The sequence below is a fragment of the Hominimerdicola alba 8 genome (assembly GCF_000178155.2).
GTDB lineage: Bacteria > Bacillota > Clostridia > Oscillospirales > Ruminococcaceae > Hominimerdicola > Hominimerdicola alba_C.
Genome location: NZ_ADKM02000112.1, coordinates 1 through 44668 on the forward strand (window position 1 = coordinate 1; position 44668 = coordinate 44668).

Sequence of the window (44668 nt, forward strand, 5' to 3'; positions counted from 1 at the left end):
CCTTAAGAGCACTCTTATCAGCAAGCTGACTGTCAAGGACGAAACTTACGGCGAATACTGGTCGCTCGACAGCTACACATACGTTGGCGCAAAGGCTTTCGGTGACCGTGATTTCACCATCACAACACTGCCCGATATACTTTCAGGCGCAGAGCATATCGTTACAGCATGCGACTCCAAAAAGACCGATGCTGACCTTGCAGTGCTGACTGCCGCTAAGGATATCACCGTTTACGTGGCTATGGATCAGAGAAATGTGACACTTCCCGCATGGCTGGGCAGTTTCACAAAGACAGGCTATATTCTGGGCGTGACCGACGGCGATGGCGAAAAGCCTTTCGATGTTTACGCTATCGACCTTAAGGCAGGTTCATCGCTTACACTTGGCACAAACGGCATGATGGGCTCAGTAATGGGCTACACAGCATTCGTCACCGAGTACAAAGAGCCTGCACCTGTAAAGGAAGTCGGCGTGCGCGGCGATGCAAACTGCGACGGCAAGGCAGACCTCTTCGATGCGATACTCGTTGTGCAGTATCTCGCAGACCCCTATAACTCCGCTATCAGCGAACAGGGCAAGCTGAATGCCGATGTTGTGGGCGATAACGGTCTTACAAGCGAAGATGCACAGCAGATACAGAAGTTTGTGACAGGTCTTGTAACAGAACTTTGATATGTACCCCATATATTTGAAAGATGCTCTCCGTAACATTGCGGAGAGCATTTTTTTGCCTGAGATCATACAGGGATATTTGAGAATGCCTTATAGAATACATCTATAGCACAAGGCTTATGTGACAGCGTTATCTTATATCCCATGTGATGACTTAGCGGAAAATGCACTCACCGATGCAGTGTAATGCGCTGATATACGCAAAAAACGCGGTGATAACGTTGTCATATATTGCCGTAAAACACTGCTTTGGCGGACTTTATGTGCTGTGTATGCGGCTTTTGCCACTGCTTGAAAGCGCTGTGCTGCCCTTTCGGTGCAAACGTTGTCACAGTTCAATGTTGACCTTTTCTCACTTTTCGGCTAAACTATAGTCAAACCAAAATATGGTTATCCCGCTGACACACTGAATTATATCGAAAATTGAAATAGTATGCGGTCATCTTCCCCTGCCGCATGCGGGGGGAAGATAACATCAGCACAATGTTTCCTTGTTATACAGCGCTTTGCGGCAGTGTGCTAAAGGGATTATCATAAATCACAAACCGAAAGGAAATGATAAACATGGCAGAACTCAGATTTGATACCAGAAAGATAAAGGCAGGCTACAGCCCAGCCGACAACAATCAGGCGATATCGCCACCCATTTACCAGACAGCCGCTTATGATTTCAGAGATACCGAGCATGCGCAGAATCTCTTCACCTATAAGGAAGCAGGCTACCTTTACACCCGCGTGGGCAACCCCACCGTCAACTACTTTACCGAGCGTGTAAAAGCCCTTGACGGTGCAAAGAACGGTCTTGCGGTAGGTTCGGGCATGGCGGCTATAACCTACACACTGCTGAACCTTGCATCTAAGGGCGGCACTATACTGGCATCGCCCTACCTATACGGCGGCACTATCGATGCTTTCGACAGACTGTTCCCCGAACTTGGCATAAAGATAAAGCTGACAGATGCAGTGCTCGACCCCGAAAAACTTGAAAAAGAACTGACTGATGATGTCAAGGCGGTGTATGTTGAGTCGATATCCAACCCAAACGCATATCTGCTTGATATCGACAGCATTTCTGATGCCGCACATAAACACGGTGTACCTGTGGTAGTTGACAACACACTTGCCACACCATACCTTTACAGACCTTTCGAGCATGGCGCTGATATCGTTGTCTACTCGGCTACTAAGGCACTGACAGGTCATGGCAACCTTATCGCGGGACTGATACTTGACAACGGCGATATGAGCCTTTACACCAAAGAGCGTTATCCGCAGTTCTATGAGCCTATCGTGATGCTCAAAGGCAAAGCGCCCGCAGACATATTTGCTGACAACTTCTTCATTTTCCGCGCGACACTGGTATACCTCAACCTGCTGGGTGCGGCGCTGTCACCGCAGGACGCATATCTAGGCATCATTGGCATAGAAACACTTTCCGAGAGAGTAGCAAAGCAGTCGGCAAACGCGGCAAAGATAGCGGCATACCTTGAAAGTTTGCCCGCAGTCGAATGGGTGCGCCACCCCAGTCTTAAAAGCTACAAGTTCCGTGAACTGGCTGAGAAGCATCTCACCAACGGCGGCGGCGGAGTACTGAGCTTCGGCATAAAGGGTACACCTGAGCAGGAAGCGGCATTCCTCAACAATATCAAGCTGTTCCACTACCATGTAAATCTGGGTGATGCGCGTTCGCTGATAGTTGACTCGCCAAACACCACTCACAGTGAACTGAATGAAGAAGAGTTTGTACTGGCAGACATTCCTAAGAATCTTATCCGCATTTCTGCGGGACTTGAAGATGCAGACGACCTTATAGCCGACCTTGAACAGGCATTTTCAGCGGCGGGGCTTTTGTAATTCATAATTCATAATTCATAATTCATAATTGTTGGCAGGGTCGAAAGTGAGTTGGTTCAGCGGAAAAGAGAGCGAACCATGACGCGGACAAAGTGAGAATAGAACACAAAGCTATGCGCGAGTCGAGCTTTCCGTCCACCCTTTCGCGAAAGGGTGGCGGGAGTTTGAGGGCAGAGCCCTCAATCACCGAAGTGCAAAACCAAAATGCACATCAAACAATAAGAGCAAAGCAAAACGTGGTTATCCCGCTGACACACCACAAAAACGGCGTTTTTACAAAACTAAAGGTGGTTGGCATAAGCGCGGGAATGCGTGAAACTGCAAGGCGGGGGCGGCAGGCGCTCTCGCCTTTTGCATGGAAGTCTTGACAGACAGGACAGAAAAGCAGGTAAAATTATATCGCATAACCCGCATTATTCTAAAAATTTACAATTTGCCCTTGACAAACAGGTCTAACTGCGGTATAATCATACTATTCTAATATGTTAACTATGGTAAAGCGAGGTGAGTGTAATGTCATTGAAAAAAATAGCACAGATGACAGGCGTGTCGGTATCAACAGTTGGCAGGATACTCAGTGACCCGAACCATAAATGTGCCGATGAAGATGTCAAGCGAAGAGTACTTGAAGCCGCGAGGTCGATAAACTATATCCCGAACTCTTACGCTAGGTCGCTGAGGTCGGGCGGTGTCAGCGATGACAGGATATACCGCGTGAACATACTGATGACCAGATATGTGCATGAATCAGCAGACCCATTCTATGACGAACTGCTGATGATACTAGAAAAGGAACTGCGCAACAGCAGCTGCATCATCGGGCATGTGTGGCATTATGCAGAATTTTCCGACGAAAAGATAAGCAAGTCCGACAAGATACAGAAACTTGCAGATGAACTCTACCCGGAAGGCGCAGAGCGTTCTGACGGACTGATAATAATAGGCAAGGTAACGGTGCGGGCACTAAGAATACTAAAAAGCAGAGAGAAGAACATCATTTCGATAAACCGCAATTCTACCAACTACGAAGCCGATGAAGTTCTGTGTGACGGCAGGCGCATCGCACAGACTGCTGTTGCTTATCTGGTAAGGCTGGGTCATACTAAGATAGGATATGTCGGTGACTGTCACAGCGAATCGCGCTTTGCAGGCTATCAGGCAGCAATGACGGGCAGTCATCTCTCACCCGATATCGACCATATCTACGACACACTGCCCAACGAGGCGGGCGGTATCGCGGCGGCAGAGTATTTCAGCGAACTTGATGACCCGCCGACAGGTATCTATTGTGCGAATGATATACTCGCGGTCGGTATGCTAAAAGCGCTGGGCAGGCGGCGTACAAGGGGTTATATGCCGTCGGTTATATCCAGTGATGATATCGAAGCCGCCCAGTACACCAAACCGATGCTGACAACCATATCTCTGCCAAAGACCGAGATGGTGCGCTTTGCACTGATGCTGCTGCTCGACCGCATAAAGGGCGGTCACAAGATAGTTTCACGGCTGGAGGTCGAAGGTACGCTGGTCATACGTGAGAGCTGTCAGCCTTACGGCGAGATGAATGAACCTGAGTACTACATCTGAGAGAGTATAGTTCCTCTTATCCCATACATTACAGCGACCCGCCTTAAAAAGAATGACGCACTTCTGCTGTCATTCTTTTTTTTAGCTTTAGTGATAACGTTATCATGTGACAGCGTAAAAATCACGCTGTTTTTGCCCGCTTTTGCATTACAGCAACGGCTAAACACGGATATATCAGGTGACAACGTTATCATTCAAACGGCTGTGTAAACAGTATGTTCAAAAGAATTTACCATGATAAACTATTTTGAACCTAAAAAAGACCTTCTACAGTGCTGAAACAATGTGTGTGATGACAACGTTATCACCTTTTTGCGTTGACATTACGGGCTTTTTGCAGTACAATACATACATAACATAGATAACAACTAGGAATTGTATGAAAGGAAGATGGATATGAGTTACAATAATATAGAAACTGCACTGATACACGGCGGCATCTCAATTGACGAACGCACAGGTGCGGTGAATGTGCCCATCTACCAGACCTCGACTTTCAAGCAGGACGGTCTTGGCAAGATGAGGGGATATGAATATTCCCGCACAGGCAATCCGACCAGAGAAGCACTCGAAGCCCTCATCGCTGAACTGGAGGGCGGATATGCAGGTTTTGCATTCGCAAGCGGTCTTGCGGCTGAAACTGCGGTGCTGAGTCTGCTTCACACAGGTGACAGGGTGCTGATATCCTCAAATGTTTACGGCGGTACTTTCAGGCTTTTAAATCAGGTGTTCGACCACTTCGGCATAAACTACACCATATCAGATACCGAAGACCCCGCCGCTTTTGAAAAAGATATCACCGATGATGTTAAAGCGGTGCTGATAGAAAGCCCCGCCAATCCGCTGATGACCATAACTGATATCCGCGCAGTGGCAGACATCGCCCACAGACACGGTCTGCTGGTGATAGTAGACAACACTTTCATGACCCCCTACCTGCAAAGACCTATCGAACTGGGTGCAGATATAGTCGTACACAGCGCCACAAAATATCTCGGCGGACACAGCGATGTGGTGGCAGGTCTGGCAGTAGTCAAAACTAAGGAACTGGCTGAGAAACTGGCGTTCATACAGAATTCCACAGGCGGTGTACTGCCGCCGTTCGACAGCTTCCTGCTGATACGCGGCATAAAGACACTGGGCGTAAGACTTGACAGACATGTTGAAAATGCAGTGGCGGCGGCTGAATACCTGTCAGCGAACGAAGCAGTCAAGAGCGTGCATTATCCCGGACTTCCCACCGACAAGGGCTATGAAGTCAACAAGCGTCAGGCTAAGAACGGCGGTGTGATGATAAGTTTTGAACTGACTGAAGGTCACGACATAGAAAAGTTTTTCGAGAGCCTTGAACTGATTACGCTGGCAGAAAGTCTGGGCGGTGTTGAATCGCTGGTATGCCACCCCTCTACCATGACCCACGCATCTATCCCCGAAGAGATACGCAAAAAGGTTGGCATAACCGATGGGCTGATAAGACTTTCGATAGGCATTGAAAATATCAGCGATATACTGGCTGACCTTGAAAAGGCAATAAAAGCAAGTGAGGTAAAGTAATATGAGATATGAGTCGATGCACGAACTTATCGGACATACGCCGCTGGTAAGGCTCAAAAATATGGGGGTCGCCCCCGAAGTGAAGATATATGCAAAACTGGAGATGTACAACCCCTCAGGCAGTGTGAAAGACCGTATAGGTGAGTATATGATAGCCGCTGCCGAAAAAGAGGGCAGGCTGAAAGCGGGCGGCACTATAATAGAAGCCACCGCAGGCAATACGGGACTGGGCATTGCATTCGCAGCACTTGGAAAAGGCTACAGAGTGATATTTACAGTCCCCACAAAGTTCTCGGCTGAGAAGCAGGCGCTTATGCGTGCGCTTGGCGCTGAGGTGATAAACACTCCCCGCGCTGAAGGCATGCTGGGGGCTGTAAGAAAGGCAGAAGAGTTGAAAAGTCAGATAGAAGGCTCGATATCCCTCGAACAGTTCAAGAACAGATATAACCCCCTTGCCCACTATGAAACTACGGGCAAAGAGATATATGATGACCTTGACGGCAGGCTCGACTATCTTGTGGCAGGCGCAGGAAGCGGCGGTACGTATTCGGGTATCGTCAGGTATCTGAAAGAACATAACGATAATATAAAAGGTGTCCTCGCTGACCCTGAAGGCTCGACCATCGGCGGTGGCGAACACTTCGACTACAACATCGAGGGCATCGGCAACGACTTTATACCCGAAACGATGGATATATCCCTCGTAGACAAGGTGATAAAGGTGAATGACGAAGAGGCGTTCAGCACAGTGCGCGCCCTTGCTAAGAACGAGGGCATAATAGCAGGTTCGTCATCGGGGGCGGCTATGGCTGCGGCGATAAAGCTGTCAAAGGAGATAGACAGCGGAACTATAGTCGTGGTCTTCCCCGACAGAGGCGACCGCTATTTCAGCACAGGGCTGTTCTGACAAACGGAGAAGTATATATGATATTCAAGATAGCGATAGCAAGCAGCGACGGCGTTCGGACAGACAGGCATTTCGGGCAGGCAGATGAGTTCTGCATATACAGCCTTGACACCGAAAAGGAAGACTGTGAACTGCTGGGCAAAAGAGAAGTCTGTCCCGCCTGTCACGGCGGCGAACATCAGGTCGGCAGTTTTGACGATGTACTGGCGGTACTGGAAGATGTATCTGCGGTCGTGGCACAGCGGGTGGGCTACGGTGCTGAGAGTTACCTGAAAAGTCACGGCAAAGCAGTATACCAGATACCGCTGGACATCGAAGAAGCGCTGTGCAGACTGCTTGAAGAAAAACGATGGGAGGCAGACAAATGGCAGTTACATACGAAGAACTGACGACAAAGCACCCGTGCTTCGCGAGAGGTGAACACAGCAGCAACGGGCGGATACATCTTCCTGTAAGCCCCACATGCAACATCGAATGCCGCTTCTGTGAGAGAAGCATAAACAGCTATGAGAACCGTCCCGGTGTGGCAGCAACGGTCATACGCCCTGAGGAAGCTGCAAAAGCTGTGGAAAAGGCACTGGAGTTATGCCCCGAAATAAAAGTGGCAGGCATAGCGGGTCCAGGCGATACTCTGGCGAGCAACTGTGCGCTGCGCACATTCGGGCTGATAAAAGAAAAGTTCCCGCAGCTTGTAAAGTGCATGAGTACAAACGGTCTGCTGCTGGCTGAAAAGGCGCAGGAGGTCATAGATGCGGGCGTTGACTCGCTGACAGTGACGGTCAATGCGGTAGACCCCGAGATAGAAGCAAAGCTGAACGCAGGCATAAGCTGGCACGGCAAACACTACGAGGGTGTCGAAGCCGCAAAGATACTGATAGAACAGCAGATAAAAGGCATAAAGCTGGTCAGTGATGCGGGCATGACCGTCAAGGTGAACACGGTGCTTGTGCCCGGTATAAATGTGGATCATATCGGTGAGATAGCCCGCACAGTGGCAGAAGCGGGTGCGAGCATATACAACATAATCCCGCTGATACCTCAGCATCAGCTGAAAGACTGTCCGCCGCCTACCTGCGAGGAGATAGAGGGCGCGATACGTGCGGCACAGGAGTATATTGATGTGTTCCGACACTGCCACCGCTGCCGTGCCGATGCGGTGGGTATACCTGGCGGCAAAGACTTCGGTGATGAAGTCTATATGCAGAGGCTTTCCGCGAAAGATACTTTTTCACATGGATAAATACCATATGTTGATGTGGGAGATATCCTGCGATATATCTGAAATACCATATGCGGTATTTTTACACAAAATATATCAGATGCGATATTATGATATCTGATATTACATCAAATACAATATGTTGATGCCTGATATATCAGCTGACATATAATAAATACCGTATATGGTATTTAATATACAAACAAAATAACGTGGGGCAAAACATAGCCTTGATACATGCCCCATCAGGAATAGGAGTAAAAAAGATGGCTAAGGAATTAAGACAGATAGCAATTTACGGCAAGGGTGGTATCGGTAAATCTACCACAACACAAAACCTTACAGCAGGTCTGGTGGAAAGAGGAAACAATGTCATGGTCGTTGGCTGTGACCCTAAGGCAGACTCAACAAGACTTCTGCTGGGTGGTCTGCACCAGAAGACTGTTCTCGATACGCTGAGAGATCAGGGCGAGGACGAGATAGAACTGGACGCTATACTCAAAGAGGGCTTCATGGGTACAAAGTGCGTTGAATCGGGCGGTCCTGAACCGGGTGTAGGCTGTGCGGGACGCGGTATCATAACTTCCATCGGTCTGCTGGAAAGACTGGGCGCTTACACCGAAGACCTCGACTATGTGTTCTACGATGTACTGGGCGATGTTGTCTGCGGCGGTTTCGCAATGCCTATCAGAGAGGGCAAGGCAAAGGAGATATACATAGTTGCATCGGGCGAGATGATGGCGCTGTATGCGGCAAACAATATCTCAAAAGGTATTGCAAGATATGCAAGACAGGGCGGCGTTCGTCTGGGCGGCATCATATGCAATTCGAGAAATGTAGACCGTGAAGCCGAACTGGTAAGAGCATTCGCAAAGGAACTGGGCACACAGATGATACACTTTGTTCCCCGTGATAACGATGTTCAGCGTGCCGAGATACGCAAAAAGACTGTTATACAGCATTTCCCCGAGTCCAAGCAGGCTGACGAGTACCGCGCACTAGCCGAGAAGATAGAGCAGAACGATATGTTCGTTATCCCCAAGCCCATGACACAGGAAAGGCTTGAAGAGATACTGGTTGAATACGGTCTGATGGACGACCTCAAAGACGACTATAAAATCTAATTCATAATTCATAATTCACAATTCATAATTGTTGACATGCACGATAGCTCGGCACATTTGACGCAAATCTTTGCAAACAAAGGTGAGTAGGGCGGGTGGCGTTCGCGACCGTGTCGGCGTTTTTCCCGCTGTTTGATTGGCTAAGCTGCGCAAGCACAAACACAATTTCCAAAAAATCATGACAAAGAGCGACCCGCGCAACATCAGCAAAGCTGATGTTTGGGGTATGAGGGCTGTGCCCCCATTTAAGATAGGAGTTTAAAATGAGTAAAGTAAATCTTAATATACCTGAGGTCGAAATACGTGAGATACGCCTTAATTCGATAACGGGTTTTCAGGGAACTGCTAAGGAACTGGTAGATGCCTGTTCCGCATGCGGAGGAAAAATGAAAGACAAGAACAGGTCTTTCAGCCAGTGTCTTGGCTGCGGAACTTCAAATGCTGCCTGCACACTTACACTTATTCAGGACGCTGCGATAATCTCACACGGTCCTGTGGGCTGTTCGACCTGCCTGCATGAATTTGCCTTCACTTACAGGGTGAATGCTTATCTCAGACAGCTGGAACACCCGACACAGAGAAAGATATTCTCTACCAATCTGGAGGAAAAGGACACCATCTACGGCGGCGCGAAAAAGCTGGAAGCCGCTATCAGAGAGGTGCATAAAAGGGCAAAGCCAAAGGCGATATTCGTCATAACCACCTGCGCGGCAGGCATCATCGGTGATGATGTGGAAAGTGTCACAAATGCAGCACAGAAAGAACTTGGCATACCTGTTGTGGCAGTCTTCTGCGAGGGATTCAGGTCTAAGATGTGGACTTCGGGCTTTGATGCGGGCTATCACGGCATCGCAAGGAAGATAATCAAGCCTGCAAGACAGAAGAGGAATATCATCAATGTCATAAACTTCTGGGGCAGTGATATTTTCAGGGAGTGGTTCGCTGAATTCGGCTATGAACCAAACTATATCACACCATTTGCAACGGTGGACAGCCTCAGCTATTCCAGCGAGGCGGCGCTGACCATACAGGCATGTTCGACACTGGGCAGTTATCTCGGTGCAGCGCTGGAACAGGGCTTCGGTGTGCCTGAGATACGCAATTCGCCCCCTTACGGCATAGCACAGACCGACCGCTGGTTCAGGGAACTGGGTCAGATATTGGGCAAGGAAAAGGAAGCCGAAGAATTCCTCGCACGCAAAAAAGCTGAGTATATGCCGAAAATAGAGGCTCTGCGCGAAAAGCTGAAAGGCAAGACCGCTTATGTTACAGCGGGCGCTTCTCACGGTCATTCACTGCTGGCACTGCTGAAAGAACTGGGCATGGAAACTCAGGGCGCGGCTATATTCCACCACGACCCCAAATACGACAACGAGGACGAACGTGCCGACACCCTCAGCCATACAGTTGCAGACTACGGCGATGTGCCGAATTACAATGTCTGCAACAAGCAGGAGTTTGAACTGGTCAATGTACTCAACCGCATACGCCCCGACATATTGCTTGCGCGGCACGGCGGCATGACCCTCTGGGGCGCTAAACTGGGCATACCCTCACTGCTGGTGGGCGATGAACATTTCGGCATGGGCTATGAGGGTCTTGTGGCATACGGCGAACGTATACTTGAAACTATCGAGAATGACGAGTTTGTAAAGAACCTTGCAAAGCATTCTGTCAACCCCTATACAAAATGGTGGCTTGAACAGGAGCCGTACACATTTTTAGGAAAGTAAAGGAGTAATAATATATGGCAGGACTTATAGAACAAGAGCGCTACACCTGCGCTATAGGTGCTTTGCAGACGGTGGTCGCTATCCCACGCGCGGTGCCGATACTTCATTCGGGACCGGGCTGCGGAGTTATGATAAAGGGCTTTTTTGAGAGAGCCTCAGGCTATGCGGGCGGCGAAACTGCACCCTGCACCAATTTCAGCGAAAAAGAGGTCGTCTTCGGCGGCACTGACAGGCTCAGGAATATCATAAAGAACACCTACAAAGTGCTGGACACCGATCTTCAGGTGGTAGTAACAGGCTGTACCGCAGGCATTGTGGGCGATGATGTTGCAAGTGTAACAGATGAATTTCTCTGGGAAGAGGACAGACCCATCGTGCATGTGGAAACTTCTGGCTTCAAATCGAACAACTATGTTTCGCATTCGGCGGTGGTAAATGCGATAATCGACCAGTATGTCAGCCGCTTTGAAGAGGAAAATCCCGCAAGGAGCGAGAAGAACTTAGTCAATGTATTTGCATCTATCCCTTATCAGGATCAGTTCTGGAAAGGCAACCTGAAAGAGTACAAGCGCCTGCTGGAGGGTCTGGGATTGAAGGTCAATATCCTCTTCGGACCGCATTCACGCGGCGTTAAGGAGTGGCAGACCATACCTAAGGCGAATTTCAACGTGTTCGTATCTCCCTGGTACGGTGAGCCGATAGTAAAAAATCTTGAAAGAAAGTACGGTCAGCCGTACTATCAGTTCGGTTACCTGCCCATCGGTGCCAACGAAACCACCAAGTTCCTGAACGGAGTGCTGGAATACGCCATAGAACAGGGCGCAGGCATCGATGAGATAAAAGCCCGCGCATTCATAGCTGAGGAAGAAAGAGCCTACTATGAAGAACTTGATAATCTGGCGACATTCCTGCTGGAATTCAGATACGGTCTGCCAAGCTATGCGCATGTACTGCATGATGCGGGATATGTGGTCGGTCTGACAAAGTTTTTGCTGCATGAAACAGGCGTGATACCAAAAGAGCAGTTCATAGTGGATAATGTTCCCGCCAAGTATCAGGAGAAGATAGCTGAGGAGATACGCTCGGTATCGGACAAGCGCGAGATACCCGTATACTTCGACCCCGATGCGGGCGCTATGCAGGACGTTATCAGGGGGCTTGACAACAAGGGCAGAGCGCTCATACTGGGAAGCGGCTGGGATAAGGAACTTGCCGCAGAGATAGGCGGTGATTTCCTCTCCATCGCATGCCCGACACCTTACCGCATCGTGCTGACTACGAACTATGTGGGCTACACAGGCGGTCTGCGGGTGATAGAGGACATCTACAACACTGCCCTTGCGACATACAAGTAAAACGGCATCTGAAAGGACTGATATCATGGCAAAAGTCGCAGTTGCAACATCTGACGGTTTCACTGTCAATGAACATTTCGGGCATGCACAGTTTTTTCGTGTCTACGAGCTGAATGCTGACGGCTATGAATACGCGGGCATACGTGATGCGGTGGCTGTCTGTCAGCAGGCACTCGGTCATGACACCACCCGCTTTGACAAGATAATAGAACTGCTGTCCGACTGTGATGCGGTTCTTGTCAACCGCATCGGTGAGGGTGCGGCGGCGTACCTGATCGAACGGGGAGTGCGCGTCTTCGAGGTAAGCGGCACTATCGACGCGGTGCTGACACGGCTGAAACTGTAGAGGTTATTTGTTGATATTTTATATAATTGCGTGGGCGGTCCGCAGTACCGTCCGCGCTTTTTTATTATATTAAACAGTGCTGAATTTCAGCGTGAATCGGCGGGATATCTGCTTTGACAGACCTTTGTGCGACGAAAATCATGATCTGTCTTCCTCATTCACTCAAATTTTACTTAAGATACTTAAATTATTAATTTTTTATTCGTGAGTGCTCGTTGACAAAAAAACGATTTCGTTGTATAATACAAAAAAAGAAAGAAATATTGTGAAATTTTATTGTATTTTATTATCGTGACAAAACAAAAGGCATCATCTTGCGGGCTGTCTGGTGATAATGCCGTAAAACGCAGTATTTCGATTTCGTGACATGAGTTGGGAATGGGTAAAAAATATTACATTATAGGAGGATATTAAACATGAAAAGCAACTTTAAGAAAGTTATCTCGACATTTGCCGCACTTGCTGTAACAGCGGCTTCTTATACGGCTGCTATGCCTGTGGGCGCTGTGGGCAGCGGCAATGCTGATACTTTCCCTTACACCATCGAAGCTGAGGACATGGAAGGCGCATCTGTCTGGACGAACAATTACGGTCCTGCACCCAAGAATACTTCGGGCGAGGGCTTTTTCTACCTGACAGGCGGCTCGGCTTCATTTACCGTTACTGTCCCTGAGGACGGCATGTATACCATCACCGCAAGGTGTGCACAGGTGCTCGATAAGAACGGCAGACAGGAGTCGATCGCGGTAAACGGCATCAAGCGCATGAAGAATATGCCTTATTCCGAAGAATGGGTGGATTTCAGCTTCGGCAGCTTCCGCCTTAACAAGGGTGTCAACACCATCGAGTTCATAAACGAATACGGCTACATGGCTATAGATACAGTCACAGTAAGCGCTACACCAAAGCATGATTACACACTGGCAGAAGGCACGCTGACCGACAAGAACGCTACCCCCGAAGCTAAGTCGCTGATGGCTTATCTGAAGAGCGTTTACGGAAGCCACATCATCGCAGGTCAGCAGGAGATATACGGCGGCGGTCACGGCGGCAACTATGAGTGGGAGAACGAGTATCTCAAAGACCTGACAGGCAAAGTGCCCGCTATCAGGGGCGTTGATTTCATGAACTACAACCCGCTGTACGGCTGGGACGACGGCACTACCGAGCGCTGCATCGAGTGGGCTACCGAGCGCGGCGGCATCGTCACTGCATCGTGGCACATAAATGTTCCCAAGGATTTCAAAAACTACACTCTGGGTGACAGGCTGGACTGGAAAGAATGCACCTACAAGAACTATCAGAGCGGTGAAGGCTCTAAGGACTTCGATACAAGGAACGTAGTCATCGAGGGCACTAAGGAGTATGAGTACTTCCAGCTGGCGATAAAAGACCTCGCCGCACAGCTTACCAGACTTCAGGACGCAGGTGTGCCTGTTATCTGGAGACCTCTTCACGAAGCACAGGGCAACGAGGGCAACTACTCTGACGGTACAGCATGGTTCTGGTGGGGCGACAGAGGCGCTGAAACATACAAGCAGGTATGGAAGCTGCTCTACACCACACTGACCGAAGAGTACGGTCTGCACAACCTGATATGGGAATTCAACAGCTATGACTACACCAATTCCGCTTCATGGTATCCGGGCGATGATTATGTAGATATCGTGGCATATGATAAGTACAATGTTGAGTACAACAGAGGTGACGGCAAGTCAAGCGGTCCTAACCTGCTGGCTATACCTGCAAAGTTCGATGCACTGTATGCACTGACAAACGGCAAGAAGATGGTCGCTATGGCTGAGAACGACACCATTCCCGCACTGGATAATCTGGTCGTTGAGGACGCAGGCTGGCTGTACTTCTGCCCCTGGTATGACGGCGGCAACGACGGCGGCACAGCATTTCTCGGTGCAGCATATCAGGACTTTGATGAACTGAAAAAGATCTATCAGAGCGATTACTGCATCACTCTTGATGAACTGCCTGTTGACCTCTACACAAACGGCGGCAGCACACCTGTACCCGTACAGGTCGAGAAGCTGATCGGTGATGCTAACTGCGACGGCAAGGTGGATACTTTAGATGCAGTGCTGGTAATGCAGTACCTTGCAAACTCGAAGAACTATCCGCTCACCGAACAGGGCAAGGCAAATGCAGATGTTGACGGTAACGGGATCAGCAGCAGCGATGCTCAGGCTATCCAGAAACTCGCTATAGGCGGCTGATTTAATGAATGGAAAAATATCCTGATTTTTAGCCTATAAAAGACAAGGACTCTCCGACTGTGTTAAAGCGGTCGGAGAGTTCGTTTATTGTATCTTTACGGAAAACGACTTTTAGGCAACAGGCTGAATTCAAGACGGTGCTTGAAATATCTGATGAACCGTGTTATAATATAAGCGTTGAGTCAAGTCTGATATCGGGAGAGTTAAACATGAATGTTATAGAGAATAAAACTTTTGATAATGAAAGAGCACTTTACAATATACAGCACACTATTGTTAAGGGCTGTACATTTGCGGGTCCCGCTGACGGCGAATCGGTGCTTAAGGAAACGAGGGATATTGTCATCGATGACTGTAGTTTCTCGCTGAGATACCCCATCTGGCACGCCAGAAAATATGAACTGAAAAATTCAAGGCTGGACGACAAAACAAGGGCGGCACTGTGGTATTCCGATGACGGTGTTATCGAACATACAGAGATAAGAGGAGTAAAAGCGCTGAGGGAGTGTCGCGGCACTGTCATACGCGGCTGTGATATCGAGTCGGTGGAATTCGGCTGGAAGACTGCCGACACTTCAATAACCGACACGAGGATAGTATCTGAATATATCTTCCTTGATGCTTCGGATATCGAGATAGAAAGGCTGGATTTCAAGGGTAAATACTCTTTCCAGTATGTGGAGGGTCTGGTCATTAAAAATTCAGTGCTGGATACGAAGGACGCTTTCTGGCACGCAAAGAATGTCACCGTGACCGATTCTGTCATCAAGGGCGAGTACCTTGCGTGGTTCTCTGAGGGTCTGACACTGATACGCTGCAAGATAATCGGCACACAGCCACTCTGCTACTGCAAAGATCTTAAGCTGATCGACTGCGAGATGGAGGACTGCGACCTTTCTTTTGAGTACTCAGATGTTCAGGCTGATGTAAAAGGTCATATCGATTCGGTCAAGAACCCGCATTCCGGCAGCATCACTGCCGACAGCATCGGTGAGATAATAAACGAAGACTCTATAATGGAGTGCTGCGCTGTTGTCACCGACAGAAGCAAGAACTAAAAATTCACTGTAATCATATGTCGTTTACAATAACACCGTCAGACACAGCTGTCTGATGGTGTTTTTTTGTCAGTCTACAAAGTGTGACCCTATATCATATCTTACGCAGGCATGCCTATAGCAATCCGCCTTAAAATTCAGACAAAATCCAGTCACAAAACCCATAAATCCCAGCTTTTGCGACCGGATTTTGTGAATTTAAAAAGTTGGATTGCTATATATTTGCGGTCTTCATTATATTTTGTGGGGAACTCTTTTCGTTCCCCTGACTGTAGTCATATGATAGCGTATCTGTCAAGTACTTTTGGTCGCTGATATCCCATAAAATACAGCAAAAGCTGCACCCTGTTATAAGAGTACAGCTTATTCATCAGTATATTTCGTTATCGTGTATCACAGCGTTTCAAGCTGCCTGCCGTTGAGGTTCAGCCTGTATCTGCCGCCTTTGGTGTGTATGTCTTCGTTGTCGGCGCGGGTGATGATATTCAGTGTGTTTGATATCTTAGAGGAAAGGTCGATATCTGTAAAGGTAAGCATCGCTCTGCCTTTTATGCCGCCGAATGCCAGCGCTTTCGGACCGTCTGCCGTTATCTTGACGGAAGAACGCTCTATCAGTATATCCGACTGCCCGAACAGTGAACCGTAGGCAGTAAGCGTGTCTGCACTCATCTCCATCACTATGCTGACGCTCTCCACATGTACCGTCGCTCTGTCGCCGCGCAGATCGCCAAGACCTGCCGATATCTGGCTGTCGATGCTTATCTTCACGCTGGAATATTTTATATGTATATCCGCATTTCCGTTCTCAGCGCCTATACCCACACTGAATGCCCCCGAAGATGTGCAGTCGATGTCACAGCCCAGTATATCGATGACGGTGTCGCCCTCTATAGCACCTATACATACGTTGCTGCTGCCCGCAGCCCCCAGAACATAGCGTCCTCTTCCTATGATTATCTCGCCGCCCAGCCCCGAACCTATCAGTACCCCCGCGTGACTGGTGGCGGTGATGGTCACAGTGCCGTCCTGCAAAAATTCCAGTCTGCCGTGACGCGATGACAGGTCACAGCCGATGCCGTAGTAGTCGGTGTCGCCCAGCTTGATATCCAGCGAACCTTCGCCCTCAGTGATAAGTTTTGCGCTTTCGGGGACACGTATGCCGCCGCCCACAAGGATATTGCTGCCCGTCAGTACCAGCGTGACCGCACTGCTTCCGCCCAAGTCGATGCAAGGTCTGCCTGCAAGGTTTGAGAGCCTGACATTTTCAAGCGCGACCCTGCCGCTGAAACCGTCAGCTATTATCATGTGTATGCCCGAATCGTGGTGTGACGAGCCGCTGACAGTTATGCTGCCGTCGCTGTAGCCGTTGCCTATCTGCAAACAGCTGTAGCCGTCACGCGCCAGCCTTTCGAGATATATCTTCTCGCCCTTTTCGGCAGTGTATATCCGCAGGCGCCTGCCGTCCTCCAACTCCTGCCTGTGGGCACATATCTCGGCTTTGACACTATACGGTATCTCAGATATTATCTCGGCAGACGGACGTGCAGTGTAGAAACCCTGTATAAGGTCAGCCCCCAGCAGAATGACACAGCGCAGTTCTTCGCTGTTCTCAACGCCCTCAGCCAGCGCCATTATCTTGTTTTCGTGGCAGAAGTCGATTATCTCCCGCACGAAATGCTTCTTGTTGGGATTGTTCTCTATCCCGCTCAGCAGTGAGCGGTCTATCTTAACGAAATTCGGCGTATATCTCAGCAGATTGCTGATGTTTGAGTACCCTGTACCGTAGTCGTCGATGGCGATGGGTATGCCGAGCGAACTGTATTTCTCCTTTATCATGTCAAGTTCGCTGTCCTTGTACTCCGAACTTTCCACCATCTCTATTACCACACTGCTTATCCTCTCGGAGAGCATTTTTTCTATCTCAGCATTCTTTTCGGGGCGTATGTGGATATCGGGCATGCTGTTTATAAATACAGGCTTGCCTTGAAAAGGGTCATTCTCGGCGCTGGCGAGTTTTAACACATTCAGGAAAGTATACTGCTCTACCTCCGCAAGTCTGCCCGAAAGTTCGGCATACTTAAGTATGTGGAAAGGCGATATGCCGTCCATATCCTTTGCACGCATAAGCGCTTCATACGCGAATATCTCGCCGCTGTCAGCCCTGACGATGGGCTGGAAATGGTAGGTGAAGAGGTTTTTGTCCAGCAATTTCTGCACCAGTTTGTTTTCAGCCTTTTCGCTGTCGGTAAGTTCTTTTTTGCCTGATGACGCTCCGTGAACATTCTCACTGCGGCTGATATATCTGCGTGCAAGTTCAGATACAGCTTCAAGCAGTCGGTCAAGTTCGCTTTCGCCGCAGGCTTTTTTCAGTTTGCCCGAATATTTCCTGTCCAGTTCATCGAGCGCGGCGGTGCTGTCGGTATCGGCGGCTTTGCGGGCATATTCTTCCAGCAGTGCTATGCCTTTGGTGTAGTCGGTCATTTTATCCACTTCCTTTACCCTGTTTTTTAGATGCGGTTACTTACAAGATATTATACCACGATCCGACCATAATTTCAAGCGTATCTATATAAAAATATGGTTTATGCACAGATAAATTTGTTGAATTTTTACATAGCCGATTATGCCGAAATGCGCTCCATGTAAAAGTTCAGCCCCCGAACGCTTTTTCTGCGCTCAGGGGCATCATGTTGATACTATGATAAAGACACATAAGTATCTATTCCTTTGGTCTTTTTATCAGCCATATGATAAACTCGATAACCAGTAATAATTCGATGTACGGAGCGACAGAGAACAGCAGCAGACCGCCTTTTAATCCCGGTATGAAACTACGATCGTTTTTTATATCATGCCCTGCAAATAAAGCGATACAAATACCGATAACGATATTGCTTATGGCAAAAACACGATAAGGCGAAACATTTTTCCATATTTGTGTTACTGCGCCTGTAAGCAGCAGATCTAAAAATAATATAGCAGGATATGAACCAAAAATAAAAAATGTTATATCTTCATCATATATCAATTTTCCAAACCAAAAAAACATCACCACTATCAATGATATCAGCAAACCTATCAAAATTTTACGCATTGTCATCACCGACCTGTTCATTATATATTTTATATATAGCAATCCGCCTTAAAATTCAGACAAAATCCGGTCATAAAACCCATAAATCCGAGCTTTAGCGACCGGATTTTGTGAATTTAAAAAGTTGGATCGCTATAAGTTCTGTAAAACCGCCGTTTTTGTGGTGTGTCAGCGAGATGACCACGTACTATGATAAAGACACATAAGTATCTATTTCTTTGGCTTTTTTCTCTCCCATATCAGTAATTCGGCAACCAGTAATACTACGATGAACGGAACTATAAAAGCCAGCATAAGACTGCCGATTATTCCTGCCAAAAAACCATGATCGGTCTTTATATCATAAACTGCATATGAAGCGATACCAATACCGATAACGATATTGCTTATGGCAAAAACACGATAAGGCGAAACATTTTTCCATATTTGTGTTACTGCGCCTGTAAGCAGCAGATCTAAAAATAATATAGCCGCATTTGAACCGATGATAAACGGTGTTATCATATCGTCATTCAGCATTTTCCCTATCAAATTTACGGACACTGAAATCATCAATGATATCAGCGAACCTATCCATATTTTACGCATTGTCATCACCGACCTGTTCATTATATATTTTATATAGAATTATACCGCATTATCCTTGCGTTGTCAATAGAAAAGCCACAGCGATCCCGATATCATATCAGAATTGCTGTGGCATTAAATCAAAAGTCTTATCTTATAAGTTCTTTTGGTATAAGGTCGTAGTCGAACATTACCTCCGAGTGATTGTCGCGCACCAGCACTTTATCTACCACTTTTCCCGTAGCCTTGTCTTTGGTGACCTTGTATATCTTCGATATGCGGTAGAACACACCGTCCTCTTTCGAGAAGTGGTGGTCTTCCTCAACTATCTCGTAGGTGTACGGGAAAGGCTTTTTGCTCCTCAGTTCGCCCCTCAGCTTGCCGTCCTCGCACCACAGGCACAGCTGTACGTCCTGGTCGGTGTTGTTGCGGAAACGGTAGTCGATATAGTTGTAGCACACCGATGTTCCCGAACTGAAAGGCACGCGCTTGTCGCCGTCGGGTGCAAGCGCATCGGAATGGCTGTGGAACTCCACCACCTCCAGCGGGCTGTGCAGTACCAGCAGGTGTATGGTGTTGCCCAGATTGCAAAGCCCTCCGCCCAGACCGGGTGTCAGCTTGTTGTCAGCGATTATCCTGCCCGACTTGTAGCCCTTTTTCTCTGTGATGCTCCCCACCGTCCGCCAGAATGAGAATACCTCACCCGGACGTATCACCATACCGTCTATCTTGCTGCAAGCCAGCGCTATGTTGACCGCCTTGTTCTCCTGCAAAACAGGGTCGATGCCCTTGCCTTTCTTGATGAGGGTGTTGCTGTGCTCGGATACCAGATTTTTCAGCTTTTTCTTAGTCCTTATCACCGAGAATTTGTCATGCCCCATGAAGTCGTGCAGATAGCGCTTCAGCTTCTCCTTAGTTTCAGATATCGCGTATGTGAACGGGCTTATGTTGCAGAAGAGTATATCCCTGCTCCAGAAATTTCCCGCACCCTCATTGTAGATGTCACCGATGCGGTGCCTGAGCGTTGGTATCCTCCGCCACGCCCACAGCAGACCATACTCCGCATAGCGCCTTACACCTATACGCATCTCATCGGGCATCTGTATGAACTTGACCAGTATGCTTGCAAGCCCCGCGCGGTTCGCCCCCAGTATATCGGTGAATATCTGGTCGCCCACACAAACGCACTGACTTTTTTTCAGCCCCAGCTTTTTTACAGCTTTCAGGTAGCCCTTAGGCGACGGCTTGTCGGCATCGCATATGTACAGCGTATCGATATTCTTTATGAACATCTCAACGCGGCTCTTTTCATTGTTCGACAGCAGGAGAGTCTTAAGCCCTGCCGCATGTATCTCTTTGAACAGTTCATCGACCTCAGGCGTTGAACCTTCACCGTGATGCACCAGTGTGTTGTCTATATCGAATATGACCCCGCGATAGCCTTTTGCATACAGCTTTTTGTAGTCTATTGCGAAAACGCTCTCAGCATATTCAAAGGGGAAAAGTTCCTTTAACATCATCGCACCTCCGCTCACTTATCCATGTAGTCGCAGACAGCATCTATCTGTGCTGCAAAGCCCTTGCCGAAGCGTTCTTCGACAAATGCACTGCCTATCGTGAAAGCCCAAGCCGAAACTGCTTTGACTGCGTCCAGCTTCTCAAAGCTGTCAACACTGCCCGCAATGACCGTTTTTGCGCCTGTTTCTTTGACAAAGCGGCTGATAAGTTCGCCTGCATCGCCTGTGTATCTGTAGCCCAGCAGGTCAAAGCCGTCAGCGCCTTTTTCGAGCAATGTACGCGCCTCAGCTATCATGCTGTCGGCAGAACCGCCCAGCACTGAGGGTCTGCCTGTTATCTCGCCCACATACGGCAGGTATTCCATGCCGTTTCTTTTGCAGACCTCAGCCACCGAATCGTAATACATGGTACCCATAAGGTGATCTACCCCGCATTCTGCCGCAAGTCGGGCACCTTCAAGGCAGTGTTCCTCGTCATAAGCCACCACTTCGAGAGCAGTCTGCTTGCCGCATTCTTTGATGCGTCCGAAAAGTCTGACCACTTCATCATGTGGTATGCCCTCTTCCTTGAAACCGAAGATCTCTGCTTTGGAATTTTTGCATTCTTCAAAAACCTTTTCGGCATCGGGTATCGTTCTGTCGTTGTATGTAAGCATAACGACCAGCTTTGGTCTGTTTTTCATTTATTGTTCCTCCGAAATTTTCAGCTGATACGGGGCACCACCCCCGAAAACCGATGCACCAAGCACATCGTTTCAGCCGTCCTATAAATAATCTCCTGTATCTGTCTTTATCATGCAGTGTGTTCGCGATTTGTCCTGCAAACCCGCGAAAGACCCGCATATCTTAATATATCTTCATAAGACATTATACTATATTATTATATCACCCGATAACGTGCAGTGTCAATCATCATACAGTCCCGAAAGCCGATATTCGGAGTATTTAACAACGCAGCGCCGAACATTAAGTTGTGAATTGCTGTTTTACCGAATATGTAAAAAGTTATAATGATTGATTTTTAAGATGTTGGAAGAATGATCATTCGGCGTTCTTAAACAGGACTATGGTTTCAGAAGATTTCTGTGCAGAAGCAAGCCAAAAACGATAATACAAGTCAATCCGAACATAAAAATTGACAAAATTGACAAAAGTTGACACGAAAGTGTCAACTATATAAAGCCCGAAAAATAGGGCTTTCAGCGGTCAAAACATAAAAGTTGACAAAATTGACAGGGTAGTAAGGATACTTTAAAAAATAAATTTACCATATATTGGAAACTACCTGTTATTTTTTCATTTTTTTCATTACCTTGTCAATATTGTCAATTTTCTCAAAAACAAGGCTTAAACGCCGTAAAATAGGGCTTTTAAAAGTTGACAAAGCAGCGTCGATTTATGTCAGCTTTGTCAACTTTTGTATTAGCGTGCTAAAGTGAAAGGGGTCTGTCCATGAAAAAAATACCTGATGACCGTATATACCCATTTCGTTTCGGGCGAAAAATATACTCCCCGACCTGACAGTCCGTCCACACCGCATGCGTAGAGGAATACACAGAAATACAGCCGTGTTTTGTCAAAATTGATTTACGTGATGCAGAGGGTTGAAAAATATCATTTTGCATGGTATACTTACAATATGATGGTAATATCAGTCAGAAGATGATTGCTATAACGAATAAGTGCGCTGCCTGTCTTTCGCAGCGTATCCCTGTATAAACACCGCACAAAAGAATACCGAAAGGAGATACCATGAGCATTAAAACAGCGGGGAGTCAGATCCCTGACCGCACAGAAGTCCCGCACCAAGACTGCTGTGACAGCATCACTGCTGAACGCCTGCGGCAGATACGTGCCGAGATATGTACTTCGCCCGGCGATTGGTCGGTCGAACGCATGGCAAAGTCTTTCTATATGACAAGGAGCCATTTCAGTGTGCTGTATAAAAAACAGTTCGGTATCTCACCGGGCGAGGATATCCGTGAGATGACCATGCAGTATGCCGCCGACCTGCTTGACAACAGTCAGCTGAGCATTGCGGATATCTCAAAAAAATTCGGCTATACCAACTGTGAGAACTTCATTCGCGGCTTCAAAAAACATTTCGGCATCACCCCGCTGAAATACAGGCACAGGCAATAAGGCTGTACTTTTGTCACTGTCCCCCATATAAGTACCTCTCTGAAAATTTTTGTATATTTATTCCAGTTTTTCACTCTTTGTGAATATATTTTGGTTGACATTTTGACAAAAATGTGTTAAAATAATTTATACAGAATATACGCACTTTGTCTTTATTCGGTATAACATTTAACATAAATTTTCTGATCTGTGGTCACCCCGCTGACATGCCTGTGATGCGTGTTTTTGTATCGCTTTCGTTCGCAGTGTGCCAAAGGGCTGACCATGTCTTTATTTATATTGGGTCTGGTGATACTATGTACGTTGATATTGATATCAGAGTCGCGTTCTCTGCCGTCTTTACTTTTCTGATGATAGCGCTGGGGGCTTGCTCGTTTATAGGCTTTCGGTCGCATAAGGCGATAGGCAGGGCTGTGGCGTGGCTCGACCTTTCACTGCTGCCGCCGATGGCAGGCAACATAATCATAATCGGTTCAAGCGTTGAGATGCGTTCGCTGGTGGGTGCTTATATCTACTATCTGGGGCTTAACGGCGTGCTGGTCGCGCTGGTGAATTTTACCGATATCTACTGTCGGGGCACCGGCAACGGTCAGCAGAAACCTACGGTGGTGTATATCCTGCTGGGAGTAGATTTTTTGCAGGTGTTTGCGAATATTTTCTTCGGGCACGCCTTTGACCTTGAAGCTGTGATGGTGCAGGATAAGCCCTATTACAGGGTAGTACCATACTGGGGGCAGTATCTTCACCGCATCGTTGACTACGCGGTGTTCTTTTGCGTGATACTGATATTCTTTCTGGCTTCGGTGAAGACTTCACGGCTTTTCCGTGAGAAATACACGGTGCTGACGGGTTCTATGATAGTTCTTGGCATCTGGCAGACTTTCTATGTCTTTTCACGCACGCCTGTTGACCGTTCGATGATAGGTTACGGCGTGGTAGGCATACTGGTGTTCTATCTGTCACTTTACCACAGACCCATGCGTCTGCTGGACAGGATGCTGTCAAACATAGTTTCAGATATGTCTGAGGCACTGTTCGTATACGATGCCACAGGCAGGTGCATCTGGGCAAACGAAAAGGGCATGGAGATGACAGCGACTACCGCCAAGACCTTTGATGATGTGTCCGAAGCGCTGATAAAGAAGTTCGGTGAGCGGGAATATTCTACCGCATGGTGGTGTACCAATAAGATCATCGGGAGCGGTGATGATGAGAGATATTACTATATAGAGAACCGCCCTGTAAGCGATGAAAAGGACAGCCTTGCAGGTTCGGTGCTGACTGTGCGCGATAATACCGAAGAACAGCGCAGGCTGAAAAGAGAACTGTACAACTCTACTCACGACAGCCTGACGGGGCTGTACACCAAACAGTACCTCTACGAGTGCGTGCGAAATATGCTGACATCATCGCCAGATACCGCTTTTGTGGCGGTGTTTGTCGATGTAAAGAACTTTAAGATAGTCAACGATATATTCAGTGCGGCATTCGGTGACAATGCACTTAAGCAGATAGCCGAATGGATAAGCCGCGACATGAACGAAAAGTGTGTCTACGGCAGGCTGGCAGGTGATACTTTCGGGGTGTTCCTGCCTGCTGAACAGTTTGAAAATGACAGAACGCGCATTGAAAAAGAACTTGCCGACTTCACGGTGACTGACGGCAATGCCAGCCACCATCTGGTGATGCACTTGGGCGTTTACGAAGTCGCTGAGAGGGATATAGATGTGTCGGTGATGTTCGACAGGGCGCATCTGGCACTTTCTACCATAACCGATGACTACAACACACATATAGCTTATTATGACAATGTGCTTCGCGAAAAAATGCTTTGGGAACAGCGCATTACCGCCGAACTTCGCGAGGCGCTGGATACCATGCAGCTTCGCCCGTATCTCCAGCCCATAACCGACCGAAGCGGCAAAGTTGTCGGTGCTGAGGCGCTGGCAAGATGGATACACCCCGAACACGGCTTCATGTCGCCCGCCATGTTCATACCCGTTTTTGAGAAGAACGGTATGATAACTGAGGTGGACAAGCACATGTGGCGATGTGCCTGCAAGATACTTGCCGACTGGAAAAAAGAGGGGAAAGACCTGTTCATCTCGGTGAACATATCGCCTAAGGATTTCTATTTCATCGATGTGGTCAGTGAGATAAAGGGGCTGGTGGCTGAATACGGCATCGACCCTGTAAACCTGAGGATAGAGATAACCGAAACTGTGATGATGAACGACCCCGAAGAACGCATGCGTGTGCTGGACGAGTTCAGGAAGCTGGGCTTTATCGTGGAGATGGACGATTTCGGCAGTGGCTATTCATCGCTCAACCTGTTAAAGGATATGCCTGTTGATGTGCTAAAGATAGACATGCGCTTCCTGTCGGTATCGGGCAGTAAAGAAAAGGCTAAGACCATCGTCCGCAACATAATCCGTCTTTCGGAGGAACTGGAGATAGCTTCGCTGACGGAGGGCGTTGAGAATGAGAATCAGTACCACAAGCTGACCGAGATGGGCTGTAAGCTGTTTCAGGGTTACTATTTCGCAAAACCTCTGCCGCGCGAGGAGTTTGAGGATTTCACGGCATCACGCGGCAAAATTCAGTGATATGAGGTCAACTTATGATAATACTTGGTTCAAACGGGTTCGAGAACCCGACAGTCTGCAAAAAGCTGGATAAACTGTTCCCCGATAAAACGGGTAAACTGCTGTTTATAAACATAGCCCGATGGGACAGCATGGAGGTCGGACTTTTCGAGAAAGCGTGTGCGGCAGGCATCGGTTTCAGGGAAGAGAATATCACTATTTTCGATGAGAACGACCCCGATGCTGTAAAGGGCATGAAATTTGACCATATAGCTGTCACAGGCGGCAATACTTTCAGACTTCTGCACCTTATGAAAAAGTTCGGGCTTGACAGCCTTGTAAAGGAACACCTGTCAGAGGGTGCCGATTATATGGGTTTTTCGGCAGGCGCATATATGGTCTGCAAAGAGATAGGCTATGTTGATATGTTTGATGACAACATCGATATAACAGACGGCGACTTCACCGCTATCGGGTGGATAGAACAGTATCCGATATGTCATTTTGAGCGCAAAGGCTCAGAATGTCTTGTTATCTGCAAAAACAGGATAGGCGGTTCTCCCGAAATGCTCACCATCGATGAACTTGAACTGAAAATTCTTAAAACGAATGACAGCAAGGAGTTCATATCGGTCTGAAAACTGTTTGGTTTTCAACATGTCGGCACTCAAAATGTTGAAAAATGCCGCGATCATTCAGTACGTCTATAAATATGATAACCATAAAATGACCCCCGCAGGTTATGCTTGCGGGGGTCAGCTTGTGTCAAACATTAATACACTGCCGAGATGTTATCTTTTCACCGCAGGCAGAAAAGATCTCAGCGTTCAGCGCTGTAATTTTATTACGGACTTTTCAACATCACAGCGAAAAGAATGTTGATAAACAGGCGCAAAAAGTCCCCCGCAAATATCTGCGGGGGACAGCTTTGAACTATAAACAGGAATTATCCGCGAACCTGACCGTTGCCTGTTATCAGGTATTTGGTGGTGGTCATCTCGCGCAGACCCATCGGTCCTCTTGCGTGGAGCTTCTGGGTGGAAATGCCCAGTTCAGCGCCAAGACCGAACATCTCGCCATCGGTGAAACGTGTGGAAACATTCACATATACAGCCGCCGCATCTATCCTCTTCTGGAATTCCTGTGCGGAGAACAGGCTTTCGGTGACGATGCACTCGGAGTGACCTGTGGTGTACTTTGTGATGTGGTCTATCGCCTCAGCAAGGTCATCAACTACCTTGATGGAGATGATGTAGTCAAGGAACTCGGTCGCGTAGTCCTCTTCATCAGCGGGTACAACGCAGTCGCCAAGTATCTGGCGGGTCATCTCACAGCCTCTTATCTCGACATTGTGCTTGTCAAGACGCTTTTTCAGCTTCGGCAGGAAGGTTTCGGCAACATCACGGTGTACCAGACAGCTTTCAACAGCGTTGCATACAGACGGACGCTGGGTCTTGCCGTTGTCAACTATCTCTACTGCCATATTCAGGTCAGCGGTAGCGTCAACATAAACGTGGCAGTTGCCTGTGCCTGTTTCTATGACAGGTACGGTGGCAGTCTGCACGACAGCCTTTATCAGCTGTGCGCCGCCGCGCGGTACAAGCAGGTCGATGTACTTGTTGGCTGTCATCATATCATGTGCGATGCCTCTGTCAGTGTCCTCGACCAGCTGTATTATGTCAGAGTCCAGACCCGCACGCTTTACAGCAGTCCTCATAAGGTCAGCAAGGCACTTGTTGGAATTAATAGCTTCCTTGCCGCCGCGCAGTATGACTGCGTTGCCGCTCTTGAGTGCCAGTATAGCCGCATCAACGGTCACATTGGGGCGTGCTTCGTATATCATGCCCACAACGCCCATCGGAACTCTCACGCGTTCTATCTTCATTCCGTTGGGGCGTGTGCTTCCGTCAACGACCTCACCGATGGGGTCGGGATACTTAGCAAGATTTTCGCAGGCGTTTGCCATACCCTCTATGCGGGCATCGTTCAGCGCCAGTCTGTCCAGCAGAGATTCGCTCATTTTGCGCATTCTGCCGTTTTCGAGGTCAACTGCGTTTGCCGCGATTATCTCGTCCTTGCTGTTGCGGAGAATGTGTGCTATCTCCAGCAGAGCATCGTTCTTCATGTCGGTGGAAGCAAAAGCTATCGCGCCTTTTGCGGCTTTTGCCTTCTCGCCCAAAGTGTCAATGTAACCCATTGTTTTTCCCTCCGTTTTTATTTATCTCCCAATTTTGATGTGTATTGCTGATGATACAAAATGGCTGTTCTTTCGTATTGTTCCCCCGCCTTCGGCGGGGGAACAATACACAACCAAATTGGGATTTATTTATTCGGCAGACTTTGCCTGCCGTTAATTCCATCTTACTCTTCAACTATATCGCTGTCGCCGCTCTCGTCAGCCTCAGGGGATGCCTTTTCAGCCGCCGAACCTTTAGCTAAGAACCTTGTGCCCAGTCTGCCTGTTTCAAACAGCCAGTAGAGATTATCAGGGTTCTTGCCGTTAAGGATTATCATATCTATGCCGCTGCTGACAGCTATCTCTGCGGCATTTATCTTAGTTTTCATGCCGCCTGTGCCCATCTTTGTGCCTGCACCGCCCGCCAGAGCGCGTATATCATCGTTTATCTCCTCAACGACAGGTATCAGCTTTGCATCGGGGTCAAGGCGAGGGTCATTATCGTAAAGACCATCTATATCCGACATTATTATCAGAAGGTCAGCGCCCGCTATCTTAGCAACAGTAGCCGCCAGCGAATCGTTCTCGCCCATTTCGAGTTCCAACTCATCTATAGCCACCGTGTCATTTTCGTTGACTATTGGTATAACGCCCAGCTGAATGACCCTTTCAAGCGCGTTCTTCACATTGGTGCGCCTGTCCTCCAGCAGTACGAACTTTGTCAGCAGAAACTGTGCCACATTCAGGCTGTATTCTGCGAACAGCTTGTCGTACAGATACATCAGTTCGCACTGACCCACAGCGGCGCAAGCCTGTTTTGTGGGAGTATCCTTAGGGCGCTCCACAAGTCCTATCTTAGACATACCGAGTCCTATCGCACCGCTTGACACCAGTATTATCTCATGACCCGCATTCTGTAAGTCCGCAAGATTTTTGACCAGTCCCTCAACTCTTCTTATATTCAGCCGACCTGTTCTGTGAGTCAGCGTTGATGTGCCGACCTTTACCACGACACGTTTCTTACTCTTAAGCTCCGACATTTTAAAACTCCTATCTTAAATGGGGGCATAGCCCCCATACCCCCACGCTCGACTTCTGCGCCTCTGCCGACTTTGGCTTTGCGTTCACTCTGGTCGCACACGCCGACTCTGTCGGCGTTGCTCCCGTCGTTCACTCCAAGCCAAAAGGCGCAGAAGCACTTCGCTGTTTGCCATGCTGATATAGCTTGCTGTGTGGAAAATATAATGGCTTTGTTTCGCCCTCATTATTTTTAATGGGGGCATAGCCCCCATACCCCCACGCTCGACTTCTGCGCCTCTGCCGACTTTGGCTTTGCGTTCACTCTGGTCGCACACGCCGACTCTGTCGGCGTTACTCCCGTCGTTCACTCCAAGCCAAAAGGCGCAGAAGCACTTCGCTGTTTGCCATGCTGATATAGCTTGCTGTGTGGAAGATATAATGGCTTTGTTTTGCCCTCATTTTATTATTTATGATTATTTCTAATGGGGACACAGCCCCCATACCCCAAACATCAGCTTTGCTGATGTTGTGCGCACCGCCTGCCAACGCAGGCTATTCACTCATTGCGCGCCACTACGGGTCGCTTCATTCGTTCATACGCCTGCGCGGTGCGCTCTTTGGCATGTTAGACGGCTTTGTTTCGCCCTCATTTTATTATTTTTGATTATTTCTAATGGGGGCACAGCCCCAAATATATTCATTACAACTGACAGAACACTAAACTTCCGCCCCTGTCAATAATTATGAATTATGAATTATGAATTACCAAAGATCTCTCCGAGATTTTCAAAGACAAATTCCTGCGCTTTCGGGGGGAAGACTACCGTTTTGTAGCTTCGGTTCATCGAACTTATCTTCTCCTGTTCGACTATGCCCGCTTCATCGGAAAGTATCGTTGCCGCTATGCGTGTCTTGCCGTTTTCTGCTATCTCGGTCAGATAATTCTCGTTTTTCAGCCAGCTTTTTATCTCTTTGAAGACCAGCTTATTGTCAGCACTCAGCCCCAGCTGTGTGAGTATCTCATCGCAAAGCCTTGTCAGCGGAAGTTCTTCGTTGACCGCCCGCAGGCTTTCAGCGCCCGCCGCGATAAGTTCAGACAGCGTACCGTTCGGGCTTTCGGGGGACTGCCCCTTTTTGTCGGGGTTCTCCCGCAGATACTTTTGTATCTCGCTTGTGAAGTATGCGCCGTATCGCTCCTGCTTTACCCTGCCGACACCTGATATCTCCATGAAATCGCTTTGGGTGACAGGCAGTTTCACGCACATCTCCCGAAGTGCCTGGTCACCGAAAACTATGTATGCAGGCACGCTTGCTTCTGCCGCCAGCCTTGCGCGGAGTTTTTTCAGTCTGTCGAACAGCATTTTGTCGAATGCCGTTATGACATCGCGCGGCTTTGCTGTGACAGCTTTCTCGCGGCTCTTTGCGGGCAGGCGCATCTCGACTTTCTGTTCTCTGTTCATCAACAGCTGTGCGCCGCGCCTTGTCAGCGTGAGTGTGCTGTGTTCAGCTTCGGCTATAAAGCCTTCTGCCTGCAAAAAGCGTATCATCGTGCGAATGCGTGTGGTCGTATCGCTCTTCATTATACCGAATGTGGAAAGCGTATCCAGCCCGAATTTTTTGACCTTGTCATTTCTCTCACTGCCCGTCAGCACAGCCGATACCACCACTGCGCCGAAATGCAGATTTCTCTGGTGAAGTCTGTATATGCAGGAAAGTATCTTCTGCGCTTCCAGTGTGACATCAGTAAGTTCGGTCTCGCCGCTGCAATTTGAGCAGTTGCCGCAGGTACATTTGCGCTTCTCGCCAAAATAGTCCAGTATGAACTGCCGCAGACAGCGTCCCGTGTTGCAGTAATCCGACATCATGCCCAGCTTGGCGTAGTCACGCCTGCGGAGCTGTTCGGCTGTTTCGTCGTCAAGGTCAGGATTATCGTTGGAATTTTCTATCAAAAACTTATTGGTCATGACATCTTTTGGGCTGTAGAGCAGTATGCACTTGGCTTCACTGCCATCTCTGCCCGCACGACCTGCTTCCTGATAATAATTTTCGATATTTTTGGGCATATTATAGTGCAGGACGAGTCCGACGTTCGATTTGTCGATGCCCATGCCGAAAGCGTTGGTGGCGGCTATCAGTTCAACGCGGTCGTAGATGAAATCGTCCTGATTCTTTTTGCGCTCTTCGGGTGAAAGCCCTGCGTGATACCGTGTACAGGGTATGCCGTCAGCCGTGAGTTTTTCGCTGACCTCTTCGACCGCTTTTCTGGTCGAACAGTAGATGATGGCGCTTGTGCCGCTGTTCTCACTGATTATGCGCTTTGCCGCTTCATACTTGTTTCGCTCGTGCAGTACCCCGAAATAGAGATTTTTTCTGTCGAACCCTGTGGTCACACAGAGCGGTTCGCGCAGGCAGAGCAGTCTTATGATATCTTCCCTTACCTGATCTGTAGCCGTTGCGGTAAAAGCCCCGACTGTCGGGCGGTAGGGGAGTTGCGAAAGAAATTCCGGTATGCGCATGTAGTGCGGTCGGAAATCCTGCCCCCACTGAGAAACGCAGTGTGCTTCATCAACAGCCACCAGCGATATCTTAACAGTGCGTGCCAGTTCAAGGAAAGACTGTGTGCAGAGCCTTTCGGGTGCGACATATATCAGCTTATACATGCCCCGCATGGCATTTGACAGCGCAGTGTTATACTGCTGGGGTGTCAGCGATGAATTGAGATAAGCCGCCCTGACCCCCGACTGTATCAGGCTGTTGACCTGATCTTTCATCAGCGATATCAGCGGCGATATGACGATAGTTATGCCGTCGAGCATCAGTGCGGGTATCTGGTAGCAGAGACTTTTGCCTGCACCTGTAGGCATTATGCCTGCCGCATCACGCCCGCTCAGCAGAGCATCTATCAGCGGCTCTTGCCCCTCATGGAAATCGGTGTGTCCGAAGAAATCCCGCAGGACGCTGTATTTATCGGTAAAATCGGTCATTATGGTATCAGCTCTTTCCGAACGATGGTAAGTCAAAATATTCAAAGTATATTATACCACATTTATCTATAAAAATCAAGGGCGGGGCATTTTAATTCATAATTCATAATTCATAATTCATAATTATTGGCGTGGTCGGGAGTTTTTAGTAACGGCGTTGGAAAGTGCGCTCATTCGTGCGTGGTGTCAGCATGACTCACACCTTGCCGTTCTGACCCTTGCCCGCAGACATTCGGTTCATGCCGCACATTTGCTTGTAGGACTATCATTTGCGTGATGGTGGTGCTTTCCTTTGGACTGCGCCCCACCCGCCCGCCCACCTGCTTTTGTGCCTTGACTATAGCGATCCAACTATTTAAATTCACAAGATCCGGTCGCTAAAGCTCGGATTTATGGATTTTGTGACCGGATTTTGTCTGAATTTTAAGGCGGATTGCTATAAACATCATGAATAAAAAAAGGGGTGTTCGTTCAAATGATAATTGTGATGATACGTGCGCTGGTGCTGTACTGTGCAGTCATTGCGGCAGTCAGACTGATGGGTAAACGCCAGATAGGTGAACTCCAGCCCGCCGAACTTGTGGTGACTATCCTGCTGTCAAATATCGCCACCCTGCCCGTTGAAGATATCAGCATACCGATGACGATGGGACTTGTGCCTATATTCACACTGGTCAGCATCGATGTTATCGTGTCCTGCCTGTCACTGAGGTTTCGCGGGGTAAGGCGTGCAGTCAGCGGGTCGGCAAAGCTGATAATATCAAATGGTGAGGTGGATAGAAGGGCTATGCGGGAACTCAGGTTCACCACCGATGACCTCATGGCGGCGCTGAGGTCACAGCAGGTGTTTGATATAAAAGATGTGCAGTTCGCCGTTGCCGAAACAACAGGCACTATCTCGGTATGCCCGAAAAAGTCTGCACAGCCGCCCACTGCCGCAGACTTAGGGCTTTCGCCCGAAGAGAGCGACCCGCCTGTGATGGTCATAAGTGACGGCAAGGTGTCGGCGGCGGCACTCAGATATCTGGGGCTTGACGAAAAGTGGCTCACAAAAATAGTGAAAGCACAGGGCTGTCAGGTGAGCGATGTGTTTATAATGACCGCCGCAGACGCATCTGACTACACGGTGATAAAAAGGGGGGATATGAAGTGAAAAGGCTGTATCTGAGTATTTTTCTGCTTGCTTTGCTGACAGCGGGCAGTATTTTTTCAGCGGCGTATATCGGTAGGGAGAACGACCGCCTGCAAGAATTGTGCGCTGATATACGCGAAGAAGTTCTTCGCGGCGAAGATACTTCCGAAGAGGTGGAAGCTCTCTGTGACGAATGGGAGCGGCACTGTAAGATAATGGCATTCATCGAGAATGCGGCGAACATCTCAGCAGTGACGGCGGAAGTCGCACGACTGCCCGCGCTGTCGCAGACAAATTCCCCCGACCTTATACAGCAGGTCGATGCGGTCAGCGCACAGTGTGCTCTGCTGGCTGAAAGGCAGTACCCGCACATAAGGTCGGTGCTGTAAAAGTCCCCGCAGGAGTCGAACTTGTCGGAAAACGGCTTCAAGTGCCTGTTTTGAAAGCTGTGTGTCCGACATTTTTTGGAACATGGCAAAAAAGTCTGCATGACAAACAATAAGAAAACCGCGTACCTGCAAGATATTACGCAGATACGCGGCTTTGCTTTTATGTGTCCGAAGTTTCATTCTTCGGCAGACTTCTTCTGTATATTCACCACCGCTATGCCGCCGCCGATAAGCATGAGCGCTATCAGGTATTTTATACCGAGTTCATCCGCTTCGCCCAGCAGAAGAGCCGACAGCAGCACTCCGATGACGGGGTTCATAAAGCCGAATATGGATATTTTCGATACATCGTTGTTTTTTAGCAGTATGCCCCATAATGTGTAGGCAACGCTTGATATCAGAGCCAGATACAGAAGTATCAGTATTGCTTTGGGCATGTCCTCAGCGCCCTTGCCCGCACCGCCTGTCAGCATCACGCCCGCATGTCCGAAAACGGTCATCACCAGCCCGCCCAGCATGAACTGCCATCCGCTGAACAGCACCGTGTCGTGGCTGACAGAATACTTCTTTATAAGCGAAGACGAAACGCCGTAGCAAAGTGCCGATGCCGCCACCAGCCCGTCACCTGCGGGGCTGAAAGAAAAGCCCTCAGCAGAGAGGTTTATCAGCAATACGCCCGAAAATCCCAGTACACAGCCCAGTATTTTCCGCGCAGTCAGTTTTTCCATGCCCATAAAGACACTTGCTACAAGTATGGCGAAAAATGTGGTCAGCGAGTCGATCACTGCCGAGTTCACGCCTGTGGTGTGGGCAAGTCCTATGTAAAAGCATATGTACTGCCCGACCGTCTGGAAAAGGCTCAAAAAGGCTATCTTCCCCCACTCGTCCTTGCGTGGTATCAGCAGTTTCTTCCGCCCGATCCCCGCGAAGAGTATCACCAGCGCCCCCGCCAGGAAGAACCTTATCCCCGCAAAGCGGATAATGCGCATAGTTTCGCCGTTTGCTATACCCCAGAGGTCATAGCCTATCTTTATCGAGGGGAAAGCACTGCCCCACAGAAAACAGCAGAGCAGTGCGCCCAGAAATACTCCCGCGCCTTGTTTGAATTTTTTCGATATCTTCAACATGATGATTCTCATTTCTATATGTATATTTCTGCCGCCGAGATCGCGGACACGGGTTTAATTTTACTACATAACGGCGATAAAGTCAAGTGGTGCGGGAGTGCTGTTTATCCAAAGCAAAGACCCTCACCTTTCGCAAAGTGAGGGTCGATGTCATTGGGTGTAGTTATAATAACTTAAAAACCTGAGCAATTGCCCGACAGCTTAGCGCCGCCGATGTTGTTCTTGCCGTTCTTGGAAGTACAGCTGATTATCTTAGCCACACCGAAAGTTACCTTGTAACCCAGTGCGGAAGGAGTGCCGCTTGCAGGCCAGTTGAAGTTGTACTTCTTGTTGCTGTCGCCTGTGCAGTTCTCCATAGTAACAACGCCGTTCTGGTTGTTTCTGTCAAAGCCCGAAGCGTAGTTGCCCTTAGCAGTGCAGCCCTTAAGAACGTGGTTGAGCGGATCGAGGTGAGCCTTTTCGCCGTCAGTCTTGTTGTCAACGCCGCCCATCTTGAAGCCGTTGCCGTCGCCGTAGATGCCGTCGCAGTAGCCGTTGTAGTTAGCCTGGCAGTTAACAAGGGTAACTGCGCCGTGAGCAGCATAGCAGTCCCAGCCGTCGTCGCTGTTGTAGTCAGCGATGCAGTTCTCGTAATAGTTGCCTGCACCCGAATGCAGCTTGTTTGCGAAGCCGTCGGCGTTTTCGCCCTTAGCATCTGCATTGTGGTGAGAATGGCAGCTGTAGAACTTGTTGTTGGAGCCGCCGTTGCATACCTGGAAGCCTGCGTCCTTGTTATAGCAAGCCTCAACGTTCTTGAAGGTGTTGTTGGAGCCTGTGATGTACAGACCGTTATCGGAAGCGTTCTTTATGCAAACGTTCTGTACGGTACTGCCGTTGCCCTCGAAAGTAAGACCTCTGCCGTTGCTGCCCGAAGTAGACGAGAAGTCGATGACAGCGGAGTTCTTGCCTGAGATGTTAACGCCTGCGGGTACCTTTACAGCGCCCGACTTTACTGTGCCGTTGATGACAACGGTATCGCCCTTTTTAGCCTTGCTGAGTGCAGAAGAAAGGGAGGTGCCGCCGTTCTTTACTTCAAGGGAAGAACCCGAAGAAGATGAACTGCTTGAAGATGAAGAACTGCTGCTTGAAGAAGATGAACTGCTCGAAGAAGAGCTGCCCGAAGATTTGCTTGCGCCTGCGGAAGTTGATTCAAACTTGAACTGCTGGCAGGCAAGTCCGTTATAAGTCCACTGGTTGATGTTGGCGCTGTCTTCTGTTGACCAGCCGTAAACATCTACCGCTTTGGATTCGCCGCTGTTTTCGGTCTTAAGGCAGTAAACGCCTGAAGAACTTTTGACTACCTTGAACTTCTGTGCGTCAGCGCCGTTGGCAGACCACAGGCGGATATTTGCACCGTCGGTGTTGGCACCGTTCTCGACATCGAGCATACGTCCGCCTTTCAGACCGCTTCTGATAGTGATAACGTTATTGCCGAGATTGGTGACATACCACTTCTGGTTATTGCCGCCGTTGCCTTTATACTGGATAACGTTGGAACCATCGGCATCTTTTTTGCCCGATACATCGAGGTATTTCTGGCTGTTGACATTTTTGATATAATACCAGCCGTCAGAGATGTAATTGGACGCTGCGAACGCATTGAGCGGTACAGCGGTGGTCAGTGCGGATACAGCTATACCGACAGCCGCAGCCGCAGAAGTTAATTTTTTTGCAATACTAAATCTTGACATTTTAAATTCTCCTATAAAGTCTTGGGGACATTTCATTCCGCGAAAAGAAACTTTCATGTTGCGCAGATTTGTAATTACAAGAAAAATTATATATCTTAACCAATTGTTTATCAATGGACAAAACGTGAATGGATATTTCAAATTCGGATAAATAGCCGTCAATGTGTGATATTCTGTTCAAATTCTATTGAAAGTTTTTGTGGGTTAAGAATAATTTAAAATGGGTTCATATTACAAACTGAATTAATCACAATACAAATATCGGAAAATGTGCGTACAAACGCGGAGCAACGCACTTGTGATGGTACATCTTGACGGTGAGGCGGAATGGCAGTGGGATATAATTATTTTAGCTTCGGAGCGCGGACATTTTCGAGGTTACGACCCGACTTTAACGGACGGCTTGTTTTTGGTTTTTACACCAAATTTTCAGCTTCCCCCCTTGAAAAGATAATGTAAAAGTTGTATAATATCCTCATATGATACATAAAAGGAGATATGACGATGCAATACTATCAGCCGAACGATGAACTGACCTCTCCCGTCCTTAAAATGGACGTTCTCAGGTCGGTCATAGAAAATCCATACGGCAGACAGGTCGTGATCAACGGTATTCCCGACGGTGTTCAAGATAAACCGCCCTCTGACAGCAAGGGAGGCGGTGCGGCGGCGTTTCTGCTGATTTTTATGTTTATCGGAGGCATCATCGGTGCGGCAGTATTTTCGCAGATAAACCCGCCGCTGTGCATAAGCTGTATAGGCGCGATATTTTTGGTGATAGGGCTTGTCACTGCGGTGCAGAGCAAGAGCGGTCCTGTTTTTCTGGTGGCGCTGATCGGTCTGCTGATGACGGCACTGCCGATAGTGTATGTTTACGGCAAGAGTCACCCTGACAGTTTTCAGCTGACCACGACAATGATAATAAAGCTGATACTTGTGCTGATGATATTGGTGGGACTGGGGCTGATGATATTCCCGCACATTTCGCACAGCAAGGAGATGTCGCGCTGTTCACAGGTTGTGAATGCAAAGTGTATCTACCGCACATTCCACACTAAAAGCACCAATACCCACAGCACCATGAGAAATACTGTCGGCGGACGCGCCCACAGTATAACAGTCTATTCACCTGTATGGCAGTATGAGGTCGGCGGGGTGATATTTGTGACTTGTGAAAACATCTACACCAACTTTGATGTACCCGAAATAGGCGAAATAAGAGAGATACGCTTTGACCCGCGCATGCCGTCACACATTTACAGACCGATGGGCGGCACAAGGCTGATACCGACGATAATAGGCTTGATGTTCGTTGTTTTGAGTACGATAACACTATTTGTGATGAAGAATAATATATGATATGTGAAGCAGACCCGAAAAAGGTCTGCTTTTTTATGCCCTGAAAAGGGGAGCGGACGGCGGGGGCAAGCCCCTGCCCTACAATTTGGGAATGCAGAAACGGAAATGCGAGCGGTTTGCAAGTGTATGAGATCGGCGTTTGAGGGGGCGGTGATGAGGTCGGCGGAAAAATATGGCAATTAACGCTTCGTTAACCGAAAATTGCTATTTACAAATTTCCCTTTTTGTGTTATAATAATCGTGTATGTAGGTTTTAAACCGTTAAATCGTTAAATCAGATTTCTGATAGAAAGAGTGACAGATATGGTATTTCGTTGTGAACTTAAAAAAGTGGTGGACGACACTTATGATATCGAGATAGGTCACGGGCTTCAGGAGAAGCTGGTGGCTGACCTTAAGGCGGGTCTGACAGGCAGGCGCAGGTTCGCGGTGATAACTGACAGCACCGTTGAGGGGCTGTATGCAAAGGATATCTTTGAGATGATAAAAGCGGCAGGATTCGGGGCTGAGATGTTCGTGATACCTGCGGGCGAGAAGTCGAAAAGCAGGCAGATGAAAGAGTTCCTTGAGGACAGCATGCTGGAAAAGGGTTTCAGGCGCGACTGTGCGGTCATCGCGGTGGGCGGCGGCGTTGTCACCGACCTTGCGGGATTTGTGGCAGGCACTTTCGGCAGAGGTGTGCCGTTCGTCAATTACGCGACTACTCTTCTGGCGGCGGCAGATGCTTCGGTGGGCGGCAAGACTGCGGTGGATACCCCTCTTGCAACGAACCTGATAGGCATGTTCAACCAGCCCGAAAAGGTCTACCTGGACATAGATACATGGAAAACACTGCCCGAAGAGCAGATAGCGAGCGGTCTTGCGGAAACGATAAAACACGGCTGTCTTGGGGACAGGGAACTGTTTGAGTACCTTGAAGAGAACGTTGAGAAGATATTCGCGGGCGATGTGGCGGCGTGCGAGTACATAGCTGAGCATAACTGTGCTGTCAAGTACAAGGTGGTAATGCAGGACGAGCGTGAGAGCGGTCTGCGGGAAGTGCTGAATTTAGGGCATACCGTTGGTCGTGCCATAGAAACTGTTTCGGATTACAGACTGCTTCACGGTGAAGCTGTTGCCATCGGCACAGTGGCACAGGCAAGGCTGGGCGAGAAGTACGGGTTCGTTACCGAAGAGGAAAGGGCGCGGGTGGAAGCGCTTCTTGAAAGGGCAAAACTGCCTGTGCGCATACCCGATTACATTGACAAGGCGGCGCTGGTGAAGAAGCTGTACACCGACAAAAAGGTGCGTGACGGCAAGCTGAGGTTCGTGTTCGAGAAAGGCATCGGTGAGGTGGTGCAGTTCGGTGAGAACTGCTTTGCAAAAGAGATCGCAGAAAATGAGATAGCCGAGATCATCGCACAGATGTGAGGGCGCAGGCGTTCTTCGGTGCTGAGGTTTTGGCGGCGCGCGGACAGCCTGTATGACTGTGCCGCTGAAATGCGGCTTTTGTGGGAGTTCCCCTATTATTACATCCCAATTTGATTGTGTAATACGAAAGAACAGCCATTTTGTATCATCAGCAATACACATCAAAATTGGGAGATCATTACAAAAAGGACTTGATGAGATGAACATAAAGATAACCCCGAAAAAACTCAGCGGGGAGGTAACACCTCCTCCGTCAAAATCTGCGGCGCACCGCATGCTTATCGCGGCGGCGCTGGCTGAGGGCAATTCGGTCATAGACAGGCTTTATCCGTCTGTTGACATACTGACCACTGTTGATGCAATGCGTCAGCTGGGTGCAGAGATAACTGTCGAGGGCGAGAGGGCTGTGGTGAAGGGCATAGTAAAAGCCCCAGAAAAAGCGGTCATTGACTGCTGTGAGAGCGGTTCGACACTGAGATTTCTCATACCTGTGGCGGCGGCGCTGGGGGTCGAAGCGACTTTTCTCGGCAGAGGAAAACTGCCCGAAAGACCCATAACCCCATATTTGCAGGAATTTCCGAAACACGGTGTTGAGTTTGACTACAGCGGCACTATGCCGTTTACGATAAAAGGCAGGCTGACGGGCGGTGTGTTTGAGATAGACGGCGGTATATCATCGCAGTTCATCACGGGGCTTTTGCTGGCGATGCCGCTGACCAAAGAGGGCGGCGCGATAAAGCTGACATCGAAGCTGGAGTCGCGCCCTTATGTGGATATGACTCGCGGTGTGATGGAAGAACTGGGCGTAAGGGCAGAAGTTTCCGACAGCGGCTTTGAAGTGGCGGCGGGGCAGAAGTATCAGCCTTTCAGCGGGGCGGTCGAGGGTGACCATTCGCAGGGGGCGTTCTTTGAAGTGGCAGATGCACTCGGCTCAAAGGTGGAAATTTCGGGGCTAAATGTAAATTCTTTTCAGGGCGACAAAAAAATCATTGAAATATGCAGAGAAATGGTGTATAATAAAGATGGCGCACTGCGTCCGTTTGAAGTCGATGTGTCTGACATACCCGACCTTGTACCCATACTGGCGGTGCTGGCGAGTTTCTGTGACGGCGAGAGCCGCATAACAGGTGCGGCAAGGCTTCGCATAAAAGAGAGCGACAGGCTGGCGGCTATGGAAGAAACTCTGAATGCGCTGGGCGGCGATGTTACTGCGACTGAGGACAGCCTTATCATCAGGGGCAGAGATACACTTGCGGGCGGCGTGACGGTATCGGCGCACAATGACCACCGCATAGCTATGGCTATGGCGATAGCGGCGACAAGGTGTGAAAAGCCCATCATTATAGAGGGTGCGGAATGCGTCAGGAAGAGCTACCCCGATTTCTGGGAAGTTTACAGGGGGCTGGGCGGTATCGCTGAGGAAGTCTGAGCGGTCGGACTTATAGCAATCCGCCTTAAAATTCAGACAAAATCCAGTCACAAAACCCATAAATCCCAGCTTTTGCGACTGGATTTTGTGAATTTAAAAAGTTGGATTGCTATAGCTTAAAAGAGCGCGGCATGACGGGCGGCTATGTTACTGCGGCTGAGGGCAGTCTTATCATCAGGGGCAGAGATGTGCTTGCGGGCGGCGCGGTATATTTGAGATGGTCTGCGAAAAGGGGTCGGTATAATGGACTTTTTTGATGGATTTGAGTTTGGTGAGCCTTACAAGGGTACACCTATTGAAGAAATAAACGATGTTCTTCTGCCTGAGGATTATCTGGCGTTCATGCGGGAGCATAACGGCGGTGAGGGCGAAGTATGCGGCAATTATCTGGTGCTTTTCCCGCTGGAGGAATTGCAGGCGGTCAACGACAATTACGACATCGCAAGTGAACTTGAAGGCTGTGTCATAATAGGCGGTGACGGCGGCGGTGAACTTTACGGCGTGGACGAACAGGGCAGATACTTCAATGTACCTGCCATCATCGAAAAAGAAGCGGTGAGATACATTGGCAGCAGTTTTGAGGGATTTCTTAAAAATATAAAAACGCTGTGGGAGGAATGACTGCATGACCATCGACAGGATAGACTGGCATTATGAAGATGCGGAACAGCTTTATGCGCAGACGCATGAGGTGGAAGGCGAGTACACCGAAGAGCAGTACCGCGAGATAGAACTGAAAGCGTCGAACCACATCGGGCTGTTCATAAGATGGATAATGGACAGACGGTTTGAGGGCGAGGAGTGCGCGAAAGAGGGCTGTGACAAGGTAAGGAACGGCGAGATATCGGGCGCGGAATATTTGCTGGACTACTGTGACGGCAAGCTGTGGGACGTTGATGTAAGAAGCGATATAATGCCGTTCGTAAACGCATATTATGTCGAGAGCAGTGACTTTTTCGGTGATTACTGTGAGACATGCGGATTTGAGGGCGAGGAAGAAGCTCCGGCTTACGGCTTCATCAGCGGTGACGGTGACTACAGCAGGCTGAAAGAGCGCATCGACAAGGCATACGAAAAGTTCTGTGAGGGGAATAATGGCTGATTACATAACCTATCTGCGCACAATGGTGGGGCATGAAGCTGTCATAATGGCGGCGGCGTGCGCGGTCATCGAGGACGGCGGCAGGATACTTTTGCAGAAGCGTCCGAGCGGTCTGTGGGGACTGCCCGGCGGTATAGCCGAACTGGGTGAAGCACTGCACGAAACGGCGGTGCGGGAAGCCTTCGAGGAAACGGGGCTTATAACCGAAGCGCGGGAACTTGTGGGGATATACTCAAAGTATGATGTGGAATGCACGAACGGTGACAAGTTACAGCCTGTGACGGCACTTTTCAGGGTCGAAGCCGTGGGCGGAGAACTGAGATGTGACGAAAATGAAACGCTGGAACTTAGATATTTCAGCAAAGAGGAACTTCCTGAGATATACTGTAAACAGCACAGGGATATGATAGATGACTGGTTCGCGAAAAGGCGGGGAGTGTTCAGATGAAGCGTGAGGGCGGCAAAATGGGAGCGTTCAGGCGGCTTTTTAGCGGCGATGCTGAGGGCGCGGGAGCGTCTGAGGGCGGCAAAATGGGAGCGTTCAGGCGGCTTTTTAGCGGCGATGCTGAGGGCGCGGGAGCGTCTGAGGGCGGCAAAATGGGGGCGCTCAGGCGGCTTTTTGGCGGCGATGCTGAGGGCGCGGGAGCGTCTGAGAACGGTAAAATGAGGGCGTTCGGGCGGCTGTTTAGCGGCGATGCTGAGGACACGGGAGTGTCAGAGGACGGCAAAATGGGAGCATTCGGGCGGCTTTTTAGCGGCGAAGCTGAGGACACAGGAGTGTCTGAGGGCGGCAAAATGGGAGCGCTCAGACGACTTTTTGGCGGCGATGCTGATACAGAAAAACATCAGTGACGGAGGATAGCAAGATGGGATTTTTCAGCAGACTTTTCGGCGGGCAGAATGACGGTCAGCCGAAGAATGATAAGGCAGATGCAGGTGAAGAACCGGGCATGCTCAGGACTGTGAGAAACGGCGGCTACGACAGGACGCAGACTTTGCTGGCGGTCGATGCGCTCAACAGGGAACTGATGATGCTGACAGAGGTGAAAGAGGCGCGTGAGAATGGTCGGATAATGGCTGTGCCGCCGCGTCAGACTTTCAATATGCCGAACAAGGTCGGCAAGGGCGGTTTCAGTGAGGAAGATGTTGAGAAGTATCTGGCGTATCTGACAGATAAGCTGGAAGAGATGCGCAGAGAACTTGGCGAGTAGCGAGGTTCGGGGACTGCGGCGTTTGGAACTTGCGCTCGGGCTATCTGTACGGTGGACAGGGGGCGGCGGGGGCTGTATCGTCACGGAGATGCGGTGCAGCATCTGCGGGGCTGAGGGATGGGAGCAAGTCATAAGCAGAAGATGTGTCAAGCACAGTTCAGAAATCGTGGTTTATGTGAAAAGTCTAATGAACCATGACTTGTGGACCGCGTTAGTAAGGACAGAGAATACATAGAATAGGGAGGACAGAATATGTCATCAACTTGGAAGAATAATATCAGCTTCACCGTGTTCGGTGAAAGTCACGGACCTGCCATCGGCGTGTGCATGGATAACGTTCCGCCCGGAGAGAGCATAGATGTGGACAAGATATACAAGTTCATGGCGCGCCGCGCCCCTAAAAAGGACGGCACCACGACCATGAGGAAAGAGAGCGATATCCCGCAGATAATATCGGGCTACCACAACGGCAAGACCACAGGCACTCCGCTGGTGGCTATGATAGCAAATAATGACCAGCATTCGCAGGACTATAACAATATCTCGAAGCTGGCAAGACCTGGTCATGCCGATTACACCGGTGCGCTGAGATATCGCGGGTTCAACGATATTCGCGGCGGCGGGCATTTTTCGGGCAGACTTACTGCGCCTTTGTGCTTTGCGGGCGCAGTGGCACAGCAGATACTTGAAAAGCGCGGCATCTATATAGGTGCGCATATCGCTGAGATTCACGGCATAACAGACAAGTCATTTGACCCGATAAACACTTCGAGGCAGGACATAATAGATCTGAAAGAGAAGGATTTCCCTGTTATAATAGATGTTCAGGGCAACGAGATGAAGAAGGAGATACTGCACGCGCGTGAGGAACAGGACAGCGTGGGCGGTATCATCGAGTGCATCGCAATAAACGTGCCTGCGGGCATCGGTTCGCCTATTTTTGACGGTCTGGAAAATTCCATCGCACAGCTGATATTCGGCATACCTGCGGTAAAGGGTCTGGAATTCGGCGCAGGTTTTGATGTGGCGAAGATGACAGGTTCGGAAAACAATGACGAGTTCTATGTTAACGAACGCGGCATTGTTGTGACAAAGACCAACTCTCACGGCGGAATACTGGGCGGCATATCATCGGGCATGCCCATCACGCTGAGAGTGGCTGTAAAGCCTACGCCTTCGATATCAAGACCGCAGGAAACTATAGATTACTCGGCAATGAAGAATGAAACATTGGTGGTAAAGGGCAGACACGACCCCTGCATAGTCCCGCGCGCAGTACCATGCGTTGAGGCGGCAGTGAGCCTTGCTGTGCTGAGCCATATGCTCGAATACCCAAATTTTTAGACAACTTCCCGAAGGAGGGTGATCACAACGATAAATAACCCAGAAAACTTCATTTCCGGGAACATGAAATATGTCACAGAGGCGTATCGCGTGCAGATATTGCTGGCATATTTCCTCAATAAGATAAACCAGCTGTGTACCCCTAATCAGCTGACCGAGATCGCAACAGGGGAGGGTATTGTCAACTATTTCGACTATACCGCCGCTGTCAGCACAATGCTGGAAAACGGTACGCTGGAGATAACCGAGATAGAGGGCACAGAGTATTACCGCCTTACCGAAAAAGGAAAGGCGGGCGTTGAAGTCTTCAAAAAACAGGTCGAGAAAAGCCTGCGCGACAAAGTGTACGCCGCAGGTCTGAGGCTGTTCGCGCGGCTTAAAAGCGATATGGATATCTGCTTTGATATCGAGCCGATGGGAAGTGGTTTCAGCGTGGGCTGTAAGTACAAGGACGGCGATATGACGCTGATGGACATAAACCTGTACGCCCCCGATGAAGATCAGGCGAATTTTATCAGATCAAAGATAAAGATGAACCCGACGGATTTCTATTGCAGGGTCATAGACTATATTATAGAGAACGAAGAGTATGTGCCGAGCGTTGCTGAAAGCGACGATGGCGCGGGCGATGATAGTGCTGTGGAAGAACAGTATACGCTATGGTGATAATAAAGCGCGGTAAAGGCTAAATACCGCGCTGTTTTTTTATATG

The 44668-nt window shown here is 49.0% G+C and carries 39 protein-coding genes; 29 read left to right on the top strand and 10 right to left on the bottom strand.

Annotated features, from left to right (window positions below):
- The 13 genes from CUS_RS13355 to CUS_RS13420 form a co-directional block, all read left to right on the top strand.
- The coding region (locus CUS_RS13355) for a dockerin type I repeat-containing protein (RefSeq protein ID WP_002851586.1) at positions 1-673 on the top strand (673 nt) is incomplete at its 5' end.
- A gap of 564 nt (positions 674-1237) precedes the next feature.
- On the top strand, positions 1238-2527 hold the full coding sequence (locus CUS_RS13360) for an O-acetylhomoserine aminocarboxypropyltransferase/cysteine synthase family protein (protein ID WP_002851658.1): 1290 nt from the start codon (positions 1238-1240) through the stop codon (positions 2525-2527).
- A gap of 513 nt (positions 2528-3040) precedes the next feature.
- The gene (locus tag CUS_RS13370; RefSeq protein WP_037277487.1) at positions 3041-4114 is read left to right on the top strand and encodes a LacI family DNA-binding transcriptional regulator; all 1074 of its coding nucleotides are present in this window, start codon (positions 3041-3043) and stop codon (positions 4112-4114) included.
- Between the two features lie 396 nt (positions 4115-4510).
- Positions 4511-5668, top strand: coding sequence for a trans-sulfuration enzyme family protein (locus CUS_RS13375; RefSeq protein WP_002851621.1), 1158 nt, complete (start codon positions 4511-4513; stop codon positions 5666-5668).
- A 1-nt stretch (position 5669) separates the two neighbouring features.
- Positions 5670-6575 carry a PLP-dependent cysteine synthase family protein gene (locus tag CUS_RS13380; protein WP_002851628.1) on the top strand — a complete coding sequence of 302 codons (906 nt, stop codon included), beginning with the start codon at positions 5670-5672 and terminating at the stop codon, positions 6573-6575.
- Between the two features lie 17 nt (positions 6576-6592).
- Positions 6593-6964: a NifB/NifX family molybdenum-iron cluster-binding protein gene (locus tag CUS_RS13385; RefSeq protein WP_002851592.1), complete on the top strand. Its 372-nt coding sequence runs from the start codon at positions 6593-6595 to the stop codon at positions 6962-6964.
- Positions 6940-7815: a radical SAM protein gene (locus CUS_RS13390; RefSeq protein ID WP_002851582.1), complete on the top strand. Its 876-nt coding sequence runs from the start codon at positions 6940-6942 to the stop codon at positions 7813-7815. Before CUS_RS13385 ends, CUS_RS13390 begins: the two co-directional genes overlap by 25 nt.
- A 245-nt stretch (positions 7816-8060) precedes the next feature.
- On the top strand, positions 8061-8918 hold the full coding sequence (nifH, locus tag CUS_RS13395) for a nitrogenase iron protein (RefSeq protein ID WP_002851636.1): 858 nt from the start codon (positions 8061-8063) through the stop codon (positions 8916-8918).
- A gap of 263 nt (positions 8919-9181) precedes the next feature.
- Positions 9182-10651 (top strand): nitrogenase component 1, encoded by a 1470-nt coding sequence (locus CUS_RS13400; RefSeq protein ID WP_002851656.1) that lies wholly within the window; start codon positions 9182-9184, stop codon positions 10649-10651.
- A 14-nt stretch (positions 10652-10665) separates the two neighbouring features.
- Positions 10666-12006 (top strand): nitrogenase component 1, encoded by a 1341-nt coding sequence (locus CUS_RS13405; protein ID WP_002851652.1) that lies wholly within the window; start codon positions 10666-10668, stop codon positions 12004-12006.
- A gap of 25 nt (positions 12007-12031) precedes the next feature.
- Positions 12032-12352: a NifB/NifX family molybdenum-iron cluster-binding protein gene (locus CUS_RS13410; RefSeq protein ID WP_002851640.1), complete on the top strand. Its 321-nt coding sequence runs from the start codon at positions 12032-12034 to the stop codon at positions 12350-12352.
- A gap of 416 nt (positions 12353-12768) precedes the next feature.
- Complete coding sequence (locus CUS_RS13415; RefSeq protein WP_002851633.1) at positions 12769-14580, top strand: glycosyl hydrolase; 1812 nt, start codon at positions 12769-12771, stop codon at positions 14578-14580.
- Between the two features lie 209 nt (positions 14581-14789).
- Positions 14790-15638 (top strand): DUF3737 family protein, encoded by an 849-nt coding sequence (locus CUS_RS13420; protein ID WP_002851596.1) that lies wholly within the window; start codon positions 14790-14792, stop codon positions 15636-15638.
- 393 nt (positions 15639-16031) lie between these two features.
- On the opposite strand, the gene CUS_RS13425 is transcribed toward CUS_RS13420, so the two are convergent.
- From CUS_RS13425 to CUS_RS13445, 5 genes are all read right to left on the bottom strand, one after another.
- Positions 16032-18119, bottom strand: coding sequence for an EAL domain-containing protein (locus CUS_RS13425; protein WP_002851654.1), 2088 nt, complete (start codon positions 18117-18119; stop codon positions 16032-16034).
- Between the two features lie 238 nt (positions 18120-18357).
- Entirely contained in the window at positions 18358-18732 is a 375-nt protein-coding gene (locus CUS_RS13430; protein WP_002851593.1) for a hypothetical protein, read from the bottom strand.
- Between the two features lie 210 nt (positions 18733-18942).
- Positions 18943-19320: a hypothetical protein gene (locus CUS_RS13435; protein ID WP_002851584.1), complete on the bottom strand. Its 378-nt coding sequence runs from the start codon at positions 19318-19320 to the stop codon at positions 18943-18945.
- 128 nt (positions 19321-19448) lie between these two features.
- The gene (locus CUS_RS19300; protein WP_080559572.1) at positions 19449-20816 is read right to left on the bottom strand and encodes a YqeG family HAD IIIA-type phosphatase; all 1368 of its coding nucleotides are present in this window, start codon (positions 20814-20816) and stop codon (positions 19449-19451) included.
- 14 nt (positions 20817-20830) lie between these two features.
- A complete protein-coding gene (locus CUS_RS13445) occupies positions 20831-21499 on the bottom strand; it encodes a hypothetical protein (RefSeq protein WP_002851623.1) in 669 nt (222 codons plus the stop codon).
- A gap of 1069 nt (positions 21500-22568) precedes the next feature.
- Here CUS_RS13445 and CUS_RS13450 point away from each other — a divergent pair.
- The 3 genes from CUS_RS13450 (at position 22569) to CUS_RS18760 (ending at position 26181) form a co-directional block, all read left to right on the top strand.
- Entirely contained in the window at positions 22569-22958 is a 390-nt protein-coding gene (locus CUS_RS13450) for a helix-turn-helix transcriptional regulator (protein ID WP_002851626.1), read from the top strand.
- 296 nt (positions 22959-23254) lie between these two features.
- On the top strand, positions 23255-25564 hold the full coding sequence (locus CUS_RS18755) for a putative bifunctional diguanylate cyclase/phosphodiesterase (protein ID WP_002851638.1): 2310 nt from the start codon (positions 23255-23257) through the stop codon (positions 25562-25564).
- Between the two features lie 14 nt (positions 25565-25578).
- Positions 25579-26181, top strand: coding sequence for a Type 1 glutamine amidotransferase-like domain-containing protein (locus CUS_RS18760; RefSeq protein WP_002851588.1), 603 nt, complete (start codon positions 25579-25581; stop codon positions 26179-26181).
- A 308-nt stretch (positions 26182-26489) separates the two neighbouring features.
- On the opposite strand, the gene CUS_RS13470 is transcribed toward CUS_RS18760, so the two are convergent.
- The 3 genes from CUS_RS13470 to recQ all read right to left on the bottom strand — a co-directional run bounded on the left by CUS_RS13470 (position 26490) and on the right by recQ (position 31723).
- Entirely contained in the window at positions 26490-27740 is a 1251-nt protein-coding gene (locus tag CUS_RS13470) for a glutamate-5-semialdehyde dehydrogenase (RefSeq protein WP_002851608.1), read from the bottom strand.
- A gap of 164 nt (positions 27741-27904) precedes the next feature.
- Entirely contained in the window at positions 27905-28759 is an 855-nt protein-coding gene (gene proB / locus CUS_RS13475) for a glutamate 5-kinase (RefSeq protein ID WP_002851591.1), read from the bottom strand.
- A gap of 735 nt (positions 28760-29494) precedes the next feature.
- Positions 29495-31723 carry a DNA helicase RecQ gene (gene recQ, locus CUS_RS13480; RefSeq protein ID WP_002851650.1) on the bottom strand — a complete coding sequence of 743 codons (2229 nt, stop codon included), beginning with the start codon at positions 31721-31723 and terminating at the stop codon, positions 29495-29497.
- A 475-nt stretch (positions 31724-32198) separates the two neighbouring features.
- Between recQ and CUS_RS13485 the strand changes: the two genes are divergently transcribed.
- Both CUS_RS13485 and CUS_RS13490 read left to right on the top strand, forming a co-directional pair.
- The gene (locus CUS_RS13485) at positions 32199-32876 is read left to right on the top strand and encodes a DUF421 domain-containing protein (protein ID WP_002851597.1); all 678 of its coding nucleotides are present in this window, start codon (positions 32199-32201) and stop codon (positions 32874-32876) included.
- Positions 32873-33244, top strand: a complete 372-nt coding sequence (locus CUS_RS13490; protein WP_002851585.1) for a DUF4363 family protein — start codon at positions 32873-32875, stop codon at positions 33242-33244. Before CUS_RS13485 ends, CUS_RS13490 begins: the two co-directional genes overlap by 4 nt.
- A gap of 176 nt (positions 33245-33420) precedes the next feature.
- On the opposite strand, the gene CUS_RS13495 is transcribed toward CUS_RS13490, so the two are convergent.
- Positions 33421-34371 (bottom strand): DMT family transporter, encoded by a 951-nt coding sequence (locus CUS_RS13495; RefSeq protein ID WP_002851594.1) that lies wholly within the window; start codon positions 34369-34371, stop codon positions 33421-33423.
- Positions 34372-34544: 173 nt separating this feature from the next.
- Positions 34545-36101 (bottom strand): RICIN domain-containing protein, encoded by a 1557-nt coding sequence (locus CUS_RS13500; RefSeq protein ID WP_002851631.1) that lies wholly within the window; start codon positions 36099-36101, stop codon positions 34545-34547.
- Positions 36102-36605: 504 nt separating this feature from the next.
- Here CUS_RS13500 and CUS_RS13505 point away from each other — a divergent pair.
- The 11 genes from CUS_RS13505 to CUS_RS13550 all read left to right on the top strand — a co-directional run bounded on the left by CUS_RS13505 (position 36606) and on the right by CUS_RS13550 (position 44622).
- Positions 36606-37460: a hypothetical protein gene (locus CUS_RS13505; RefSeq protein WP_002851625.1), complete on the top strand. Its 855-nt coding sequence runs from the start codon at positions 36606-36608 to the stop codon at positions 37458-37460.
- A gap of 303 nt (positions 37461-37763) precedes the next feature.
- The gene (gene aroB, locus CUS_RS13510) at positions 37764-38870 is read left to right on the top strand and encodes a 3-dehydroquinate synthase (protein ID WP_002851646.1); all 1107 of its coding nucleotides are present in this window, start codon (positions 37764-37766) and stop codon (positions 38868-38870) included.
- Positions 38871-39069: 199 nt separating this feature from the next.
- On the top strand, positions 39070-40299 hold the full coding sequence (aroA, locus tag CUS_RS13515; RefSeq protein ID WP_002851587.1) for a 3-phosphoshikimate 1-carboxyvinyltransferase: 1230 nt from the start codon (positions 39070-39072) through the stop codon (positions 40297-40299).
- A 101-nt stretch (positions 40300-40400) separates the two neighbouring features.
- Complete coding sequence (locus CUS_RS19905) at positions 40401-40556, top strand: hypothetical protein (RefSeq protein WP_157769534.1); 156 nt, start codon at positions 40401-40403, stop codon at positions 40554-40556.
- Complete coding sequence (locus CUS_RS13520; RefSeq protein ID WP_002851629.1) at positions 40543-40920, top strand: SMI1/KNR4 family protein; 378 nt, start codon at positions 40543-40545, stop codon at positions 40918-40920. Before CUS_RS19905 ends, CUS_RS13520 begins: the two co-directional genes overlap by 14 nt.
- 4 nt (positions 40921-40924) lie before the next feature.
- Positions 40925-41401 carry a hypothetical protein gene (locus CUS_RS13525; RefSeq protein WP_002851606.1) on the top strand — a complete coding sequence of 159 codons (477 nt, stop codon included), beginning with the start codon at positions 40925-40927 and terminating at the stop codon, positions 41399-41401.
- Positions 41394-41849 carry an NUDIX hydrolase gene (locus CUS_RS13530; protein WP_002851660.1) on the top strand — a complete coding sequence of 152 codons (456 nt, stop codon included), beginning with the start codon at positions 41394-41396 and terminating at the stop codon, positions 41847-41849. The genes CUS_RS13525 and CUS_RS13530 overlap by 8 nt, the downstream gene beginning before the upstream one ends.
- Positions 41846-42253: a hypothetical protein gene (locus CUS_RS13535; RefSeq protein ID WP_002851610.1), complete on the top strand. Its 408-nt coding sequence runs from the start codon at positions 41846-41848 to the stop codon at positions 42251-42253. The genes CUS_RS13530 and CUS_RS13535 overlap by 4 nt, the downstream gene beginning before the upstream one ends.
- A gap of 14 nt (positions 42254-42267) precedes the next feature.
- Entirely contained in the window at positions 42268-42612 is a 345-nt protein-coding gene (locus CUS_RS13540; RefSeq protein ID WP_002851583.1) for a hypothetical protein, read from the top strand.
- A 252-nt stretch (positions 42613-42864) separates the two neighbouring features.
- Positions 42865-43956 (top strand): chorismate synthase, encoded by a 1092-nt coding sequence (gene aroC, locus CUS_RS13545; protein WP_002851624.1) that lies wholly within the window; start codon positions 42865-42867, stop codon positions 43954-43956.
- Positions 43957-44046: 90 nt separating this feature from the next.
- Complete coding sequence (locus CUS_RS13550; protein ID WP_227945297.1) at positions 44047-44622, top strand: DUF4364 family protein; 576 nt, start codon at positions 44047-44049, stop codon at positions 44620-44622.
- The last annotated feature ends 46 nt before the right edge of the window (positions 44623-44668 follow it).

Bases quoted from the DNA above. Each gene is read 5' to 3' on its own strand.
- CUS_RS13360 (WP_002851658.1), top strand. From the start codon at position 1,238: ATGGCAGAACTCAGATTTGATACCAGAAAGATAAAGGCAGGCTACAGC.
- CUS_RS13370 (WP_037277487.1), top strand. From the start codon at position 3,041: ATGTCATTGAAAAAAATAGCACAGATGACAGGCGTGTCGGTATCAACA.
- CUS_RS13375 (WP_002851621.1), top strand. From the start codon at position 4,511: ATGAGTTACAATAATATAGAAACTGCACTGATACACGGCGGCATCTCA.
- CUS_RS13380 (WP_002851628.1), top strand. From the start codon at position 5,670: ATGAGATATGAGTCGATGCACGAACTTATCGGACATACGCCGCTGGTA.
- CUS_RS13385 (WP_002851592.1), top strand. From the start codon at position 6,593: ATGATATTCAAGATAGCGATAGCAAGCAGCGACGGCGTTCGGACAGAC.
- CUS_RS13390 (WP_002851582.1), top strand. From the start codon at position 6,940: ATGGCAGTTACATACGAAGAACTGACGACAAAGCACCCGTGCTTCGCG.
- nifH (WP_002851636.1), top strand. From the start codon at position 8,061: ATGGCTAAGGAATTAAGACAGATAGCAATTTACGGCAAGGGTGGTATC.
- CUS_RS13400 (WP_002851656.1), top strand. From the start codon at position 9,182: ATGAGTAAAGTAAATCTTAATATACCTGAGGTCGAAATACGTGAGATA.
- CUS_RS13405 (WP_002851652.1), top strand. From the start codon at position 10,666: ATGGCAGGACTTATAGAACAAGAGCGCTACACCTGCGCTATAGGTGCT.
- CUS_RS13410 (WP_002851640.1), top strand. From the start codon at position 12,032: ATGGCAAAAGTCGCAGTTGCAACATCTGACGGTTTCACTGTCAATGAA.
- CUS_RS13415 (WP_002851633.1), top strand. From the start codon at position 12,769: ATGAAAAGCAACTTTAAGAAAGTTATCTCGACATTTGCCGCACTTGCT.
- CUS_RS13420 (WP_002851596.1), top strand. From the start codon at position 14,790: ATGAATGTTATAGAGAATAAAACTTTTGATAATGAAAGAGCACTTTAC.
- CUS_RS13425 (WP_002851654.1), bottom strand. From the start codon at position 18,119: ATGACCGACTACACCAAAGGCATAGCACTGCTGGAAGAATATGCCCGC.
- CUS_RS13430 (WP_002851593.1), bottom strand. From the start codon at position 18,732: ATGCGTAAAATTTTGATAGGTTTGCTGATATCATTGATAGTGGTGATG.
- CUS_RS13435 (WP_002851584.1), bottom strand. From the start codon at position 19,320: ATGCGTAAAATATGGATAGGTTCGCTGATATCATTGATGATTTCAGTG.
- CUS_RS19300 (WP_080559572.1), bottom strand. From the start codon at position 20,816: ATGTTAAAGGAACTTTTCCCCTTTGAATATGCTGAGAGCGTTTTCGCA.
- CUS_RS13445 (WP_002851623.1), bottom strand. From the start codon at position 21,499: ATGAAAAACAGACCAAAGCTGGTCGTTATGCTTACATACAACGACAGA.
- CUS_RS13450 (WP_002851626.1), top strand. From the start codon at position 22,569: ATGAGCATTAAAACAGCGGGGAGTCAGATCCCTGACCGCACAGAAGTC.
- CUS_RS18755 (WP_002851638.1), top strand. From the start codon at position 23,255: ATGTACGTTGATATTGATATCAGAGTCGCGTTCTCTGCCGTCTTTACT.
- CUS_RS18760 (WP_002851588.1), top strand. From the start codon at position 25,579: ATGATAATACTTGGTTCAAACGGGTTCGAGAACCCGACAGTCTGCAAA.
- CUS_RS13470 (WP_002851608.1), bottom strand. From the start codon at position 27,740: ATGGGTTACATTGACACTTTGGGCGAGAAGGCAAAAGCCGCAAAAGGC.
- proB (WP_002851591.1), bottom strand. From the start codon at position 28,759: ATGTCGGAGCTTAAGAGTAAGAAACGTGTCGTGGTAAAGGTCGGCACA.
- recQ (WP_002851650.1), bottom strand. From the start codon at position 31,723: ATGACCGATTTTACCGATAAATACAGCGTCCTGCGGGATTTCTTCGGA.
- CUS_RS13485 (WP_002851597.1), top strand. From the start codon at position 32,199: ATGATAATTGTGATGATACGTGCGCTGGTGCTGTACTGTGCAGTCATT.
- CUS_RS13495 (WP_002851594.1), bottom strand. From the start codon at position 34,371: ATGTTGAAGATATCGAAAAAATTCAAACAAGGCGCGGGAGTATTTCTG.
- CUS_RS13500 (WP_002851631.1), bottom strand. From the start codon at position 36,101: ATGTCAAGATTTAGTATTGCAAAAAAATTAACTTCTGCGGCTGCGGCT.
- CUS_RS13505 (WP_002851625.1), top strand. From the start codon at position 36,606: ATGCAATACTATCAGCCGAACGATGAACTGACCTCTCCCGTCCTTAAA.
- aroB (WP_002851646.1), top strand. From the start codon at position 37,764: ATGGTATTTCGTTGTGAACTTAAAAAAGTGGTGGACGACACTTATGAT.
- aroA (WP_002851587.1), top strand. From the start codon at position 39,070: ATGAACATAAAGATAACCCCGAAAAAACTCAGCGGGGAGGTAACACCT.
- CUS_RS13520 (WP_002851629.1), top strand. From the start codon at position 40,543: ATGGACTTTTTTGATGGATTTGAGTTTGGTGAGCCTTACAAGGGTACA.
- CUS_RS13525 (WP_002851606.1), top strand. From the start codon at position 40,925: ATGACCATCGACAGGATAGACTGGCATTATGAAGATGCGGAACAGCTT.
- CUS_RS13530 (WP_002851660.1), top strand. From the start codon at position 41,394: ATGGCTGATTACATAACCTATCTGCGCACAATGGTGGGGCATGAAGCT.
- CUS_RS13535 (WP_002851610.1), top strand. From the start codon at position 41,846: ATGAAGCGTGAGGGCGGCAAAATGGGAGCGTTCAGGCGGCTTTTTAGC.
- CUS_RS13540 (WP_002851583.1), top strand. From the start codon at position 42,268: ATGGGATTTTTCAGCAGACTTTTCGGCGGGCAGAATGACGGTCAGCCG.
- aroC (WP_002851624.1), top strand. From the start codon at position 42,865: ATGTCATCAACTTGGAAGAATAATATCAGCTTCACCGTGTTCGGTGAA.